General features: G+C 68.4%; 41 protein-coding genes and 4 pseudogenes (1 of these 45 only partly in view). 21 read left to right on the top strand and 24 right to left on the bottom strand.

Annotated elements, in window-relative coordinates; genetic code table 11:
* A pseudogene (locus ACWDO5_RS05265) lies at positions 1-245 on the top strand (hypothetical protein); the annotation flags it as partial.
* A gap of 13 nt (positions 246-258) precedes the next feature.
* Here ACWDO5_RS05265 and ACWDO5_RS05260 read toward each other — a convergent pair.
* Positions 259-723: a tyrosine-type recombinase/integrase gene (locus ACWDO5_RS05260; protein ID WP_450528528.1), complete on the bottom strand. Its 465-nt coding sequence runs from the start codon at positions 721-723 to the stop codon at positions 259-261.
* A gap of 106 nt (positions 724-829) precedes the next feature.
* Between ACWDO5_RS05260 and ACWDO5_RS05255 the strand changes: the two are divergent.
* A pseudogene (locus ACWDO5_RS05255) lies at positions 830-928 on the top strand (ABC transporter permease); the annotation flags it as partial.
* Here ACWDO5_RS05255 and ACWDO5_RS05250 read toward each other — a convergent pair.
* Positions 909-1,031: a hypothetical protein gene (locus ACWDO5_RS05250; RefSeq protein ID WP_450528526.1), complete on the bottom strand. Its 123-nt coding sequence runs from the start codon at positions 1,029-1,031 to the stop codon at positions 909-911. The pseudogene ACWDO5_RS05255 and the gene ACWDO5_RS05250 overlap by 20 nt on opposite strands.
* 401 nt (positions 1,032-1,432) lie before the next feature.
* Here ACWDO5_RS05250 and ACWDO5_RS05245 point away from each other — a divergent pair, with 401 nt between their 5' ends.
* The 3 genes from ACWDO5_RS05245 to ACWDO5_RS05235 all read left to right on the top strand — a co-directional run bounded on the left by ACWDO5_RS05245 (position 1,433) and on the right by ACWDO5_RS05235 (position 5,154).
* The gene (locus ACWDO5_RS05245; protein WP_450528525.1) at positions 1,433-2,029 is read left to right on the top strand and encodes a recombinase family protein; all 597 of its coding nucleotides are present in this window, start codon (positions 1,433-1,435) and stop codon (positions 2,027-2,029) included.
* A 442-nt stretch (positions 2,030-2,471) separates the two neighbouring features.
* Complete coding sequence (locus tag ACWDO5_RS05240; RefSeq protein ID WP_450528524.1) at positions 2,472-3,938, top strand: amidase family protein; 1,467 nt, start codon at positions 2,472-2,474, stop codon at positions 3,936-3,938.
* 112 nt (positions 3,939-4,050) lie between these two features.
* On the top strand, positions 4,051-5,154 hold the full coding sequence (locus ACWDO5_RS05235) for an acetamidase/formamidase family protein (protein ID WP_450528523.1): 1,104 nt from the start codon (positions 4,051-4,053) through the stop codon (positions 5,152-5,154).
* A 557-nt stretch (positions 5,155-5,711) separates the two neighbouring features.
* On the opposite strand, the gene ACWDO5_RS05230 is transcribed toward ACWDO5_RS05235, so the two are convergent.
* Positions 5,712-6,299, bottom strand: a complete 588-nt coding sequence (locus ACWDO5_RS05230) for a hypothetical protein (RefSeq protein WP_450528522.1) — start codon at positions 6,297-6,299, stop codon at positions 5,712-5,714.
* Between the two features lie 444 nt (positions 6,300-6,743).
* Positions 6,744-6,989: pseudogene (locus tag ACWDO5_RS05225) on the bottom strand (alpha/beta hydrolase); the annotation flags it as partial.
* Positions 6,990-7,046: 57 nt separating this feature from the next.
* Here ACWDO5_RS05225 and ACWDO5_RS05220 point away from each other — a divergent pair.
* Entirely contained in the window at positions 7,047-8,219 is a 1,173-nt protein-coding gene (locus ACWDO5_RS05220; RefSeq protein ID WP_450528520.1) for an acyltransferase family protein, read from the top strand.
* 91 nt (positions 8,220-8,310) lie between these two features.
* Here ACWDO5_RS05220 and ACWDO5_RS05215 read toward each other — a convergent pair whose 3' ends face one another.
* On the bottom strand, positions 8,311-8,766 hold the full coding sequence (locus ACWDO5_RS05215; protein ID WP_450528518.1) for an Lrp/AsnC family transcriptional regulator: 456 nt from the start codon (positions 8,764-8,766) through the stop codon (positions 8,311-8,313).
* Between the two features lie 206 nt (positions 8,767-8,972).
* Between ACWDO5_RS05215 and ACWDO5_RS05210 the strand changes: the two genes are divergently transcribed.
* Entirely contained in the window at positions 8,973-9,995 is a 1,023-nt protein-coding gene (locus tag ACWDO5_RS05210; RefSeq protein ID WP_450528516.1) for an asparaginase, read from the top strand.
* The gene (locus ACWDO5_RS05205; protein WP_450528515.1) at positions 9,910-10,236 is read left to right on the top strand and encodes a hypothetical protein; all 327 of its coding nucleotides are present in this window, start codon (positions 9,910-9,912) and stop codon (positions 10,234-10,236) included. The genes ACWDO5_RS05210 and ACWDO5_RS05205 overlap by 86 nt, the downstream gene beginning before the upstream one ends.
* Here ACWDO5_RS05205 and ACWDO5_RS05200 read toward each other — a convergent pair.
* Genes ACWDO5_RS05200 through ACWDO5_RS05160 form a run of 9 tightly spaced genes read right to left on the bottom strand, consistent with a single transcriptional unit; the run spans position 10,218 to position 18,621 of the window.
* Complete coding sequence (locus ACWDO5_RS05200; protein WP_450528514.1) at positions 10,218-11,303, bottom strand: MSMEG_0565 family glycosyltransferase; 1,086 nt, start codon at positions 11,301-11,303, stop codon at positions 10,218-10,220. The two genes, ACWDO5_RS05205 and ACWDO5_RS05200, sit on opposite strands and share 19 nt — an antisense overlap.
* Positions 11,300-12,136 (bottom strand): carbon-nitrogen hydrolase family protein, encoded by an 837-nt coding sequence (locus tag ACWDO5_RS05195; RefSeq protein WP_450528512.1) that lies wholly within the window; start codon positions 12,134-12,136, stop codon positions 11,300-11,302. The genes ACWDO5_RS05200 and ACWDO5_RS05195 overlap by 4 nt, the downstream gene beginning before the upstream one ends.
* Entirely contained in the window at positions 12,133-12,996 is an 864-nt protein-coding gene (locus tag ACWDO5_RS05190) for a carbon-nitrogen hydrolase family protein (protein WP_450528511.1), read from the bottom strand. The genes ACWDO5_RS05195 and ACWDO5_RS05190 overlap by 4 nt, the downstream gene beginning before the upstream one ends.
* A complete protein-coding gene (locus tag ACWDO5_RS05185; protein WP_450528510.1) occupies positions 12,993-14,465 on the bottom strand; it encodes an MSMEG_0567/sll0787 family protein in 1,473 nt (490 codons plus the stop codon). Before ACWDO5_RS05185 ends, ACWDO5_RS05190 begins: the two co-directional genes overlap by 4 nt.
* A gap of 36 nt (positions 14,466-14,501) precedes the next feature.
* Complete coding sequence (locus ACWDO5_RS05180; protein ID WP_450528509.1) at positions 14,502-15,590, bottom strand: MSMEG_0568 family radical SAM protein; 1,089 nt, start codon at positions 15,588-15,590, stop codon at positions 14,502-14,504.
* A gap of 10 nt (positions 15,591-15,600) precedes the next feature.
* Positions 15,601-16,125 (bottom strand): MSMEG_0572/Sll0783 family nitrogen starvation response protein, encoded by a 525-nt coding sequence (locus tag ACWDO5_RS05175; protein WP_450528508.1) that lies wholly within the window; start codon positions 16,123-16,125, stop codon positions 15,601-15,603.
* 39 nt (positions 16,126-16,164) lie between these two features.
* A complete protein-coding gene (locus tag ACWDO5_RS05170; RefSeq protein ID WP_450528506.1) occupies positions 16,165-16,980 on the bottom strand; it encodes an amidohydrolase family protein in 816 nt (271 codons plus the stop codon).
* 16 nt (positions 16,981-16,996) lie between these two features.
* Positions 16,997-18,319 carry an MSMEG_0569 family flavin-dependent oxidoreductase gene (locus ACWDO5_RS05165; protein WP_450528505.1) on the bottom strand — a complete coding sequence of 441 codons (1,323 nt, stop codon included), beginning with the start codon at positions 18,317-18,319 and terminating at the stop codon, positions 16,997-16,999.
* Complete coding sequence (locus ACWDO5_RS05160) at positions 18,316-18,621, bottom strand: MSMEG_0570 family nitrogen starvation response protein (RefSeq protein ID WP_450528503.1); 306 nt, start codon at positions 18,619-18,621, stop codon at positions 18,316-18,318. The genes ACWDO5_RS05165 and ACWDO5_RS05160 overlap by 4 nt, the downstream gene beginning before the upstream one ends.
* Before the next feature lie 356 nt (positions 18,622-18,977).
* Between ACWDO5_RS05160 and ACWDO5_RS05155 the strand changes: the two genes are divergently transcribed.
* The 7 genes from ACWDO5_RS05155 (at position 18,978) to ACWDO5_RS05125 (ending at position 27,232) form a co-directional block, all read left to right on the top strand.
* The gene (locus tag ACWDO5_RS05155; protein ID WP_450528501.1) at positions 18,978-19,874 is read left to right on the top strand and encodes an ABC transporter substrate-binding protein; all 897 of its coding nucleotides are present in this window, start codon (positions 18,978-18,980) and stop codon (positions 19,872-19,874) included.
* A complete protein-coding gene (locus ACWDO5_RS05150) occupies positions 19,874-21,472 on the top strand; it encodes an amino acid ABC transporter permease/ATP-binding protein (RefSeq protein ID WP_450528499.1) in 1,599 nt (532 codons plus the stop codon). The genes ACWDO5_RS05155 and ACWDO5_RS05150 overlap by 1 nt, the downstream gene beginning before the upstream one ends.
* Positions 21,469-21,939, top strand: a complete 471-nt coding sequence (locus ACWDO5_RS05145) for a RidA family protein (RefSeq protein ID WP_450528497.1) — start codon at positions 21,469-21,471, stop codon at positions 21,937-21,939. The genes ACWDO5_RS05150 and ACWDO5_RS05145 overlap by 4 nt, the downstream gene beginning before the upstream one ends.
* The gene (locus ACWDO5_RS05140; protein WP_450528496.1) at positions 21,936-23,051 is read left to right on the top strand and encodes an acetamidase/formamidase family protein; all 1,116 of its coding nucleotides are present in this window, start codon (positions 21,936-21,938) and stop codon (positions 23,049-23,051) included. Before ACWDO5_RS05145 ends, ACWDO5_RS05140 begins: the two co-directional genes overlap by 4 nt.
* Before the next feature lie 95 nt (positions 23,052-23,146).
* Positions 23,147-23,884, top strand: coding sequence for a FadR/GntR family transcriptional regulator (locus tag ACWDO5_RS05135; protein ID WP_450528494.1), 738 nt, complete (start codon positions 23,147-23,149; stop codon positions 23,882-23,884).
* A 156-nt stretch (positions 23,885-24,040) separates the two neighbouring features.
* Complete coding sequence (locus ACWDO5_RS05130) at positions 24,041-25,438, top strand: acetamidase/formamidase family protein (RefSeq protein WP_450528492.1); 1,398 nt, start codon at positions 24,041-24,043, stop codon at positions 25,436-25,438.
* A 153-nt stretch (positions 25,439-25,591) separates the two neighbouring features.
* Positions 25,592-27,232, top strand: coding sequence for an amidase family protein (locus ACWDO5_RS05125; RefSeq protein WP_450528491.1), 1,641 nt, complete (start codon positions 25,592-25,594; stop codon positions 27,230-27,232).
* Between the two features lie 249 nt (positions 27,233-27,481).
* On the opposite strand, the gene ACWDO5_RS05120 is transcribed toward ACWDO5_RS05125, so the two are convergent.
* From ACWDO5_RS05120 to ACWDO5_RS05080, 9 genes are all read right to left on the bottom strand, one after another.
* Positions 27,482-28,774 (bottom strand): Nramp family divalent metal transporter, encoded by a 1,293-nt coding sequence (locus ACWDO5_RS05120; protein ID WP_450528489.1) that lies wholly within the window; start codon positions 28,772-28,774, stop codon positions 27,482-27,484.
* A gap of 56 nt (positions 28,775-28,830) precedes the next feature.
* Positions 28,831-30,483, bottom strand: coding sequence for a chaperonin GroEL (gene groL, locus ACWDO5_RS05115; RefSeq protein WP_450528488.1), 1,653 nt, complete (start codon positions 30,481-30,483; stop codon positions 28,831-28,833).
* 155 nt (positions 30,484-30,638) lie between these two features.
* Positions 30,639-31,655 (bottom strand): NAD(P)-dependent alcohol dehydrogenase, encoded by a 1,017-nt coding sequence (locus ACWDO5_RS05110; RefSeq protein WP_450528487.1) that lies wholly within the window; start codon positions 31,653-31,655, stop codon positions 30,639-30,641.
* A gap of 5 nt (positions 31,656-31,660) precedes the next feature.
* Entirely contained in the window at positions 31,661-32,374 is a 714-nt protein-coding gene (locus tag ACWDO5_RS05105) for an iron-sulfur cluster assembly protein (protein WP_450528485.1), read from the bottom strand.
* A complete protein-coding gene (locus ACWDO5_RS05100) occupies positions 32,371-33,372 on the bottom strand; it encodes an amidohydrolase family protein (protein WP_450528484.1) in 1,002 nt (333 codons plus the stop codon). Before ACWDO5_RS05100 ends, ACWDO5_RS05105 begins: the two co-directional genes overlap by 4 nt.
* A 13-nt stretch (positions 33,373-33,385) precedes the next feature.
* A complete protein-coding gene (gene mimD / locus ACWDO5_RS05095) occupies positions 33,386-33,751 on the bottom strand; it encodes a propane 2-monooxygenase effector subunit MimD (protein ID WP_450528483.1) in 366 nt (121 codons plus the stop codon).
* A gap of 40 nt (positions 33,752-33,791) precedes the next feature.
* On the bottom strand, positions 33,792-34,907 hold the full coding sequence (locus ACWDO5_RS05090) for an aromatic/alkene monooxygenase hydroxylase subunit beta (protein WP_450528482.1): 1,116 nt from the start codon (positions 34,905-34,907) through the stop codon (positions 33,792-33,794).
* Between the two features lie 18 nt (positions 34,908-34,925).
* A complete protein-coding gene (locus ACWDO5_RS05085) occupies positions 34,926-35,966 on the bottom strand; it encodes an FAD-binding oxidoreductase (RefSeq protein WP_450528480.1) in 1,041 nt (346 codons plus the stop codon).
* A gap of 87 nt (positions 35,967-36,053) precedes the next feature.
* Positions 36,054-37,694, bottom strand: a complete 1,641-nt coding sequence (locus ACWDO5_RS05080; RefSeq protein ID WP_450528478.1) for a methane monooxygenase — start codon at positions 37,692-37,694, stop codon at positions 36,054-36,056.
* Positions 37,695-37,945: 251 nt separating this feature from the next.
* On the opposite strand from ACWDO5_RS05080, the gene ACWDO5_RS05075 reads away from it, so the two are divergent.
* The 3 genes and pseudogenes from ACWDO5_RS05075 to ACWDO5_RS05065 all read left to right on the top strand — a co-directional run bounded on the left by ACWDO5_RS05075 (position 37,946) and on the right by ACWDO5_RS05065 (position 41,476).
* Positions 37,946-39,799 (top strand): sigma-54-dependent Fis family transcriptional regulator, encoded by a 1,854-nt coding sequence (locus ACWDO5_RS05075; protein WP_450528476.1) that lies wholly within the window; start codon positions 37,946-37,948, stop codon positions 39,797-39,799.
* A gap of 614 nt (positions 39,800-40,413) precedes the next feature.
* Positions 40,414-40,713, top strand: a pseudogene (locus ACWDO5_RS05070) (DUF4389 domain-containing protein); the annotation flags it as partial.
* On the top strand, positions 40,604-41,476 hold the full coding sequence (locus tag ACWDO5_RS05065) for a DUF3048 domain-containing protein (RefSeq protein ID WP_450528538.1): 873 nt from the start codon (positions 40,604-40,606) through the stop codon (positions 41,474-41,476). The pseudogene ACWDO5_RS05070 and the gene ACWDO5_RS05065, both read left to right, overlap by 110 nt.
* Positions 41,477-41,600: 124 nt before the next feature.
* Here ACWDO5_RS05065 and ACWDO5_RS05060 read toward each other — a convergent pair whose 3' ends face one another.
* A complete protein-coding gene (locus ACWDO5_RS05060; RefSeq protein ID WP_450528474.1) occupies positions 41,601-42,404 on the bottom strand; it encodes a lysyl oxidase family protein in 804 nt (267 codons plus the stop codon).
* Positions 42,405-42,445: 41 nt separating this feature from the next.
* Here ACWDO5_RS05060 and ACWDO5_RS05055 point away from each other — a divergent pair, with 41 nt between their 5' ends.
* The 3 genes from ACWDO5_RS05055 to ACWDO5_RS05045 form a co-directional block, all read left to right on the top strand.
* Positions 42,446-43,669, top strand: coding sequence for a 4-hydroxybenzoate 3-monooxygenase (locus ACWDO5_RS05055; protein ID WP_450528472.1), 1,224 nt, complete (start codon positions 42,446-42,448; stop codon positions 43,667-43,669).
* 295 nt (positions 43,670-43,964) lie between these two features.
* A complete protein-coding gene (locus ACWDO5_RS05050; RefSeq protein ID WP_450528471.1) occupies positions 43,965-44,375 on the top strand; it encodes a MerR family transcriptional regulator in 411 nt (136 codons plus the stop codon).
* A 251-nt stretch (positions 44,376-44,626) separates the two neighbouring features.
* Positions 44,627-45,321: the 5' portion of a SpoIIE family protein phosphatase gene (locus ACWDO5_RS05045; RefSeq protein WP_450528470.1), read on the top strand. Its footprint extends 1,408 nt past the window's final position; the window shows 695 of its 2,103 coding nt (coding positions 1-695); it begins with the start codon at positions 44,627-44,629; its stop codon lies off the right edge, out of view.

Below are 45,321 nucleotides of genomic sequence, written 5' to 3'. Positions count from 1 at the left end.
CTCTCGTCACCTCCCGAGACGGCCTGCGCGCCCGGTTGTGCCAGGTCCGGGTGGCCGGTATCCCGATCATGACGGAAGCCACGGCCATGATCGCCTCCTATCTCGTGGCCGAGCGCGAACTGGGCCGCATCGCGCCGGACGCCGACATCGATACGCTCGCTCCCACGCTGGTCGGGGCGGGACACCTTCTGTTCGCCATGAAGACCCGGTACTGGGCCATCACCTCACGCAGACGCCAGGTGTAGCCGACCTTGCGCTTCATGCTTGCCTCCCATTTCGGGGCTGGAGGGCGGCGGCGATGGTGGCGTCCAGGTGCCGGCGCAGGGTGCGGGTGCGGAAGTCCGAGGACACGCAGGTGTAGATCGAGGTGGTGCTGGCGTGCTCGTGGCCGACCTGTTCCTGGACGAAGCGAGGGTCCCAGCCGTCCGCGATCAGGTGGGTGACGTACGACCTTCGGAAGGAGTGGAAGTCCAGGCCGTTGTCCAGGCCCAGGGCCTGGCGGTAGGCGATGAAGCGGGAGTTGAGCCGCTGGCAGCCGATCCGTAAGCCCCGCTCGGAGGGCCAGGCGGCCGGGTTGCCGTCGGTGCCGAACAGGGGGCGGAACTCGGTGAACCACTCGTCCAGAATGCCGGGGGCCCAGTCGAACACGGTCAGCACCCCGCGGCGCTTGGGTGGCGAGCCCTTCTTGGCTTTGCCGAACCGGACCTGGCAGCGGTGTTCCACTCGTGCACCACCTGGACCGGGTGGGTGCCGAACCGCTCCTCGCAGGTCGCCGTCCACTCGTAGAGGGGGTCGGTGACGAAGTGACAGAAGGCGCGGACCGCCTCGGATCGCTCACAACGGATGGCTCGCGATCGCCTGGTGCCTGGGACTGACCGTGCTCGGCTACCTGTGGTCGAAGGCGGTGTTCAACCGCGACCCGAAGTAGCCGACATGAGCACGCGGGCCGCCTCCCGCAACTCGTCCCGCCCCAGGGCGGCGTACACCGACACCGCGTCGGTGTACGCCGCCCCGTCGGCGTTCTCGGCCATCGCCGGGCCCGCTCCGCAGACATCGCAGCTGGAACTCCCTTAGCACGCCGAGCCGTTCGGCCAGCGCGAGCAACCGCACCGCGGAAGGGTCGCCGCCGGCAAGGCCCGCCACGGCGAGCCCGTGCAGGGCGGTGCCGTACGCCGAGAGCGGGCCGGGCCGGCAGTGCCCGCACCCGGCGCCGCAGTTCCCCGACCAGTTCCGCCACCGGCTCCAGCCGCCCGGCCCAGGCGTGCACGGTCACCGCACCTCCCGGACTGGCTCGCCAGCCGACTCTCAAGTGTCGGCAAACGACCGTCTGCCGACACGCGTCCCCGTGATCAGGAACCCGCAGGTGGGCAGTGTCGATAACTCGCGTCGGAAATCAACGTCGGTGAACGGTACGGCCGGTAGATTCCGGCACATGCTCATCGGCTACGCGCGGGTCTCGACCGCTGACCAGAGCCCCGATCATCAGATCGACGCCCGGCTGCGGGCCGACCGCGACAACATCCACGTCGACAAGGCGAGCGGCGCGAAGGCGTCCCGGCCGAAGCTCGACCTCGTCCTGCAGCTGATGCACGAGGGCGACACCTTGAAGGTCACCCGGCTCGACCGGCTCTCCCGCTCCGTCCTGCACCTGGTGACTCTCGGCGCCGAGCTGAGCGAGCGAGGGATCGGCCTGCACGTCATCGAGCAGGGCATCGACACCTCCACCATGGAGGGGCGTGCGATGTTCGGGATGCTGTCCGTGCTCGCCGAGTTGCAGCGCGAGCTGATCGTGGCGAATACGAACGACGGGCTCGCTTCCGCGCGGGCCCGCGGCCGGGTCGGCGGGCGCCGGCCCAAGCTGACTCCGGATCAGGCCGAACTGGCCCAGCAGCTCTACGACGCCCGTGAGAAGACCGTCCAGCAGATCGCCGACATGTTCAACGTGCCCCGTTCCACGGTGTATGGGCACCTCGACAAGACCAGGACGGTCCCCCGCCAGCCGAAGAAGACCGCCGCCGCGAGGCCCTGAAAGCTACCGGCTGGTTACTTGCTCCCTGGTGTCCGAGGTGGGACTACAGGGCCGACGCTGCCGTTGCCCGACGGGTCCCCCGGGGCGCCGAAGTCGTTTTCACTGCTGACACCCGGCCCCCCGGCCCGACATGAGGGATCAACAGGACATCAATCCGCTTCACGACCTAGTGCGGCGATAGCAACTCTATCGACATCACTCCGATATGCGCCGGAAATGAACAAACGTTTGCATGCTCAGGCCAAACGTTTGCACCCCTCACTAGGAGCATACGATTCACGCAAACTCCTCTGCTCGCGAGCCGTTCAACCGGCGCCGCACCTTAGTCCTCGCCTTGGCCGTGATGTTGGTCGCCGGTACGGCATCGGTGACCACATCCAGAGCCGGCGCGGCCGATCGCCTCTCCGAGAGACCGTTGCCCATCGACCTCGAGACAGCGACCGTGGCCCAGTTGAACGGTCTGCTCGACTCCGGCAAGGCCTCCAGCACAAGGCTCACCGAGGCCTATCTGGAGCGCATCCAGGCCCTGAACTCCCACGGGCCCTCACTCAACGCGGTACGTGCCATCAACCCCAACGCCATGAAGGAAGCAGCCGCCGCCGACAAGATGCGGCGCGGCAAGGGCCCGCACAGCCCTCTGCTCGGCATACCCGTCATCGTCAAGGACAACATCGACGTCGCGGGCATGCCGACCACTGCGGGGTCAGTGGCCCTCGCCAACTCGTATCCCGCGAAGGACGCACCGATCGTCGCGCAGTTCCGCAAGGCCGGCGCGGTCATCATCGGCAAGGCGAACCTCACCGAGTTCGCCAACTACCTGACCACCGGCATGCCCAGCGGCTACAGCTCACTCGGCGGGCAGGTGCTCAACGCCTACGACGCGAGCCAGACTCCGAGCGGATCCAGCGCCGGTTCGGGCGTCGCGGCGTCGATCGGCCTCGCCGCCGTCACCATCGGGACCGAGACCTCCGGATCCATCCTCAGTCCGGCGTACTCCAACTCTGTCGTCGGCATCAAGCCGACGGTGGGGCTGGCCAGCCGCACGGGCATCGTTCCGATCGCCGCCAGCCAGGACACAGCCGGCCCGCTCACGCGCACAGTTGCCGACGCCGCGGCCACGCTCACCGCCATCGACGGCAAGGACCCGGAGGACCCCGCCACCGCCTCCAACCCGCTCGTCGGGCACGACTTCACCAAAGACCTGTCGACCAACGCGCTGCAAGGGACCCGAATCGGCGTCGTCGCCAGCCAGGTCCCGGCCGCAGGAACCGACAACCGCACCCTCTGGGACGCGGCCATCACCGCTCTCAAGGCCCGGGGCGCGACGCTCGTCGACGTCACCCTGGACACCTCGGGCAGCACCTCGACCGTCCTGTCCTACGAGTTCAAACGCGACCTGAACACGTACCTGGCCAGGCTGCCGAAGAACGCCCCGATGAAGAACCTCGCCGACATCATCGCCTACAACAACGCGCACGCCGCGCAGGCGCTGAAGTTCGGACAGGTCCACGCACTCAATTCCGAGGCCAGGGACCTTAAGCCGGACAGCAGCGACACCGTCATCTACAAGGCAAACCGCGCCCAGGACCTGGCCGACAGCAAGGACCGCATCGACGCCGTCATGAAGGACAACAACCTGACGGCGCTGCTTTTCGCCAACAGCGGCAGTGCGGGCATCGGCGCTAAGGCGGGGTACCCCTCGATCAGCGTCCCGGCCGGCTACCAGGCCGCCAACCGACGGCCGTTCAGCATCTCATTCCTCGGCAAGGCGTGGAGCGAGCCAACCCTCATCGGCTACGCCTACGACTACGAGCAGGCCACCAAGCTGCGCAGGCCGCCGACGGTGATCAACCCGGCACCCTACCGCTGCACCGCTCTCACGAGCCCCAGTAAGTCCTGCGCACCCTGACCCTTCCCTGCCCCGGCGGGTACTCCCAGCACCCGCCCCTTACTCAGGAGGCATTTTCGTGGAATCCCCTCGCTCACTCGGTCGTGCAAAGTCCACGGCACTGGCCCGGTCCATGCTCAGCCGGCGTAACCTGCTGCGCTCGGCAGGCGCGACCGGCGCCGGTCTCACTCTCGGCGCGGCGCTGCCCGCCGGCAGCGCCTTCGCGGCGCAGACCGCGCAAGCCCGGTCCGGCAAGCCCCGTTACGACGCGCTGCTCAAGACGAGCAAGGACACCGCGCTGTGGGGCTGGTTCCCCACCAGCCGTCCGTCGGTCCTGACCGTGAAGTCCGGGACGGTGGTGAAGATTGACGCCATCAATCAGTCCGGCGTCTCCGACCCGCGGGGCCCTGTGGCGTACTTCGAGGCGCTCGGCGTCCCCGCCGACCAGGTGCTGCCCGAACTGGAAGAGATCCACACGATTCCCCGTACCCCGGGCTCCAGCGGCCACGTGCTCACGGGCCCGCTCTACATCGAGGAGGCGCAACCGGGCGACGTCCTGGAGATCCGCATCCTGGATGTCTCGCCGCGCGTGCCGTATGGCGTGAACAGCACCGGCCCGGGCCGCGGTGTCCTGTCGAACCTGCTCAGCGAACCGTCGACCCGGTTGCTCACACTCGACAAGCACAACCGGTACTACCAGTTCGCGCCCGGCATTCGGGTGCCGGCCAAGCCGTTCATGGGGATCACCGGCGTCGCACCGCCCACCGATGCGGGCTTCGTCTCGGCCAACCCGCCCAACCGGTGGGGCGGCAACCTCGACGTGCGTGACCTCACCGCCGGCTCTACGCTGTTCCTGCCGGTTTTCCAGCCCGGGGCACAGTTCTACACCGGCGACAGCCACGGCGCACAGGGCCACGGCGAGATCGACCAGACCGCGATCGAGCACTCCATGTCGCTGACCGCTCAGTTCATCGTGCGCAAGGGCGCCAGCCTTGAGTACCCTCGGGCCGAACTGCGGGACCACATGGTGGCGATGGGCATCGACGCCGACCTCGACATCGCACTGCAGATCTCGGCCAACCAGGCCATCGGCTACCTCCGCGAGGTCACCAAGGGTGCGCTCAGCGTCGCCGACGCGTACGCACTGTGCAGCATTGCCGTGGACTTCATCATTGCCGAGGCGGTGGACGGCAACAAGGTCGTCGCCGCGTACATCCCCAAGTCCCTGCTGCCCTGAGCGATCGGGGGACTGAATGCCCTGTGGGGCGTCGAGCTCGGCTCAGGCTCGTAGCTGCGAAGCCATCGCGGCGAAGCGAGGGGAGTCGGGGAAAGGCTGCTGGTCGCCGATGTGGAGTGGCCCCAGCTTTCGTACAGTGTCCCGACTTTCGCGCGCGCTGGATTGACCAGGAGGGTAGCGCGGGCCTCGGGTCGGTCTGCTGGACGAGTCTTTCCGAATGACTTCTGGCAACAACGCGAGGGTGTCCATGATCGTTTGTGCAGCGAACCTGGACACCCTCGCCACCGGCCCGATGAACACACTCGACTGGATGATTGATTTCAAAGGGGTCAGTGGTCACAGGTGGCTGGTGATCGGACCCGCGGTGTTGTTCGAGGTCCACTGCTAGGCACATCCCCCAGCGCATTCCGGATCCGTGGTTCGCGACACCGCGGAACTGCGGCGTTCCGTCGTGGCCTTTTCGTCTCCACCCCCGCGCGCGCTCCGTCGCACCAGCATGCGCACTCGCCGTTCCCCCTGCCGGGGCCGACTCGTCCTGGGCGAAGCCAGGACGCCGGCTACGCGTCCACTGTGCTCCGCGGAGCAGTTGACTGTTCCGGTGCAGACTCCTTCTTGATGGTGCTGTAGTAGACGGACTTCTGCTGCTTGGTTCGCTCGCTTTGGTTCTTGGCGACCGATGCCTCGAGGGCGTTACGAACCACTGTGACGCTCAGCGCGCGTTCGGGGTGTGCCTGTGCCAGCTCTTGGGCGACTTCCGCAACCGATCGTGGCTCCTGGTGCCCGGCAAGGACGGCGACGACGAGTTCCCGCAGCGGAGGCGCAGTCTTGTTCGCCTTCGCTTCGGTCTTCGGCCTTGCCGTCTTCCTGGGGCGCTTGTCGGTGTTGGTGCTTGTCCTTGTGCGCCGTGCCCTGGGAACCGTCGCCGTCTTGGGCTCCTTGGCCTTCTTGGCCTCCTTCATGGGTGGAGCGCCCAGGGTCGCCTTCAAACTCACCAGCAGCTCGTGGTCTTTCTGGAGTGCCTCAAGCTGGGCCTGCAGAGCGGCAGCCTCGGACCTGATGTGTTCTTGTTCCCTCGTGTTGCGCTCCAGATCGGCATCGACCTGCGTGGCGTACTGGGACTGCAGAGTGGGATCACCCTCGGGCATGACAGCTCACCTTCCTTGTACAACTGTTGGGGGCGGATGCTACCCACACCTGTCGCTAATGCAGAATATTGGGGAACTGGCTGTCCTGCCGACGGGCGGGGAAGTGCCATCCAGCCACCGCTTCGGCATAGCCGGGAAGGGCCTCCATTCGCTATGCGGACTCAAGCCGCCCGCTCCTCGAAGTGACTGCCGGGCAGCAGCCGCACCGGTGAAACCCGCTCGACCTTTTCTGCCGCTGTTCGACCGCCAGGTGCAGCGGCCTCGGCGTGGAGCTGGGCCAGGATGGGCTTCCTCGATCAGCTGCCGCCTGGACCGGAGCGGCGGCCGTCCCGGCTTCGCGCCGACCGGCAACAACCGCTCCAACCTGGCCCACTGCTCGTTCGTCAGATCCCGCGCCCCACAAGTCGATCGTCAGAGACCTTGATCCACTTCCACGCCTGACCGGCGCAGAATCCGTGCCGGAAGCTCGCCGAGCGGGCGCGCCAGCACGGCCGGCTCGGTCAGCGTGGCGCCCGGGTGCGGCGTCGAGCCGCCTACGATCCGGGCGACCTGCTCGCAGGTGAGACCCTGGCCGTCGTAGTCGGCTGCGGTCAGGGGCGCCCAGAAACCCCCGTTCTCGGCTATTGATGCCTCTACCGTCGCCCGGCCGTCCGGCCAGCCTGAAACGAACGATTCGCCGTCGGCCGCAACAGCAAGGCGAGCGCGGGCCCGTGTGGAGTAGGCCTGGCCGCCGGTGATAATCACTTGATGCGACACAGAACTCGCCCCCGCCGATCCTCTGCCGGCCTGTCCGGCAGAGACAGGCTGGCCTCGCTGACCGGGCTGCGTTTCTGGGCGGCTCTGCTGGTGGTGCTGTACCACCTGTCCCGGCAGGTCGGCCAGATACCCGGGGCAAGCGAGGTCGTCTGGTACGGCCGCAGCGGAGTGACCTTCTTCTTCGTGCTGTCCGGATTCGTCCTGGCATGGACGTACAACGGCAAGCAGGTACCCGCGCAGGTCTTTCTCTGGCGGCGCTTCGCCCGTATCTGGCCGCTCCTCGCGGCCACGACTGTGCTGTCCGTCGGGGCCTGGGTCGGGCTGGGCAAGGCGGTCTCGGCCAAGGCCGTGGTCGCGTCGCTGCTCCTCGTCCACGCCTGGATACCGGACAACGTGGTACTGAAGGGCGGAAACCCCGCCGCATGGTCACTCAGTGACGAGGCATGGTTCTACCTGATCTTTCCGCTGCTGATGGCCCTCCCAGCCGTGCGTTCAGGCCGCGGCCGCCGCTGGATCTGGGTCATGGTCTGTGTGGGCGCCGTCCTCGTATGGCTGAGCGGATCCCTGATCGTCGACCCGAGCCTTCGGGTCTGGGCACTCGACTATCTGCCGTTGACCCGCACGCTGCAGTTCCTCCTCGGCGTCGCGGCCGGCCTCGCGGTGGCACGCGGCTGGCGGCCACTCATCGGTCTGTGGCCGGCCGTGGCGCTGACCATCGGCTGGCACCTCGTGCTGGTGCCCTGGTCGCAGGCCGTTCCCGAGGCCCTCTGGTACAGCCCGTACCAGGCCTCGCAACTGCTCTCCACGCCCATCTTCGCGCTGCTTGTGGCAGCGGCCGCCCGCGCGGACCAGGACGGCCGGAGGACCGGCCTCGGCGGAGCGTGGGCCGTGAGACTGGGGCACTGGTCGTTCGCCTGGTACCTCATTCACGAGGTCGTCATCCGGGTGTGGCTGGGGAGGTACGGACGCCCGGAGGACACACTTGGCACGGCCCAGGTGTGGCTGGTGGTGATCGTGGTCAGCCTGGCCCTTTCCGCATGCGCCTATCACTGGGTGGAGCACCCGCTCGAGCGCTTGCTCCGCAGTACCGGCCCGCGTGTTCCCACAGGTGACAGCCGCGTCCCCGAGCCGCAGGCCGGCGCCGGGATGGCACGAACGCCCTGACTCCGCGGGCGTCAGCTGTCTCTCGCCCAACCTGGCCGGGCTGAACGGCTGCGTACGAGGGCGACCCCGGCTGGGGCCGGAGCGCGAGGCGTCAGCCGTCCAGCGGCAGACCGCGAGGTTCCTTGATCCGCTTCATGATGATCTGCGAGTTGACCTCGGTGACGCCGGACAGCGCGGTCAGCTTCTCGATCCACAGCCGCTCGTACGCGCGCAGATCCGCGACCGCGATACGCAGCAGGCATCCCGGGCTGCCGAAGAGCCGGTACGCCTCGATGACGTCGGGGATGTCCTGGAGGCCGGCCTCGAAGGCCTCGACCACCTCACGGTCGCGCTTCACCTCGATGGAGACGAGGACTTCGAAGCCCCGGCCGATCGCCTCCGGGTCGATCACCGCGCGATAGCCATGGATCACCCCGTCCTGCTCGAGTTGCCGGACACGGCGCATGCACGGCGAGGGGGTCAGACCCACCCGCTGCGCCAGTTCCTGATTGCTCAGTCGTCCATCGTTCTGAAGCTCACGCAAGATATCTCGGTCGATCGCGTCCATTGCGCAATTATCCACCATCCCGTGTTACGGAGGAGCAGAAACTGGCGATCATATTGCGAGGCATGGCTCCTATCATTGCTACCGACTGCTCCGGCATCCCCGGAGTCAGCCACGGGGCGCAGCCCGGCCGGAGCCAAGGGCGAGGCCGGGCAGCGTGCCCCGTCGAATTCGCCGCCTCACCTGCGGCCGAACGAGGAGTGGGCACTGTGGGACGGGTCGTCGTCATCAGCACCGGCGGGACGATAGCCAGCCGCTGGCAAGGTTCGGGGTTCGCCGCCGACGCACATGGCCACGAGGTCATGGCGACCGCCGCGGTGCCCGAGGGCATATCCGTCGAGGTCGTCGATCTGTTCAGCGTGAACAGCCCGCGTCTGAGCACCGCTCACCAGCTCACCCTGCTCCGCACGGTGCACGAGGTGCTCGCCGACCCCTGCGTGGACGGCATCGTCGTCACCCACGGCACCGACACCCTGGAGGAGTCGGCGTTCCTGGTCGACCTCCACCACGACGACCCGCGCCCGGTCGTCTTCACCGGCGCCCAGCTTCCGCTTGGCGCGACCGACGGCGACGGACCCGGCAACCTCCACGACGCGCTGCTGACCGCCGCGACAACGCGCGATCTCGGGGTACTGGTCGCCTTCGACGGCAAGGTGCACTCCGCCCGCGGCACCGTCAAGACGCAGACGCTCGCCGCCGACGCCTTCGGCGACCCGTCCGGCGCCCGCATCGGGAACATCGGCTTCGGCCGGGTCTCCGTACTGCGCCGGCCTCGGCGCCCGGCCGCGCTGGCCCTGCCCCGCGTGCCGGACGCCCTGCCCCGCGTCGACATGGTGATGCACCACTCCGACGCCGACCCGTTGCTGCTGGAAGCGGCCGTGCACGCGGGGGCCCAGGGAATCGTCCTGGTGGCCACCGGCGCCGGCAACGCCACCCCCGAGATCGTCGAGGCCGTCGCCTCTGCCACCTCCCGCGGCGTACTCGTCGCCCTGACCACCCGTGTCCAGGCCGGACCGGTCACCGAGATCTACACTCACGGCGGCGCGGTCGACCTCGTGGCCGCGGGTGCAGTGCCGACCGGCACGCTGCGGGCCGGCCAGGCCCGGATCGCCGTGCTCACCGCGCTGCTCGCCGCCACCGATCCGCGTGAGCGCGAGCGGGTACTGCGCCACACGCTCGGCGAGGCCGTGTCCGCCGGCGCCAAGTCGTCGGCCGAACTCATCCAGGCGTAGACGGTGGCGGGCAGGACTCCGTGCACGCAATTGCTGCGAGCAGGCCACCGCCGTCGCCCAGGAGGCTCGGAAGACCAGCCGGAGCCTCCGTGAACTCGTCCTCGACAAGGGCCTGCTGACCAAGGACGAGCTTCAGCTCATCCTGCGCCCGAACTTCTCGCCCGTCCGCACGTCCACACCACCACGGTGGGTACGCTCAGCGGCTGACGGAGGTGACGAGGCTCAGCCGAGGGACCGATAGAAAGCAAGGTGGTGCTCCGCGGCTGCGGCCCAGGTGTGGCGGGCGGCGAGTTCCTGGCCCGCCGCCTGCCGGACGGGGTCGTTCGAGGTGAGTGCATGGCCGAGCTCGGCGGCGAGGGTCTGGGGCGAGGCTCCGTATCGGGCGGTGGGGCCGAAGACCTCCCGCAGGACGGGCAGGTCGCGGACGACCAGGGGGACGCGGGCGGCGAGGGCTTCCAACGCGGCCAGGCCGAAGCCCTCTTTGAGGGAGGGGAAGGCGAAAGCATCCGCGGCGCCGAGCAGCGGCGGCAGTTCGTCGTCAGCGACCGGGCCGAGGACGACCGGCTGTACGCCGAGTTCGACCGCCCTCGCCTCCCAACTCGCCCGGTAGTCACGGTAGTCGAAGAGGGTTTCGCCGCCCGCGATCACCAGCTTCACGTCCGGATGTTCCGTACGCAGCAGGGCGTACGCCTCCAGCAGATCCAGGGAACCCTTGCGTGGCTCGATGCCGCCGACGGTGAGAACGTACCGGCCGCAGCGGTCCCGCCAGCGGGCGCGGGCTGCCGGGTCCGTCACCGCGAAGCGCTCGTACGCCACGCCGTTGGGGATCACTTCGGCCTTCAGCCCCCAGCCGTCGGCGAGTTCGTCCGCGACCGTGCGCGAGACACAGATGTGCGCGTACGGATCGACGATGGCCCGCTCGTGGCAGGCGGCGAGCTCGGGGGTGGTGAAGTGGTCGACGTGGTGGACCGTACGGATGCAGTGCCCGACCGCGCTGGCGCTGATGCAGTCCTGGGCGTGCACGATGTCGTACGTCGGTGTATCCGGGTGGCTGAAGGCTTCGCGCAGGACGGCGATCGAGCGCAGGATGCGTTCGCCGACAGACTCTGCCGGAGGGCCGTCGGGGAACGGCACGATCCGCAGCCGGACGGCTGGGTCGACCGGACGGAAGAACCCGCGGTCGCCGCCCCGGCCCAGCGACCAGACAGTGACGTCCTCACCGGCGGCGGCCAGTGCCTCCGCCAGCGCCAGAGTGTGGACTACACCGCCGCGCGGCTTGGTGGAGTAGCTCAGCAGCGCGATCTTCACGACGGGGTCTCCCGGTAGGCGGCGGGCCGGCGTTCACCGATGTGGTGCAGGACGCGGCGGGATCGGTCGAGCTCCGACGCGATGTCCACTTCCGCGACCGCGAGCCCGGCCTTGGACCAGGTGCGGGCGAGGATGTCGCCGCCGGGGCCGACGACCTTGGCCTGGCCGAGGAAGCGCATGCCGCCCAGGGCGCCGGTCTGGTTGGAGGAGGCGAGGACGACCTGGTTCTCGGCGGCACGGGCCTGGTCGTACAGGTCGAAGAGCCTGGCCTGCCGGTCCTGGGTCATGCGCGGGGCACGGTTGGTGATGCTGGTGGGCCAGGCGGACAGGCAGGCGAGGATCTCGGCGCCGTCCAGGGCCAGGGACCGGGCCGACTCGGGGAAGGTCTTGTCGTAGTCGATGAGCATGCCGATCCGGCCGACCGGGGTGTCGAAGGCGTTGAAGCAGTCGCCCGGCGTGTACGCGGCAACCTCGCCGGCCGGGAGGTGGACCTTGCGGTGGCGGCCGAGCACGCCGTCGCCGCTGACGCAGACGGCGGCGTTGTAGCGCTCGTCGCCGCCGTCCTCGCAGTAGCCGACACAGACCACCATCTCGGCGGCCAGCCGGGCCACTTGGAGGATCGCCGGGTCGTCCGGCTTGAGGGCGGGCGGCAGTGCCTCGGTGTCCGGGTGGCGCAGGTCGGAGAGGTAGCCGCCGAGGGCGGCGTCGGGCAGGACGAGCAGCCCGGCGCCTTCCTTGCGGGCGTCGTCGACGAGCTTGGCGACGCGGGCCAGATCGAACTCCAGGTCACGGCCGAAATGGGCGGCTGCGGCCGCGATCCGGATTGTGGTCATGCGCTGACTGCTCCTGCGTAACTATAGGTTTCGGGGCGCCGGTCGCGCAGGTGACCCATTGACCGGCGGGCGGTCTCCAGCGCCTGTGCGACGTCGAGTTCGGCAACCGCCAGGCCGGCCGGCACACCGGTGTCGGCGAGGATCTCGCCGCCGGGGTCGACGACTTTGGCGCTGCCGACGAAGCGTAGCGACCCGAAGGTACCCGCTTGGTTGGCGGACAGCCACACGATCTGGTTCTCCAGGGCGCGGGCCCGGTCGAAGAGGTCGAAGCGGCGCTTCCAGCGGTCCCCGGCCAGGTCGGTCGTGGCGTTCGTACGTGCTCCGGGCCAGGCGGACACGCAGACGCCGATCTCGGCGCCGTCCAGGGCCAGCGCGCGGGCGGATTCCGGGAACGCCTTGTCGTAGCAGATCATCATGCCGATCCGGCCGACCGGGGTGTCGAAGGCGGCGAAGCGGTCGCCGGAGGCGTAGCTGGCGTCCTCGCTGAGTGGCTGGTGAACCTTGCGGTGGTTGCCGAGGACGCCGTCGCCGTTGACACAGACCACGCTGTTGTAGCGCAGGTCTCCATCCGCCTCGCAGTAACCCGCGACGACGGTCATCTCGCCCGCGAGGGCCGTCAGTCGGCGGATCTCGGGGCCGTCGAGGGCGAGTGCGGGCGGGCCCGCGTCCCCTTCCCCTTCATTGGTCGACGCCGTGTCGTCGAGGCTGAGGAGATAGCCGCCGAGGCATGCCTCGGGCAGCGCGAGAAGCTGTACGCCCTCGCTGCGTGCCTCCTTGATCAGCCGCTCGGCGATGGCGAAGTCCTCTTCAAGGTCGCGGCCGAACTCGGCGGCGACCGCTGCCATACGCAGCGTGCTCATGCAATCCCCATTCCGGTCACCGTTTCGGTGACAGCTTCTGTGATCTCCCCGTCGGGCCAGCGCAGCCGGACGCCCTGTCCTGCGACCAGCTCCCCGCACTCCGCGCCGTCCGCCGGACCCGCGGGCAGGGGTGGTGCGCCCGGCTTGTCGGTGGTGAGCATCGCGAAGCCGGGAAAGCAGGTGAGCCAGTCGCCGGTCGCCGCGCCCTCGGGGCGTGGGACGGCGGCGACATCGAGCACCGCCCCGCAGCCACTCGCTTCCGCGAGCATGCCGAGGGTGCCGGCGATCCCGGCCATCGATACGTCCTTGGCGGCGGCGGGCCGGGCGGCAGCCACCGCACCGAGCATGGTGCGCAGTTCGTCGTTACGACGGTATGTCGACGAGTCCCACTGGCGACCCCGGTATCCGGGCCGCCAGTCGCCGCCGAGGTCGGCGGTGAGGCGTACGGCATGCCCGGGGCGTCCGCCGCCGCCCGGCACCGGGTGAGCCGTCCTGCCGAGCGCGGTCACCGACAGGGCGGCGGGCACCCCGAACTGGGTGTGCCCTCCGAGCACAGGAACGCCGTACGCGTCGGCCGCCTGTTTGAGACCGGCGAGCACCCGGGCCGCGTGCGCGGCGTCGGGCACACCGAGCGCGTCCAGCAGCCCGACCGGCGAAGCACCCATCGCCGCCAGGTCGTTGACGTTGACCAGGACCGAGCACCATCCTGCCCACTCCGGGTCCCGCTCGACCATGGACGGCACGATCGCGTCGCAGGCCGCGATCACCTCGGTGCCCGGCACCGGAGCCCCGTCGTCGCCGACGAAGCCGGCGCCGCCGAGGGCGGTCCGCTGCGGCTGGCCCAGGGCCCCGCCGACCCGGTCCTGAGCAGAGGCCGCTGGTCCATGAAGAGCCGCCAGCAGCGGGCCGAGCGCAGCCTTGGTGGCCGTGGCCTGGGCGGCGATCCGGCCGATCGGCCACCGCATCAGCACATGCGGTGTCCCGGCGACTGTGACCAGCCTCACCCGCCGCCAGCCGAGCCGCCTGAACAACACCTCGTTGCGGACCTGCACCGTCGCCTCGAAGCGCAGTACACCCTCCGCTTCGGCGCGGGCGCACGCGGCTCGCACGAGCGCCGATCCGATCCCGTGCGGGCCACGGGCGCCGGGCGCGACGACCAGTCGGCCGCCCGCCCACCAGCCGATGTCCGGGCCGGCTTCGACAGGGCCGAGCCGTACCCCGCCGACGACAGCGCCCGTTGTGCGGTCTCTGGCTATCAGAACGAGGGTGCGGGAGTCCTCGTCGCGGTCGTCGAGGTCATGGCCCTCGAACAGCCCCTGCTCGTGGACGAAGGCGTCCCGGCGCAAGGACCGGTAGGCGTTTACCTCACTTGTCGCTTCCGCCTGTTCGATGTGGAACTCGGGCTGTTGCCGGGCGAGGGTGCTGCGGTCGCCGAGCAGCGCGAGGATGTCCTCTGTCCGGCCCGTCACCAGACCGGTACTGCTCCCGCCGTCGAGATACATGGCTCACCCGCCAGCCGTGCGCAGCACGCTGCACGCGCCGCAGGCGGCGCAGCCCGCGCCCTGGTCGGCGCCGTTCATCCCGGCCGCCCGCAGCTTCTCGGCGACGCCTTGGGAGACGTACCGCAGCAGTTCGGCACTCGGGGCCGCGATGCCGTCGCGGGCGGCGAGGGTGCCGCTCATGGGGCGGAAGGGGACGACGAAGGGGTACACGCCCCGGCTGATCAACCGACCTGCTCCCGCGATGAGTTCGTCGGGGTCCTCGCCGAGGCCGACCAGCAGATAGGTGGAGACGCGGTTGGGTCCGAAGACCCTGACGGCCTCGTCCCAGGCGGCGTCGTACTCGGCCATCGGGACGGTGGATTTGCCGGGCATCCAACGCCTTCGTACCTCGTCGTCGAGGGCTTCGGCGTGGATGCCGATCGCTGTCGCCCCGGCGTCGTGCAGCTCGCGGATCCACGCGAGGTCGCCGGGCGGCTCGCACTGCACCTGGATGGGCAGTGAGGGCACCGCCTCCAGCACGGCGCGCACGGACCGTACGAGATTGCGGGCACCGCGGTCGGGCCCGGTGGTGGTGCCGGTGGTCATCACCATCTGCTTGACGCCATCGAGGCGGACCGCCGCCTCGGCCACCTCCGCGAGCTGGGCGGGGGTCTTGGCCGCGACGGTGGCGCCGGAGCGCAGTGACTCCTCGATGGTGCAGAAGCGGCAGCGGTCTGACTCGGCGTAGCGGATACAGGTCTGCACGACGGTCGTGGCGAGCACGTCCGATCCGTGCAGGCGGGCTATCTGCTCGTACGGGACACCGTCGGCCGTCGTCAGGTCGTAGAACCGGGGTCGCTGTACGGTCCGCAGCTCCAGGCCGGTGTCCTCTTCACCGAGCCAGACCTTGCCGTTTCGTACGGAGTAGGGACTATCGGGATTGCGGGGCAGCGCGGCGTTGGCACCGTCGACGAGGACGTGGCCGTCATCGCTGGGCCCCGCGCCGTCCGGCCGCCGCACGGGCGCGTCCAACGCAACCCCGTGCAGGGCGAGTTCGGCGCGGGTCGTGATCCGCACATCCACCGCCGTCGTCGTGTCAGTGTCAACGCTCACGTCGCACCCCTTACAGCTGGTAGGTGGAGTTGATGATGGCGCCCTTGCGCGCGTAGTGGATCAGCGCGTCCTGGACGTCCAGCGGGTGGGTGGGGATCACGCCCTCGATCAGGTCCTCCTCGCGGGCGCCGTGCAGGGAGAGGCCGAAGCGGCAGCAGTAGACCTTGCCGCCCTCTGCGATGAAGGTCTTGAGCTGATTGTTGATGTTGTGCTCGCCGGGGAAGGCGGAGTTGCCGACGGTCGGGAAGCCGCGTGTGGCGAGGCAGTTGAGCGACCCCGGGCCATAGAAGTAGATGGCGGTCTCGAAGCCCTTGCGCAGGGCGCGGGTGGCCTGCAGGACGGCGACGAAGGAGACCGAGGACTCGTGGGCGATGCCGTGGACGAGTGTGAAGTAGGTCTCTCCGTTCTCGGCCTGGTAGTCGGGGAAGACCTTGGTGGAGCCGTAGATGCTGGAGCCCTCGGGCAGGGAAGGGTGCGGGATCTCGCCCAGGGACTTCTGCTCGACGTCGGTCAGCGCGGTGGTGTTCTCGGACATGGCTGTCTCCTCATGTGTGTGCGAAGGGTGGGCGGGGATTCAGTCGTAAAGCGCGGCGAAGGTGTCCCGGAAGACGAGTTCGCCGAGTTCGCCGTCGCCGGCCGCGGCGGACATCCGGGCGTGCTCGCCCGCAAAGTCGCCCCACGGCTGATCGCTGGCGAAGAGCACGCGGTCGTGGCCGATACCGCGGCGCTCGATCTCCCGGGCCAGCCAGAGCGGCGCGAAGCCAATGGCCCAGGAGAGGTCTGTGTAAACACGCTTGCCGGACTCGATCCAGTCGAAGAACCGGGAGCCGACGAGCTTGATGTGGCCGCTCATCCCACCGCCGAAGTGCACCAGATGGACGGGCACCTTGTCGGCGTACCAGTCGACGAGATGGCCGACCTCGTCGATGTCGGATGCGGCGCCGGGCGAGGTGTGGACGTGGACGACCAGCCCCAGGCGCTCGGCCTCTTGGAAGATCCGGTCGAGCATCGGGCGGCAGGCGGGGTCGGTGGCGCTGCCGCCGAGCAGGAAGCTGAGCTTGAGGGCCCGTACGCCTCCTTCACGGGCCAGAGTGAGGGCCTGCTCGGTGCGGTGCGCGTCCTCGGGACGGGGCGAGACCCACAGCCCTGCCCGGATCCGGTCGTCCAACTGGGCGGCCTCGACTACCAACTCGTTGAAGGAGAAGGCGACATCTGGATCTGGGACGCCGTAGTTGGGCAGGACCAGGGCGCGTTCGGTGCCCTCGGCGTCGAGGTCGGAGAGAAGCTGTTTGATTGTGCCGCGGGCGGTGGTGTCGGGGTTGACGGGCGGCCCGCCGTAGAAGGGGAAGGCGGGCAGCACGCCGATGTGGCGGTGGGCGTCGAAAACCATGCTCGGACAAATCCCTTCAGCCGACGGGGAGGGCAGCGGTGAGCTCCGTGGGAGCGCCGGTGAGAGTGCCGCAGACATCGGCGACAAGGCGTGAGGCATCAATGTGGCCGGCGAGGAACTCCGCGTCCCGGCCCACGGCTTCGAACCTGCCGGATCCCCAGGAGTTCTGCCAGGGCAGGCCCAGGAAGTACAGGCCGGGGCAACTGGTGACACCGCGCCAGTGCATCGGATAGCCGCGGCCGTCGAAGGCGGGTATCTCGATCCACCGGTGGTCGCGGGTGAAGCCGGTCGACCAGATGACGGAGGTGATCCCGGCCTGGGCCAGATCGAGTTCGGCCGGCTGCTCGGACGGCTCCCACACGGGGACGTACCGGGCCTCCTCGGGCGCGGTGATGCCCTGGGCGGAGATATGGGCGTCGATGGCGTCCTTGATGCCGTCGGCGACCGCGTCGGCCCGGTCGAGGTTGACCTTCAGGTCATCGGCCAATTCCAGCGCGGGGCCGTCGATGCCGGTGAGGCGTCCGTACAGCCGCATGCCGTCGCGTGCGAAGGCCCGCAGGTCGATGTCGCGCCCGCCGTCGCGCCCGGTCACGTAGTGGTTGACCCGCATCCGCACGGCGCCGGCGTCGTCGAACTCGCCAATGCTCTTGGCGTAGTGCCCCATGTCGTCCAGCCAAGCCACGCAGTCCCGGCCCCGGTAGAAGCGGGCCACGCGAGGTGCGCTGCCGACGGCCAGGTGCACCTGCCGCCCGGCGAGGTGCAGGTCCTCGGCGATCTGGGCACCGGACTGTCCGGTGCCCACGACCAGCACACCGCCGTCCGGCACCTGCTCGGGGTTGCGGTACTGCGAGGAGTGCAGCTGGAACACGTCGGCCGGCAGCCGCTCGGCCATCCTCGGCACCGACGGCGTGTGGTACGGGCCGGTCGCCACGACTACCTGATCTGCCGTCAAGTCGTCGGCATCCGTGGATAGTTCGAAGACGCCGGATTCCGCGCGCCCCAGCCGGGTCACCTGTACGCCCTCGACCAGCGGCGGACGGAAGAAGGACACGTAGTCCTCCAGATACCGCAGAATCTCGTCCCGGACCATGAATCCGTCCGGGTCGGGCCCCTGATAAGGGAAACCGGGAAGTCTGCACTGCCAGTTCGGCGTCACCAGACAGAATGTGTCCCAGCGCCGCGAGCGCCACTCCTGCCCGACCCGCTTTGCCTCGATCACAATGTGATCGATTCCACGCTCGCGAAGAGAGTAACTCACGGACAGGCCCGCCTGGCCGCCGCCTATGACGGCTACCGGATAGTGCGCTCCGGCAATGTCCACTCGACCCATCTGCCTCATCGCTCACTTCCGTCGGCGTTGAGCAAGGCTTCCACGGTGACGTGGGCCTGCGCTACGGTGATGTACGCGGCGGCGGCGCCCTCGATCAGGGCCAACTGGTCAGACGCTCCGGTACAAGCGAAGCCGAACTTCTCCCGCACTCGCTCACTCGCAATACCGAGGGCCTGCCGGCTCCGCTCGACGAAATCGGCGACGGAGTAGGTGGTCCCTGCTTCGAGATAATCTTCGACAACTGTCGAAGGGGAATAGCAACGCTGGATTTCACCATCCGGCCAGCGAACCCGGAAATACATCTCAGGCATGAGGCGGTCCTCCCGGCGAGGCGCCGAGGTCTTGGCACCTCGCCGCTGCTTGTGGCGACTACTTCAGCCAGTAGCGATTACCGATCCGCGTCATCCGGAATAAGGCGATGTTACAGACTCCTCACCCTGCCGGGCCGTTCCATTCCGACTCGGGCCGAAGCCTTGGGCGTTTCGATGAGGTTTCGCGTCAACGTCCGGAACCCGAGCAGGGCCGGGTTTTGTTTCGCGCCGGTAAGAACACCATGACATTCGCGATCGGCTACTGACGCGGGAGCGGGGCGTTCGTATGGTGTGCGCAATTGGTCGGACCATCCGTCCAATGCTTCCCCTGCACCAGAGACTGAAGGAACGGGTCCATGCGCCAACTTCCCCCGATAGCAGCGGCGTCCGTCGCGTCGGTCGCCCTCATGACGCTGTCGGCCTGCGGCACCGGGGCGACGGCGAACGACACGGCGACCGCAGCCCCGGTTTCGTCCGCCTGCAAGCAGCTGCAGACCACGTACCCGGAGCTCAAGGGCAAGACGTTCACCAACGCGATCAACCCGCACACGCCCGGCTACGAGGCGCTCGACCCCAAGGATCCGAGCAAGTACATCGGATTCGACATCGATCTCGGCACCGCCCTGGGTGACTGTCTGGGCTTCAAGCTCACCTACAAGGCGGTGGCGTTCCCGGCGCTGCTGCCCACGCTGCAGAGCGGACAGGCCGACCTCGTCATCTCCGACATCTACGCCACCGCGGAGCGTGCCAAGGCGGCTGACTTCGTCACGTACTCGAAGGTCTACGACGGGGTGCTGGTGCGCAAGGGCAACCCGAAGAAGATCACGGGCATCAACACCTCCCTCTGCGGGACCACAGCCGCGCTCAACACCGGATTCGTCGAAGTGCCGCTCGTTCAGAACCTCGCCGGTGCGTGCAAGGCCGCAGGCCGTCCCGCACCGCAGGTGCAGCTGTACGACAACAACGCCCAGTGCGTCCAGGCGATTCTCGCCGGCCGGGCGGACACCTACATCAACGACGTCAACACCGTGAACAAGGCCGTCGAGGCGAACCCGAAGACGCTGGGCAAGGCGACCGCCGTGACGCTGCCCTACTCCATCGGCATCGCGGTGCCGAAGGGCAAGACCCAGTTCCGGGATGCCATCAAGGCCGCGCTGACCGAGATTCAGAAGGACGGCACGGAGACCAAACTGCTCAAGAAGTGGTCTCTCGACACGGGCACCCTGGAGGCGCCCAAGCTGGTGACGGGCTGATGTCCAGCTTTCTCCACTACCTGGAGATGCCGTATCTGCTGCAGGGCATCCTCATCACCCTGCAGCTGACCGCACTGGGGCTGCTCGGCGGTCTGGTGCTGGGGTTCGCGCTGGCGAGCATGCAGCTGTCCAGGCACCGGGCGCTGTCCGCGGTGGCACGCGGGTACACGATCGTCTTCCGGGGCACGCCGCTGATCCTGCAGTTGGTCTTTGCCTACGACGCACTGCCGCACATGGGGCTGACGCTCAACCCGCTGACGGCGGCGGCGCTCGCGCTCGCGGCCAACGAGGCCACGTTCATCGCGGAGGTCTTCCGGTCCGGCGTGCTCGGGGTCGACAAGGGACAGATCACTGCCGGGCAGGCGCTCGGGATGACACCGCGTGTGACCATGAGGCGCATCATCGCTCCGCAGGCGATACGTCTCATGGTCCCGGCGCTCGGCAACGAAGCCGTCAATACGCTCAAGAACTCCTCGCTGGCGTCGTTCATCGCCGTTCAGGAACTGACCCTGCGCAGCACCCAACTCGCCTCGTCCACCTTCGACTTCTTCTCCATCTTCTTCGCGTCCGGGGTGATGTATCTCGTCCTCACCGGAGGCATCAGTGTCATACAGCTGGCTGCCGAGCGCGCACTCGACCTGGACCGCCCCGCGTCCCGGTCGTGGGTGTACCGGCTGCTGCCGGTCCGCCGGCCCATACCCCTGCCGGTGGTGGCCGCGGCGAAGGACACCGTGGCCGACGACGAAGCGTGGGTGCCGCCGGCCCCGCCCGAGCCGTGGGAGCGGGAAGCCCGCGCGGCGGCGCTCGACGGCGCACCAGCCTCCGTCGAGGTCCGCGATGTGCACAAGAAGTACGGGGAGCAAGTCGTACTCGACGGGCTGGACATGACCGTACGGACCGGCGAGGTCGTCGCCCTGCTCGGCCCCAGCGGGTCCGGCAAGAGCACCCTGCTGCGCAGCATCAACCACCTGGAGGACGTGGACTCGGGGGCCGTCCTGATCGGCGGCCGCCGTATCGGCTACCGGGAGGACGGCAGGGCGCTGTCCCCCGCGAAGGTCGCCGGGGCCCGTGCCGAGGTCGGAGTCGGCATGGTCTTCCAGCACTTCAACCTCTTCAGCCACCTCACCGCGCTCGAGAATGTGGCGGGCCCGTTGCGGTGGGTGCACGGGATGCCGGCCGCGGAGGCGGAACGCAGGGCGGGCGAGCTGCTGGAACGAGTGGGTCTCGCGCACCGGGCGGGCGCGCTGCCACGACACCTGTCGGGCGGGCAGCAGCAGCGCGTGGCGATCGCCCGGGCGCTCGCACCGAATCCCCGGGTGCTGCTGCTGGACGAGCCGACGTCGGCCCTCGACCCGGAGCTGGTCCATGAAGTGCTGGAGGTGATCCGCGGGCTCGCCCGCGAGGACGGGCTGACCATGCTCATCGCCACCCACCAGCTGCGCTTCGCGCAGGAGGTAGCCGACCGGGTCGTGTTCATCAGCAACGGGTCCGTGGTCGAGGAGGGGCCCGCCGAGGTGCTCCTCACCCGCCCCAGGCACCCGGCAACGGCCCGGTTCCTGCGGGTCATGGGGGCGGACAGTGTAGGAGAGGCGGTATGACAGCAGCACAGCCCGCGAAGCCGGTCAGGAAAGAGACCTTTGTCTTCTCGCCCGCGGACGGCGTGCCGCCGCAGGTCGGCCCGTTCGCGCACGCGACCCGCTTCGGATCGCTGGTCTTCGTCACCGGCCAGATGCCCACCGACCCGGCGACAGACCGGTTGGTGGAGGGCGGAGTGGTCGCCCAGGCGGAGCAGGTGCGCCGCAATCTGGAGGCCGTGATCCGGCAGTTCGGCCTCACGCTCGACGACGTGCTGATGGTCCGGGTCTATCTGACCGACTTCGACGACTTCGACAAGTTCAACGCCGCCTACGAGACCTGGTTCAGCGGCCCGCTGCCGAGCCGCACCTGCGTCGGCGTCACCGGCCTGGCCGTCGGCGCCGCAATCGAGATTGACCTCATCGCCGGAATCCCAGAAGCCCCGGGCACGCCGGAAACGCCGGAAACGCCGGAGAGGAACGATTCATGAGCCTGCCCCTCCTCCAGTCCCACGAGGGCCCCATACCCGGCCGGCACTACCTGGCGTCGACCATCGACACGGTCACCTGGGGATGGCTGCCCGCCGAGGGCGCCGCACCGGCTGCCGAGATGGCCTCCGGGGAGACGATCACCGTGGACACCGTCTCCCACGAGGGCATCATGGAGGACCAGGGCAGGGATCCGCGGGCCTTCTTCGGGCAGTTCGGGGTCGACCCCGCCGGCGTGCTGCACGACGCCGTCGACATCGCGGCCGCACACCCTGTCCGCGACGCCGTCGGCGACGGACCGCATGTCACCACCGGGCCGATCACGGTCAGCGGGGCCAGGCCCGGCGACGTACTGAAGCTCGACTTCCTGGAGCTTGTGCCGCGCGCTCCGTACGGAGTCATCTCCAGCAGGCACGGCTACGGCGCCCTGGCCGGGGAGCTGCCTCCCCTCCCGTACCCCGGCTTCGTGTCCGATCCCAGCGACCCGGAGAAGGCGGGCGCCGTGTCCACGTTCTGCCGGGCCTCGGCGGACGGGATCGGAAGCCTGGCGGTGCCGGGCGGCCGGGAGCTGCGCTTCCCCCTCGCGCCGTTCCTCGGCCTCGTCGGGGTGACGCCCAGTGGTGAAGCTCCGCTCAACTCCGTGCCGCCGGGGCCGTTCGGCGGCAACATGGACGTCAAGGACCTGGTCGCCGGTACGAGCCTGTATCTGCCGGTGCAGGTAGACGGTGCCGGGCTGTTCATGGGCGACCCGCACTACGCCCAGGGGCACGGCGAGGTGGCTCTCACCGCGCTGGAGGCCCCACTGCGGGCAACCCTGCGCGCTACGGTGCTGCCGGCGGCCGAGAGCCGTGCCCTGCTGGGGTTGCTGAGCCGGCCCTTCGGCGAGACCTCGGAGCACTGGCTCGCGCTGGGCCTGCACCGAGACCTCAACGAGGCGTTCCGCGAGGCGGTCCGCGAGGCCCTGCGGGTGCTTGCCGATCTGTACGAGGTGCCGACGGACGTCGGGTACGCCTATCTCAGTGCCGCCGGGGACTTCGTGGTGAGCCAGGTGGTGGACGACGTCAAGGGCGTCCACTGCCTGATCCGTAAGAGCGACTTCGGCGCGTGGACATGACCATATGCAGCACTCGGCCGGTGGACTCGAACCCCGGGACCCACGGTGAACAGGCACTGTACGCTGACTGCATATTGGGCGAGGAGGTAAACGGCATGGGAGTGGCGAAGGTGCCACCGCTGCGCAACCGTGCCCGTAGCATCAGCGACGCGCTGGTCGCCCATCTGGAGCAGCTGATCGCGCTGGGCGAGCTCGGCCCGGGTGACAGGCTGCCGTCGGAGCGCGAACTGGCCGAGTCGCTTTCGGTGTCACGGACCTCGCTCCGGGAAGCCCTGCACCAGCTGGAGGCCAAGCACCTCATCGAGCGTCGGCAGGGCAGAGGCACCGTGGTGCTGGCACCGCCCACCCAGGTCGACGATCTCTATACCAAGCTGGCCGACTTGGCCGAGGCCGACCGGGAACTGGCCAATGTGGCCGAGCTGCGGACGGTCATCGAACCGAAGATCGCCGAATTCGCGGCAACGCGCGCCACCAGCGCCGACCTGCTGCAAATGGACGACATCCTGCACGCCACGGACGAGAACCTGCTCGGGGCCAAGTCGCTCGAGCTGGACATCCAGTTCCATCTGACCCTGGCCAGGGCGAGCCACAATCCGCTGCTCACCGCGCTCACCACGATGGTCAGTTCATGGACCACTCCAGTACGCAAGGACTCCCACAGCACACGGGAGGGCCGGCTGTCATCCCTTGCCGGCCACAGGGCGATCCGTGACGCAATCGAGGCCCGTGATCCGGCGGCGGCAGCCCAGGCCATGAGTCGTCATCTCGCAGACGTCGACGAGCTGATCCGGCGCACGCGCCACGACAGCGCGGCCTCCACCGACCAGGCCTGACCTTCCGCCGACCAGGCCCGGCCTTCTCAACCGCGACGACCCGCCACAGGGCGGCGCGATCCCCTGCAGTCCCCGCTACGGCGCTGCTCACGCATGCCCAATCCTCCCCCTGGGACCGATCTCACGACACAGCACGACACGACGACAGGAGTACGCATGAACACCTCCGCCATGGACCCGGGCGACGCCCGGGAGCTACTCATCTCCGGCCTCGGGCGCCGCGGTTTCCTCCGCGCTGCCACCGCCGTGACCACCGCGGCCACCGCTGCGACGCTGCTCACGCAGGGCCGGGCACAGGCTGCGGAGTCCGCGAAGGCGCCCACGACCGCGTACCCGAGTGAGATCCTCCAGCCCGGCAAGGGAGCGGTCCACGGCAAGCACTACCTGCCCTCGCTACCGGAGCAGGTCCGCTGGGGGTACGTCCCCTCGCTCGACGGCCAGCCGGTGCTGCGGATGCGTTCCGGGGAGACGGTGACCGTCGACACACTCTCCCACGAGGGGCTCCTGGAGGACCAGGGGCGCGACCCCGCCGCCTACTTCGCCGACCACGGCGTGCCCGCCAATCAGGTGCTCCGCGACGCGATCGCTGTCGCCCGTGACTACGACCGGACCACCAGGAACTTCGATGTCGACGGCCCGCACGTGGTCACCGGCCCGATCCACGTTGCGGGGGCGCAGCCCGGCGACGTACTGAAGATCGAGATGCTCTCGATCCTGCCTCGCGTGCCTTATGGTGTCGTGTCGAGCCGCCACGGCAAGGGCGCCCTCGCCCGCCAGTCCGGTGGCTCGGCCCCGGCCGGGATCACGCTCGACGAGGTCATGCCGCCGGCGTCGACGGACGGGCGGCCCACCAGCGACCCTGCCGACTACGGCAATGTCTCGCTCTTCACGCCGATCCGCCGCGGTTCGTCCAAGGTCCTCAACGGCGTGATGCCGCTGGGCACTTCAGGTGAAGTGGCCTTCCCGCTCAATCCTCACATGGGCATGATGGGCGTCGCTTTCGCGTCCGGGGACACCCTCACCGCACCGACGCTCAACTCCATACCGCCGACCCTCGGGGGCGGCAATATCGACATCAACCTGCTCACCCAGGGCTCGACCTTCTACCTGCCGGTCTTCGCCGAGGGCGCGCTCTTCTACACCGGCGACCCGCACATGGCCATGGGCAACGGCGAGGTGGCGCTCACGGCCATGGAGGGTTCCCTGCGCACGACCTTCCGCCTGACCGTGTGCAAGCAGGGCTCCGGTGACGCCCCGTCCGTCGCCTTCCACTACCCCTTCGCCGAGACCCCCGACGAGTGGGTGGCGGTGGGTCTGTCGGACCCCGACGGCATCCAGAACAGCCAGATCAGCGACCTGAACGTCGCCATGCGGCGCGCCGTGGTCAATGCGCTGGACTTCCTTGAGCACGACCTCGGCATGGACCGCCCGGTGGCATACGCGTACCTGTCGGCGGCCGCCAACTTCGAGGTGTCCCAGGTCGTGGACCGCACCGTCGGCGTACACGGGGTGATCAAGAAGGGGCATTTCGCCGACAAGCACCACGGGCGATAGGACCGATCACCCAGGGGCGGGGGGGCCTGTCCCCCACGCCCCTGGATGGCGTCCAACCGGGGTGCAACCCGGAGCACGCCGACTGAAGTTGTAACGCGATGTGAATTCCTAGCTGCCGCCCAGCGGCAGTACCAGAGAGGATCGGTGACGCGCGTGAGCGAGTCGAGCAATCTCAACAGGCGTGGGTTCATAGGTGCCGTAGGCGCGGTCGGCGCGCTGGGCATCGTGGGTGGGGCGGCAGACCCGGCCTTCGCGCAGAAGGCTGCCACCCCGCAGGCAGCGACCGGCACGTCCGGGCTGTCGCCCCGCGAGGGCAGCTTCGAACTGATGGAGGCGACCATTGCCGACATTCACGAGGCGTACCGCCGCGGTCAGCTCACCTGTCGGAAGTTGGTGCAGCAATATCTCGACCGGATCGCCGCCTACGACAAGCAAGGGCCGGCCCTGAAGGCGATCATCACCCTCAACCCACGCGCGCTCGAGATCGCCGACGACCTGGACCGCCAGTACCGGCGTTCTGGCCTGACCGGCCCGCTGCACGGCATCCCGGTCATCCTGAAGGACAACTTCGACACCTTCGACCTGCCGACCAGCGGCGGCAACACCGCCATGCGTAATTCCATGCCCCCGGCCGACGCATTCGCGGTGGAGAAGATGCGCAAGGCGGGGGTACTCATCCTCGCCAAGGCCAACCTGCAGGAGTTCGCCCGGGGCGGCAACTCGATCAGTTCGCTGGGCGGGCAGGTCCTCAACCCTTACGACCTCAGCCGGACACCGGGCGGGTCCAGCGGCGGGACCGGTGCGGCGATCGCGTCGAACTTCGCCGTCCTGGGCACGGGCAGTGACACGGGACAGTCGATCCGCTCCCCTGCCTCTGCCAACAGCCTCGTCGGCGTACGCCCCACAAGGGGCCTGATCAGCCGTCACGGCGTCATGCCGAACAGCATCACGCAGGACGAGATCGGACCCATCACCCGCACGGTGGAGGACGCAGCCCGGCTGCTCGACGTCATGGTGGGCTACGACCCGGACGACCCCATCACGGCATTCGGTGTCGGCCGCACTCCGGGCAGCTATACGGACCAGCTGAAGGGCAACGCGCTTCGCGGCGCCCGCATCGGCGTGATGACCAACCTGTTCGGCACCGAAGCGCGCCACCAGGAGGTCAACCGCGTGATGGAGGACGTCATCTCCACCATGCGATCGCAGGGCGCGACCATCGTCCGCTTCAGCCTGCCGGCGTACGACACCCTGCAGTCCGTTGTGGCCAACTCGAGCTGGGAAGCGCACACGGCCATGGACGCGTACTTCGCTTCCCTCGGCCCGGACGCCCCGGTGCGCACCTTCGACCAGCTGGTCGCCTCCAAGACGGCGACGCCGGAGGTGCAGACGACGCTCGAGCAGGAACTGGCGGTCAAGGACGGCCTGAACAACCCGGAGTACAAGGACCGCACGCTCAACCGTGAAAAGCTTCGGCTGGCGGTGTCGGCCAAGATGGCCGAGCTCAACCTCGAGGCGATCCTGTATCCGCTGCAGAAGGTGCTCGTCTCCCCGGTCGGAGTTCCGCAACCGGAACGCAATGGCACCCTGTCGAATGGCACGGGGTTCCCGGCCGTCTGCTTCCCCGGCGGGTTCTCCACCCCCACCAAGGCCGCTCCGATCGGCGTGCCGGTGGGCGCCGAGTTGCTCGGACGTGAGTACAGCGAGCCGCTGCTCCTCTCGCTCGCGTACGCCTACGAGAAGGCCGCGAAGACCCGGAAGCCACCGCGCAGCACGCCCCCGCTGTCTCGGTAAGCGAAAGGCGGGAGGGCACGAGCTCATCGTGCTCACGGCCCAGGAGGTAGCGCCGTGGATGTCACATTCGCGCTGCGCCGGGGCCGCGGGGCCCACTTCCGCGCGTTCTGACACCGGCAGATGGCCGTCCTGGACACCGGCACGACATGAGGGTGTCCAGGGCGGCCCGTACGCCGCCTCGGGCGAAACGAACGCCTCGGCCAACGCAAACCGAGACTGCGCTCCGCAGCGGGCGCCGGCAAAGTGGCGCTACCTCGCCATGCCGATCAGCAGGCTGATGTTGAGGGCGATCACGATGCCGCTGATCAGCCACGCGGCGGCACTGGTGCGCCGTCTATTGGCCCAGCGGCCCATGATCGCTTCATTCTGCGTGAGCAGAATGAGCGGGATCAGGGCGAAGGGGATGCCGAAGGACAGCACCACCTGGCTCAGCACCAGTGCTCCGGTCGGACTGGTACCGCCGCTGAGAATGACCAGGGCGGGGATCAGTGTCAGAATGCGGCGCAGTAGCGCCGGTACGCGGCGTCGGATGAAGCCACCCATGACAGCCTGCCCGGCGTACATGCCGACGCTGGTGCCCGCCATGCCTGAGATCAGCAGCGCCAGTGCGAAGGTGGTGGCGGTGAGAGGACCCGCCAGGCGCTCGTAGGCGGAGTGGGCGGCGGAGAGCGAATTCGCCGCCTCGGGAGCGGAAGTGTGGAAGAGGCCGGCCGCTGAGATCAGCAGGGCCGCGTTGATCACCCCGGCGGCGCCCATGGCAAGGAACACGTCCGTGCGGATGTGCCGCAGCAGGTGACGGCGGGAGGACTCGGCGGGCGCCATGGGCCGACGCTCGTCTGGGCGGTACCGCTCGGTGGTGAGTGCGGAATGCAGGTAGACGACATGGGGCATCACAGTGGCTCCCACGATGCCGCCCGCCAGCAGCAAGCTGTCCGCCCCGTCGAGGCGGGGCACCAGGCCGGGCGTGAAGTCGAGCGGGTTGCCGGTGGACAGCAACTGCCCGGCGAACGCTCCGAGCAGAAGCGCCAGACCCGCGGCCATGAGCACTTCGAAGCGCCGCCGGCCCCGGCCGCGCATGGGCATCAGAAGCAGGGAGACGGTGCCGACGACGAGGCCGCCGAAAGGCAGCGGCAAGTCGAAGAGGATGTGCAATGCGATGGCCCCGCCGACAACTTCCGCCAGGTCGGTCATCATGACGACCACTTCGGCCTGTAGCCACAACCCCCACACCACTGGCCGCCGATAGGTGTCCCGGCACAGTTCGGGCAGGCTCCGCCCGGTGGCAAGTCCCAGCTTTGCCGACAGGTACTGCAGGAGCATGGCGACCGCGTTGGCGGACAGAACGACCCACAGCAGCAAGGGGCCGAACTGCGTACCGGCCTGGATATTGGTGGCGAAGTTGCCGGGGTCGACGTAGGCGATTGCCGCCACGAAGGCGGGACCCAGCAGTGTGTAGCGCACCCTCTCACGCCGCCGCCGGCGCTTTGCCGTCGACGGCGGTACGACGGCCGTGGCTGTAACGGAAGGAGAGCTGGCTTCCATGTGCGAGGTCACCGCCTGGTGGCTCGATCGGCTGTGGGGCTGCGGCCAGGTGCGGATCAGGGAATGTTGGACGGCCGCGGGATACCCTCTGCGAGGTCGCCGTGGCCGGGCGCGTGGATGGAGCCCGGGTTACCGATGATCTCCTCGACGACCAGTGTTTCGGTGGTCAGCAGAAGGCCGGCGATGGACGCCGCACTCTGCAGGGCGCTGCGGGTCACCTTCAGCGGGTCGATGATGCCGCGCTCGTGCAGGTCGGCGTAGTCGGCCCGTAGAGCGTCCAGGCCGAAGCCGTCCGGGAGGGAACGCACCTCCCGCTCGGCGGCGTCCGGGTCGAGACCGGCGTTGATGGCGATCCACCGCAGCGGCTCGGCCAGGGAGCGTGCGACGATGCCGCGCCCCACCGCCTCGTCGGCGTCGTGCGTCTCGTGCGCGTCCACGGCCTTGCGCGCGTGGACCAGTGCGGCGCCTCCGCCGGCGACCACGCCCTCTTCCGCCGCCGCCCGGGTCGCGGCGAGGGAGTCCTCCAGGCGCATCTGCTTTTCCTTGAGTTCCACGCCGCTGGCCGCTCCCACCCGTATGACGGCGACTCCCCCGGAAAGCTTGGCGATGCGCTCGCCGATCTTCTCCCGGTCGTGTTCGTTGACGGCACGGCCGAGTTCGGTCTTGAGATTCTCGATGCGCTCGGCCACCTGCTCGTTGGAGCCGGCCCCGCCCAGGACAGTGGTGGTCCGCTCGGTGGTGATGATCTTGTCGGCCCGGCCGAGATCATCGAGGGACGCCCGCTCCAGCGTCCTTCCGGCGGTGCCGGTGATGACCCGTCCACCGGTCAGGGCGGCCAGGTCCTCCAGCTCGGCGATCCGCCGGAAGCCGAAGCCGGGCGCCTGTACGGCCAGGGAACGGAATGTGCCATGGGCCGCGTTGGTGACGAGCATGCCCAGGGCGGGGCCGTCCACGTTCTCCGCGATCACCACGAGCGGCGCGCCGGTGCGCATGACCTGTTCCAGCAGCGGCATCAGATCCTGCACCCTGCTGACCTTGGTGTCGCACAGGAGGATGTACGGGTTTTCCAGCGCGCTCTCCATGCGGGCCTGGTCGGTGACCATGTAGGGCGAGATCCATCCGCTGTCGAACTCCAGGCCCTCGGCGAACTCCACGGACAGCCCGTAGACCGGGGACTCCTCGACGGTCACCACGCCGGTGCGTCCGACGCGGGCCACGGCCTGGGCGATGGCCTCACCGATGGCCGGGTCGTTGTTGGCCGACAGGGCCGCCACGCGCACGAGTTCGTCGTCGGTCGACACCGGCCGGGACTGCTCGTGCAGGGAGGCGACGGCCCGTTCGACGGCGTCCTCGATGCCCTTCTTGACCAGCACGGGGTTGGCGCCTTCCCCGACGGCACGCAGCCCCTCGCGGACGATGGCCTGTGCCAGCACCGTTGCGGTTGTCGTTCCGTCGCCCACGTCTCCGTTGGTGCGGGTGGCGACCTCCTTGACCAGCTGGGCGCCGAGGTTGGCGAAAGGGTCCTTGAGCTGGATCTCCCTGGCGATGGTGACGCCGTCGTTGGTGATGGTGGGCGGGCCGGTGAGGCGTTCCAGGACGGCGTTGCGGCCCTTCGGGCCGAGCGTGACGCGCACCGCATCAGCCAGGGCGTTGACGCCGCTTTCCAGAAGTTCACGCGCCTCGACGTTGAAGCGCAGGGTCTTCGCCATTTGCTGTGGTCCTCTCGCGATAGGGGCGGTGACGGCCGTCGGCTGCGCGGCGTGCGGTGCCGGACCAGTGCGCCGCGATGGCTGCCCCTCGGCGGCATCGCGGTGGCCAGGTCGCCCTGGCTGCGGGCGGCCATCACCTGTCAGGGGGCGCTGCGTCAGGGAATGAACACCGCCCGGCCGCGGACGCGGCCCGCCGCCAGATCGTTGACGGCCTGCTCGAAGGCGTCGAGGGGGTAGGTGGTGGTGTGAAGATTCACCAGTCCGCGTTCAGCGAGGTTCATCAGTTCGACGAGGTCGGTGTAGGAGCCGACGAGGTTGCCGATGAAGTTGATCTCGGTGGAGATGACGTCGATGGTCGGGACGCTCAACTGCCCCCCGTAGCCGATGACGTGGTAGTCGCCGGCGCGGCGGAGCATTCCGATCCCGTCGTCAATGGCGCCGCCTTCCCCGACGAAGTCCACCACTACCTCGGCCCCGTGCCCGGCGGTGATGTCCTTGACGTGCTCCACCTGGGTGCCGTCGGCGAGAACGGTGTGGTGGGCACCGAGAGTCTCGGCGAGCTTGAGGGCGTCCGGGGACCGGTCGACCACGATCAGTTCGGCTGGGGTCAGGGCGCGCAGGGCCTGGATGCCGATGTGGCCCAGACCGCCGGCGCCGATGATGACGGCCCGGTCGCCGGGGGCGAGCCGGCGGGCCGCCTTCTTGGCCGCGTGGTATGCCGTCAGACCGGCGTCGGCCAAGGCCGCGACGGCTTTCGGCGCCAGGCCGGCGGGGAGTTTGACGACGGCACGCGCGTTGGTACGGATGAGGTCGGCGAAGCCCCCGTCGGTGTCGACGCCCGGGAAGGCCGAGCTGTCACAGTGCACATCATCGCCCCGGCGGCAGGGCCCGCACAGCCCGCAGGTGGCGTGCGGATGCAGGATGACGGGATCACCGACGGACACGTTGGTGACGGCGGCGCCCACGGCATGGACCCAGCCGGCGTTCTCGTGGCCCTGGATGTAGGGCAGCCGCACCGCCGTCTTGGGCTCCCACTGTCCCTCGATGATGTGCAGATCTGTACGGCACAGCCCGGCGCCGCCGATGCGTACGATCACATCCAGCGGCCCGCGCACGGCCGGCTCCGGAACCTCTTCGAGCTTGGGCGTTCGGTGGTAGGCGTGAAGTCGCACGGCCTTCACGGTGCGCCTCCTGTTCCGCTGACGGCCGCCGGGTAGCGGGCGGCGAGGAGTCCTTCGCAGATTTCGGTGTTCGCGCGGATCCCGACACCGACCGTCCGGGCCCGTCGGAGGTGGCGCTCCATCGCTACCGCCGGTACGGCGCGCCCCTGGTCGTCGGTGAAGACCGGCGCGTCCCCGTGGTCGGGCAGCCCGAGGGCCCGGTGGCGTCGCGCGAAGACGGCCGCGGTCCGCTCCGGCAGGTCGCGCAGCCGGACCGCGGACAACTGGTTGGTGGTCCAGCCGAGGTCGGTCAGGCGCCGGCCCAGGCGCCCTTGGGCGGCCAGCCGGCCCTTGCGCAAGAACGTGCGCCGCAGTTCATCCAGTTGATCGGGGTCGGCCAGATGCGGGAAGGCATCGGCGAACCCGCGCCCGTCGGACACGCCGTTGTTGATCTCGTCGGCGGCGAAGTGGTCCTCCAGCACGACCCGCACTTCGGTGGCCCACTCCAGGGCAGCGAGGGCCCTGCGGGAGTCCTCGACCATGAGCCAGGCGAAGTTCGGCGCGCAGAAGTAGGTAGGCAGCCGAAGACGTGCCTCGATGCGGCCCTCGCGGACGCTGACTCGGTGGACGAAACCGAGCTCCGTGATCGGCCGGTCGAGTTCCGGGTCCAGTACGGCCGAGAGAGCGGCGTTGACGCTGCCGACGCGGTCGATGGCCTGTGTGACGGTCATGCCGCCACCTGCGCACCGGACCGCAAGGTCTCGGGCACCTTGATGTCGTAGAGGCGGGCGAGGTTCAGGCCGAGGATCTTCTGCTTCATGCCGGTGGTCAGTTGTCCGTACTCACCCTGAAGGTCCTCGGGGATCTGGAAGTCCACAAACTTCTCGATGAGCCACTTCGGGCTCCAGATCGCGTAGTCGCTGCCGAACGTGATGCGGTCCTCGTCCAGCCAGTACAGGAGCTCACCAATGACCTTGGCGAAGTAACGCGGCCGTGAGTGGATGAACGGTATGACGACGGAAAGACCGGCATACACATTCTGTTCCTGGGTGGCGATCCAGCAGAAGTCCTCCAGTCGCGGCAGACCGGAGTGCTCCACGATGAAGTTCAGCTGGGGAAAGGCAGTGGCGGCGTGGTCGACGTCCGCGACATCGAAGGCGTCGCGGTTCAACGGCCAGACGGTGGGGCCCTTGTGGAGGTGGATGTTACGGATCCCCAGTTCGGCGCACTTGGCCAGGTAGTCCTGTGCCATGGGGTCGGACAGTTTATAGCCCTTGGATTCGCCACGCCATTCGGCGGTGTACAGCTTGACGCCCCGCGGCTGCCATTCCTCCGCCGTCCGCTCCAGGCGGTCCAGGCCGGCCTCTCCTTCGCGAGGATCGAAGGCGATGTTGGTGATCAGCCGGTCCGGATGCTTGCGGGCCAGCGCACCGTTGGATTCCACGGTGTTGAATCCGTTGGTGTAGAACTCGGTGAGGTACGTCGGCTGGAAGATGCCGATGTCGACGTACCCGGTGTCGAAGATGTCGTGCATGAAGTCCTGCTCGCTGTACTTGCGGAACTTCTCCAGCGGCCAGATCCACTCCTGGGGGCTGAGGTTGCGCTGATAGTCGTAGAAGCAGCGGATGAAACCCTCGCCGTACTTGTTGGCGATGTTCTCCTCGCTCGCGTCCCAGAAGTGCAGGTGGCCGTCGACCACGAAGTAGTCCGTGCCGTCCTTGTGATACATGCCGTTCCCTTCGTCAGTCGACCGGTCGCAGGTCGAAGTCGATGTACTCTCCGGCGTCCTCGGGGTTGGCGAACAGCACGGTCTTGTCGTCCAGGTGCACCATGCGCCCGTAGTGCGTGGACATGATCTCCTCGAACTCGGCCTGCCCGAAGTCGAATCCGAGGGCGTCGGAGATCTCGTCGAAGTCGAATTCGAGGACGCGGGTGCCGTCGACGCGGATCATGGACACGTAGTCCGTCACGGACACGTCCTTCTTCCCCCGCATCACATCGGCCACGACGTAGCCGTTCTGATTGTTCATGAGGGTCACGCCGCAGCGGTTCGAGGAGGTCTTGTCCGAAGTGAACTGCGAGCCAGGTCGGTTGGCCGCACTGGTCATGAGAGATTCCCTTCGCTGAGAATCGGGTTGGGGGTCGGGACTACCGGGACAGTGGCTTGGGCTCGTTCACTCCCAGGCCCTCGAGCAGCTGCGCCGCACGCTCCTTGGCACGCTCCAGGCTGTCCTCGAATCGCACGATCTTCTCCGCGGGCTGGGACCACAGCGGCTGCATCTGCCGGGCGGCATCCAGGCTGACCGGCACCCATTTCTCCGCCCACTCCTGCAGCAGCCGAGTGTTCTGAGCGGCGTGTGTGCCGTCTTCGGTCAGCTGGGAGAACAGCAGCCGGGTGTAGCGCAGGTCGCGGTCGTAGTCGTTCTCCCCCGCCCCCATGACGGCGGGCGTGGTGTAGTCGCCGTTACGGGCCGACACCTGCATGATCAGGTGGCTGCGGAAGAGCTCCCCGACAAGTGGCTCGAAGACCAGGTTGGTGGCGAACAGCGCCTCCGCCCAGTCCTGGACGGCGGTCAGCCGCTCGACGTTCTCCCGCACTCCCTGCCAGGCGGGGTCGGACTGCCAGGCCTCCTTGTGGGCCGCACCGTCGAAGGCGGGCAGGTGCTCGTCGACGTCCAGGTTGTACAGGGCCAGGTCCTGGGCGAAGCGCAGTTTGTGCGCCGCGTTGACGGCCAGCGCGTTGTTGATCATGTTGGTGGGCGCCGACCGCTGTACGGCGACGAACACGTGCAGGCCCAGACCCTGCTCGACGTGCATCCAGGCACCGACCTGCCGCTCGACGAACGTCGTCCACGCCCGGGTCCACTGCTGGTAGGCGTCGCCCTTGTGGGCGTTGGCGAGGTTCTGCTGCACCTGCCGCACCACATTGGCGTTGTTGCGGAAGATGGTCTGCTCCCACTCCTCATTGGGGTCGCGGAAGCGGTGCCAGTCGGCGGAGCGTACCGCCGTCCAGTCCTCGGGGTATCCGCTGGACCCGTCCGCGAAGCCGTAGATCCAGCCCTGCAGCAGGTAACGCGCGGGGTCCGGCTGGACGTCGATGGTCACGTCCTCGTACATCGAGGGCCGCAGCTTCTGCGGCTGGTAGTAGTTGAAGGTGCGGCTCGTGGAACTGGGGAAAACCAGTGCGCCGGCCTCGGCGTCGGTGAAGTGCGGGCGTGGGAAGCTGCGGGCAGTGGAAGCCGCGTCGGTGGCGGGGGCGATCATGGGTCACGCTCCTGGGTGTCAGTCGTTGATCGGAGAGGTGAACTTGTCGAGGAAGGTCCGCTCCTCGGGCACGCCCTTGGCCTGGAGCAGTTCCAGCGCCGCGTCGACCATGCCTGGCGGGCCGCACAAATAGGCGTCAGCGCCGGCCAGTTCGAGCTCGCACCGGTCCACCACATCGGTGATCAGACCGGTCTCGCAGCCCGGGGGCACAGCTCCCGCGGGTTCGGAGAGGGCAGGGACGAAACTGAAGTCGGGCAGCGCGCGACCGAGTTCGGCGATCTCCTCCAGCGCGAAGAGATCCTCCTGCGAGCGGGCCCCGTAATAGAAGCGGATACGGCGCGGGGAGGCCGCGGCCGACAGCGCCCGCAGCTGGGCGAGGATCGGGGCCATGCCCGCCCCGCCCGCCATCAGGAGCAGGTCCCGCTCCGGTGCGTCGCGCAGGACGCAGGTCCCGTAGGGCCCCTTGACCTCTACGGTGTCGCCGACGCCCAGCCCACCTCTCAGCAGACCGGAGAACGCGCCGTCGGGGTATGTCTTGATGAGGAACTCCAGCAGCCCCCCAGGCTGGTCCTGCGGCAGGCCGGCCATGGAGAACGACCGCCACTGATCCGTGCCCGGGACGCGGAGGTCGGCGTACTGGCCCGTGCGGTAGGGGAGTTCGGCATCCGGGGCCAGCCTGAGCGCCAGGCGCACGATGTCCCTGGTCAGGCTCTCCACCGCGGCGACCTCGGTTCGGGCCTCCCGTGGGGGTATCCCGGAGAGGAGCATCTCCTCGTCGTAATTGATGAGTTCGATCTCCAGGTCGCTGTAGGCATGCGACTTGCACAGCAGTACGAACCCCTCATCGCTCTCGTAGTCGGCCAGAGCAAACGTCGAATAGCGGTCCATCTGCTGTTCACCGTCGAGCAGAAAGGACTTGCACGAGGAGCACTGGCCTTCCTTGCAGCCGTGCATGAGCCCTATGCCGTGGCGAAATGCGGCATCCAGGACCGTTTCCTCTTCGTCCACTTCGATCTCGATGCCCATGGGCTCGAAGCGGACGCGGTGCTTGTCACCCACGGAGTCCTGCCTTTCATCAACCTGCGGACGGGTGGACAGGGCGGGGGCGGGGCGGCCCGAGGGGAGGCGGGCGCCCCGCCGGCGGAGTCAGGCGCCCGGCGTCGCCGCGGCGCGGCCGCGGTAGGCAGCCACGTGGGCCTCCCGCTCCTGGTCCGTCATCTCGTTGAGAGCCACGTTCGGACTGGTGAACGTGAGGCCCCGTAGGTCATCGAGCGTCCACAGCTTCGACGCGTCGTCGAGGTCCAGGTGGGGCTGCGGGACAAGCGTCTTGCCGTCGTCACGCACATAGCCGAGGTCGGTGACGATGTCGGCGAGATCCTGTCCGTGGTAGCAGGTCTCCCACTCGCGCTTACCGGTCAGCCGCCCCATGGCCGGCGTCGCCCTGCCCTCGTACTCCGCCCGGAAGGCAACAGAGTCGGTCCAGTGGCAGGTCTGCGAGCAGTACGTCCGCCACTGGTCGTCGACCCTGTCCACGACCATGTCCTCGCGCACCAGGCAGGGCACCATGCATGTCCAGCAGCGGTGCGGGTACTGGTAGCCGACGTCCTCGAACGCGATGGGCTTGTTGCGCCCCGGGTAGCGCAGGCGGTTGTAGGCCTCCCACCACTTGCCGTACTCGTTGTACCAACCCGGGTACTTCGACTCGAACCACTCGAAGTCGTCGTCGGTCATGCCGTCGATGCGCCAGAAGTTGACCGGCCAGCCGGTGGCGAAGAACTGGGCGACCTTGTGGACGTACCCCTTGTTCCAGATCCGGTCCCAGGCAGCCTCGACGAGGTCGTGCGGGATCTTCAGGCCGTACTTCTCCAGCGGGATGAGGTAACTGCGGTAGTAGTCGTCGTAGATCCACCGGCGCCACATCTCCGCGTAGCTGTCCCGGTCCTTACGGCGGTCCTTGGTTCCGTACTCGATGAACGTGCCGATCGCCGCGTCCACGACGCAGTGGTTGTTCCACCACGCGTAGCGCAGATCCCGCTCCAGCAACTGCCTGTTGTCCTCGTCGGCCAGCGCCATCAGCAAGATGGAGTAGCCATTGGAGATGTGCCTCGACTCGTCGGACTGCACCGAGTGGAAGACCGTCGGCATCAGGTAGTCGCCGTTGGCCGCGGCCTCCGCCGGCATGGCCACGAACAGCGTGTTGGTGAACGCAGTCTCCGCCACCAGCGTGAGATACACGTTGGCGGCCGTGATCGCGTCGCCGGTGATGAAGCCCTCACCGAACTGCCGGCCGATGGTGCCGGCGTAGCAGTTCTGGAACGCCTTCTCCGAGATGTCGAAGCCGGCCGGGTCGATGTAGTGGTTCATGTACAGGCGCTTGAGGTTCATCTGGATCGTCGAGTGCCGTACCTCGTCGATCATCTGCACCGCGAGACCGTTGTGCAGCTCCGGGTTGGGCACCGCACCGATGGCCATCGGCATCGCCCTGGCCGCGGAGATCTCCGGGAACGGGATGATGGACAGGAAAAGCTTCTGCCACTCCATCCACCGCTGTTGCACCTGACGGAACATGTTGCCGCGGATGGCGCCGTCCATCGCGCCGTACACACGGTTGTCCTTCTCCTCCTCCATCGGGAAGTAGGAGCGCAGGACCTGCTTGAGCGGGTCCTTCTTGGGTGCCTTGTCGAACCGGTAGTCAGTGGCGAACCGCTGCGCCGGCGTGGCGAAAGTCGGCTCCCACGACAGCTCGGTGATCTTCTTGTGCGCCTTGCTCAGGCTCTGTCGGCTCACGTGCTTTCCTCCGAGGGACTCGGGTGCACCGGCGCCGGCGGTTCAGCGCACCGGGCCAGCCCGCGACGACCTGGCCCCGTCTCCGCAGAACTCCGCCGCCGGGATCACCAACATGCTGTGGTGCCTGGTTCGTCGGCGGTGTCGCAACTTGAGACAGCTTCGGCTACCGCTGTCTGGCGCGGCAGGTCACGTGTCCTTAACGTGAGAGAAACCAAGAGTCCGGGGCGTTACCACCGGAAGGCAGTCCAGCCATGCGCAACAGCTCGTCCCCGAGGAAGGCCCTCCGCACGACCAGAGACCTCAAGCGGGTGCGCTCGCAATTCCTCGAAGGAGCGTCCGTTCCGGCCGAACAGGTCCGGGAGCCGATCCTCAGCTCCTGGCAACGATCACAGTTCTGGGGCGTCGACGCGGACCGGCTCGACACGCCCTACGACCCCGATTTCGACCCGCGCAGCAAGCTCGCCATGGCCTCGGGCCCTGTCCTCGACCGACTCGCCGATGTCCTCTCCGGCACGCCGGTGAGCCTCATCCTTACCGACAGCAAGGGGCGCATACGCGAACGCAGGACCGGCGACAGGTCGTTGGACCAGCACCTCGACAAAATCAGCCTGGCGCCCGGTTTCAGCTACGCCGAGGAGTTCGTGGGCACCAACGGAATCGGAACCGCCGTCGAGAGCGGCAAACCGGTACAGGTCTTCGGCGCCGAGCACTTCTCCGAGCGCCTGCAGCGCGTGTCCTGTGCGGGTGCCCCGATCCGCAACCCCGCGTCCGGCAGGGTGATCGGACTCATAGACATCACGTGCTGGCGCACCGAAGCCTCCCCACTGATGGTCGCCCTGGCCCGCCAGGCTGCCGCCGACATCGAGGAGAGGCTGCTGCAGCTCGGGTCCGAGAGGGAACAGGCTCTGCTGCGCGAGTTCATCTCCAGCGGGCGCAGTTCCGGCCGGGCCCTGGTCACGCTGTCGGACGGCCTGCTGATCGCGGACAACTCCGCGGCCGAACTACTCACTCCCGACGACCACCGGATGCTGCGGGAACGTCTCCAGACGCTGGCTCCCGACCAGGACCACCAACTCACCCTGAGTGACGGCCGCACCATCAAAGCCAGGAGCCGTGCGGTCACCGCTCTCGGCGGTAGTGCCCCCTCCGGACACATCGTGGAGATCCGACTGGTCAACGAGGGGTCATACAAGGCCGCGGGCACAGCGTGTCCGCCGGTCCGGCTGCCACATCTCGCGGGCCGCAGCCCGGCTTGGCGCACCACCGTCAACCGGGTGGTCCACGCACACCGCGAACACCTGTGGATGCTGGTGACAGGGGAAGCCGGCAGCGGTAAGGCGTCCCTGGTCCAGGCCGTGCACCAGCAGCTCTCACCCGCCGAACCCTTCAACGTGCACGACGTGACCGCCATGAAAGGCGGCGGTGGCTCGTGGCTGCAGAGGCTCCGGCAGGATCTCCGCCAGGATCGCGGAACCGTCGTCATCCGACACCTCGACGCCCTTCCCTCCAGCGCCGAGCCCGCACTCACTCAGCTTCTGAACGCCGCCCAAGAGCGTGGCGGATGGGTCGTAGGGCTGTACACCGCGCCGGCGGGCGCGGGCGGCCACCCGCAACCCCGAAACCGCGATTCGGTGAACCGGAACTGGAATTGGAACCGTAATGCTGTGAAACCGGTCCCGATCGCACGCTTCCTCGACTACCAGGTGAGCATCGCCCCCTTACGCCACCGTTCCGACGACGTCGCCGCTCTGGTCCCCGCCCTGCTGGCGCGCATCGCCAAAGGAATTGACACCGAGTGTTCGGACAGCGCCCTCCGCCTGCTGACCAAAGCCCCGTGGCCGGGAAATGTCAGGCAGTTGGAGGGCACTTTGCGGTATGCAATGGCGCGTCGCACCGGCCCGCTTCTGGAAACGACGGACCTGCCCGCCTCGCTCCTCTCCCGCACCGAACACCCCTTGACGGCGTGGGAAACCACCGAACGCGACCTGATCGTCCAGGCCCTGCTCGACCACGGCGGCGACAAGGCGGAGGCCGCTCGCTCCCTGGGAATCTCCCGCGCGACGATCTACCGGAAGATCACAGCCTTTGACATCAGGCTGGGGTGAGCGAGCACCCAAAGTCCAGAGGCCAAAGAACGCTCACCGCGACACCCACAGTCTGGCCAGAGCGAACCCAATGCCTTCCCAGGCGATCAGGCCGGCTCCGACAAGAGACACCTGCGCACCCGCCCAGCCTTCAGTGCACACAGCCATCGACGCGCCCGTGACCACCAGAACGGCGCCTGTCACAGCGAAACAGCGCAACCTACGCACATGCCCCGTACTCAACACGCCCACCTCGCCCCATAGTCGCCTACCGGTCAACAGCCTCGCGTGACCAGTGTCGGCGAAAGGGCGGGATCGTTCCGTCGCACCTTGAGACGGAACGGTGATGACGGCTGTACGCCGTGGTCAAACGTCCTTACGGTGCTGGACGTTGGGCGTCGCACCTGGCCGTTCACGGGCCTCTCAGGCCCAGACGACCTTGATCACTGCGTGGCCTGCTGAAGCCGCGCGCTGGTAGAAGGCCCTCAGGTCGAGGTGGTAGTCGAGGTAGAAGTCCTTCAGGGAACGCACGCCTGAGCAGCCCCCCTCCGTGGCTCGCGCCGTGCCTGGATCCGGCCCAACCTGGAATCAGCCCCTCGATCTACGAGGCCTCGCGTACGAAGGAGCTGACAGTCATGACAACGACTCCGGCGACATACGCCCCGGTCAGAGTGGACGCCGCGCTGGACGCACCGCTGTCGCGCTGGTTGTGGCTGGTGAAATGGCTGCTCCTGATCCCCCACTACCTTGTGCTGATCTTCCTGTGGATCGCCTTCATGCTGGTCAGCGTGGTCGCGTTCTTCGCCATTCTGATCACGGAGCGCTATCCGCGGCCGCTTTTCGACTTCAACGTCGGGGTGCTGCGCTGGACCTGGCGGGTCTCTTACTACGGGTACGGAGCGCTGGCCACCGACCGCTACCCGCCGTTCAGTCTCGGCGCGGAGCGAAAAGGCGGACATCGTCTACGTCGAGCAGGTTGAGGCGGGACTCAGCCGAATACTTGCCGTCTACTCCTCCCAGCTGCCGCCCGTCGTCGGCCCGGTGCGCAGCGCCCGTGAAAGCGACCTGGAGCTGCTTCGGCAGTTCGACCGGCCGGCCCTCGCCTTCTCCGGGGCTCAGACCAAGCTCTTGCCGCTCATCGAGGCAGCCCCCGTGGACGCGCTTCCGCCGGAGAAGGCACCGGACGCGTACTTCCGCAGCCGGGACCGGGCCTCCCCGCACAACCTCTATCTGAGGCCCGAGCGCGTGCTGCGCGACACGCCTGGTGTGAACGCCGCCCAGTACGCCGGCTTCGGCTTCGGTCCCCCGCCGCCGGGCGGGAAATCGACTGCCGAGTACAGCGTCCGCTATCCGGCCGCACGCTTCGGTTTCACCTGGTCGGCAGCCCGGCAGCAGTGGCTCGTGGCAATGGACGGAACCCCTTCCCGCACGCCGACAGGGCGGCAGTTGGGTGCGGCCACCGTGGTCGTGCAGTACGTGACCGTGCGCCCGTCGCGCTTCCACGACCGAGGGGGGAACACGTCTCCGTACACCGAGACCGTGGGCTCCGGCACCGCGCTCGTCCTGCGCAACGGCAAAGCACACGAGGCCGAGTGGGAACGGGGCACGGCCGAGTCCGGGACCGCATTCACGACGCCTGACGGCAGGTCCATGGCCTTCGTCTCGGGACAGGTCTGGATCGTGTACGTACCTCGCTGACTCGGGCCCCCCGTGCCTTACGGGTGGGGGCAGGGCCGGTCAGCAGCGGGTCACATGTCACGGGCCCGGTCGCGCGGGAGCACAACCGGGCCCGTGACCTCACGTCACCCTGAACACCGCGATGTCAGGGCGCGTTGATCAGGTCATGCGGAGGGACGGTCACCTTACGGGCGCCCGTCGTGCCGCTCAGGACGACCTTGCGGAGCGCGACGTTATTGGTCATGTTGCTCTCGTAGAGCCGCTTTTCGGGGTTGGCGATCACCTGGATGTAGTACGTGCCGTTCGGCAGATCGGTGACGTCGAAGGACTGGCCGGGACGGTACTGCGTGTACGTGTCGCCGGAGCCGACGTCGAGCACTTCCCTTACGGAAAGCGAGCTCTGCTGGCCGCAAGTCGATGGCGTCGGTGTTGGCGAGGCAGAACGCTTCCTTGCCGCTGCGCACGATCTCCTTCTGGTCGGCCCGGAGCGGTAGCTGGCGAAGTCGGTGAAATGCCAGTGCTCGTGACCCACGCGCGGGTCCCACTCCATGGTGCCCGTGGGCGAGTAGCCGACCTGCTTTCCGGCGGCGTCGTGGAAGTACTGATAGGCGTCCATCAGGTCCTTGCCCGGGGTGCGGAAGCCGTCCACGACCAGCGGTGCGGGGCCCGAGTTCCACACATTGGCACTGAAGACCATGTAGTCCTTGCCCGGAACGTCCCCGTCCTCTCCGTCAGAGATGCCGATGTCCCAGGCGGGCAGCGAGCGGAGGGCGGGCTTGGGTACGTTCGGCACGCTCGCCCGGCCGGTGGGGCGCTTCGCGTTCGCCTTCAGCGCGGGCGCGATCCGGGAGCCGTCGGTGTGCCCCGGCCCGTCGCCCAGATGCGCCGTCATGCGGCCGGACTTGAGGGCCGCGGTGCCGACGCCCCCGCGCCGCCGGCAGGGTGCCATGAGCGAACCCCTATTTGACGGTTCACCGCCATAATGCTCGGATGACTGTCCCCACCTCCCCTTCCTCCTGTGCCCCGGTACGGCACGCCCGCGTCGTCATCGTGGGCGCAGGACCCGCCGGCCTCACGGTCGCCAACATCCTGCGTGCCGCCTCCGTCGATTGCGTAGTGCTGGAAACGGAGAGCAGAGAGTTCATCGAACAACGGCCCCGCGCGGGCTTCATCGAGGAGTGGGCGGTACGCGCCCTTGAACGGCGCGGGCTGGCCGACCGGCTGCTGGAACATGCACAGACGCACAGCGAGTGCGAATTCCGATTCGCGGGTGAGCGCCACAGGTTCCGGTACCGTGAGCTGTCGGGGCACCGTCACTTCGTCTACCCACAGCCGCTGTTGGTGACAGATCTGGTGCGCAAGTACGCGGACGACGCGGGTGGCGACATCCGCTTCGGCGTACGCGACGTGGAACTGCACGCCATCGACACCGACCGGCCCTCGGTTTCCTATACGGACCCGGAGACGGGCGAGCGCCGACGCATCGACTGCGATGTCGTCGCGGGCTGTGACGGCGCACGCGGCGTGACGCGCGCCTGCCTGCCGCCGGAACACACCACTGTCACCCGCCATGACTACGGTGTCGGCTGGCTGGCTCTCCTCGCCGAGGCACCGCCGTCCTCCGACTGCGTCGTCTTCGGCGTCCACCCGCGCGGCTTCGCCGCCCATATGGCCCGAAGTCCCCAGGTCACCCGCTACTACCTCGAGTGCCCGCCCGGCGACAACCCGGAGAACTGGCCGCACGAGCGGGTGTGGTCCGAGCTCCGCGACCGGCTGTCGGTGGACGGGGCCCGGCCGCTCGCCGAGGGACGGCTCATCGAGAAACGGGTGCTGGGCATGCACAACTACGTCGTGGAGCCGATGGCATACGGACGGCTGTATCTGGCGGGCGACTCGGCCCACCTTGCGGCGCCGATCGCCGCGAAAGGCATGAACCTCGCGCTGCACGATGCGCTACTGCTCGGCGACGCGCTCGTCGCGTACTGCGGCAAGGGCGACGACAGCGGTCTGCGCGGCTACTCGACGGCCTGTCTGCGGCGCGTGTGGCAGTACCAGGAGTTCTCGCAGTGGCTCTCCGAGGTGCTGCACGGGGCCTCGTCGGGCGACCCCTTCCGGGCGGGCTCCGCGAGTGCCCGGCTGCGGCGGATCCTCGGCTCGCCCGCCGCCGCGGCCGCCTTTGCCGAGTTGTACATCGGCAAGGACACCGACTACTGACCTGGACGGGCGGCTGGGCCGGCTGCCTCCCGTGTTGCTCCTCGGCCGGGCCCCGTGTTGCGCACACCCGCAGACTGCCGCCCCGGCTCCCGGCTTCCGCTGCCCAGGAGCGGCGTTGTCTTGATCCGGCAATGGCGGCACAGCCCACACCATGGACGACGCGTGACACAGCCCGCACCATTGGCGAGGGGACGCATAAGCCAACCCCGGCATCCGGTAACTCTACCCTAACGTTAGGTTAGAGATGGACGACGGCCGCCCCCCCGGCCACGGCAGACCACGAGAAGGGACACGCGTGAAGACCGAACACATGCAGATCGGCGAAGTCGCCACGCGTACGGAACTGTCGCTGCGAACCATCCGGCACTACGAGGAGACCGGTCTGGTCGTTCCGTCTGCCCGCTCTCAGGGAGGATTCCGTCTCTACACCGAGACCGACGTCCGCCGCCTGATGGTCATCCGCCGCATGAAACCGCTCGGCTTCACCCTCGACGAGATGGGCGACCTGTTGCACGCCACCGACCGCCTCGACTCGGACGAGAAGCTGACGGCGGCCGAGAAGGACGAGTTGCTGGAGCGCGTAAGCCGATACGAGCAAGCCGCCGCCGAGCAGATGGCGAAGCTCCGCATGCAATTGGCGCGGGCAGAGGAGTTCGCCCAGACACTGCGCGAGCGCCTCAGCGGCGACCGGGCACTCACCTCGTAAGCCACGAGCGGCCGGCGTTCCGGGGGTGCAACCTCCTTACTCCCCTGCAAGGGAGACTTGAGTGCCTCCAGGCGCAGTCCATGCAGCTCCGCCAGGATGGCAGAGAGGAACCTGGTCCTGGGCGGCGTTCGTGAGCCATATTTTCGTCTCTGGCGGGCACGCGGGAGGTACGGAGGCGGCAGCTGCGGGCGTCGGCCGAGGCGGAGCTCGGGACTGAGCAATGATGGCGGCAGACGGACGGAGGGCCTGCGATGTGTGCAATCGAATCCTTCCCGGTCGAACCCGCCCGGCCGGAGGAAAGCACGTCCGAGCCGGGCGGCCTGCTGGATGTACTGAGCGTCGCCGCCGTGGTGCTGGACTCGGACGGCCGTATTGTGCTGTGGAGCCCGCAGGCCGCGGAGCTGTTCGGGTACACCGCCGACGAGGCACTTGGCCGGTACGCAGGCCGTTTGCTGGTGCACGAGCAGCACCTGGAACTGGTGCGCCGCCTGTTCGCTGAGGTCATGGCGGGCGAGGGGAGCTGGGCAGGTGTCTTTCCCGTACGGCACAAGGACGGCAGCACCCTGCTGGTGGAGTTCCGCAACATGCGGCTGGAGGACGACCAGAAAGACCTCTACGCCCTCGGCCTGGCCACCGAGCAGACGACGTTGCGCAGGGTGGAGCGAGACCTGGCGCTGTCCACCCGGCTGATCTCGCAGTCCCCGATCGGGCTGGCGGTCGTGGACACGGATCTACGGTTCGTCATGGTCAACCCGGCGCTTGAGCGCATCAACGGCCTGCCCGCTGCCGAGCATGTTGGCCGGCATGTCCGTGAGGCTCTGCCGTTCTTGGACGCCGAGGCCATCGAGTCCGCGATGCGCGAGGTCCTCGCCACCGGCACTCCGATCGTTGATCGGGAGTCCGTCGCGCGCACCCCGACCGACCCGGACCGAGAGCACGCCTGGTC

The organism is Streptomyces sp. NPDC000880 (assembly GCF_053599675.1).
This window is presented reverse-complemented; position numbering and strand designations above follow the sequence as displayed.

Excerpts from the sequence above, each read along its gene's own strand:
- ACWDO5_RS05160 (WP_450528503.1), bottom strand. The coding sequence starts at position 18,621 with ATGCCTGAGATGTATTTCCGGGTTCGCTGGCCGGATGGTGAAATCCAG.
- ACWDO5_RS05135 (WP_450528494.1), top strand. The coding sequence starts at position 23,147 with ATGGGAGTGGCGAAGGTGCCACCGCTGCGCAACCGTGCCCGTAGCATC.
- ACWDO5_RS05235 (WP_450528523.1), top strand. The coding sequence starts at position 4,051 with ATGCTCAGCCGGCGTAACCTGCTGCGCTCGGCAGGCGCGACCGGCGCC.
- ACWDO5_RS05175 (WP_450528508.1), bottom strand. The coding sequence starts at position 16,125 with ATGTCCGAGAACACCACCGCGCTGACCGACGTCGAGCAGAAGTCCCTG.
- groL (WP_450528488.1), bottom strand. The coding sequence starts at position 30,483 with ATGGCGAAGACCCTGCGCTTCAACGTCGAGGCGCGTGAACTTCTGGAA.
- mimD (WP_450528483.1), bottom strand. The coding sequence starts at position 33,751 with ATGACCAGTGCGGCCAACCGACCTGGCTCGCAGTTCACTTCGGACAAG.
- ACWDO5_RS05220 (WP_450528520.1), top strand. The coding sequence starts at position 7,047 with ATGCGACACAGAACTCGCCCCCGCCGATCCTCTGCCGGCCTGTCCGGC.
- ACWDO5_RS05105 (WP_450528485.1), bottom strand. The coding sequence starts at position 32,374 with ATGACCGTCACACAGGCCATCGACCGCGTCGGCAGCGTCAACGCCGCT.
- ACWDO5_RS05195 (WP_450528512.1), bottom strand. The coding sequence starts at position 12,136 with ATGACCACAATCCGGATCGCGGCCGCAGCCGCCCATTTCGGCCGTGAC.
- ACWDO5_RS05055 (WP_450528472.1), top strand. The coding sequence starts at position 42,446 with ATGACTGTCCCCACCTCCCCTTCCTCCTGTGCCCCGGTACGGCACGCC.
- ACWDO5_RS05190 (WP_450528511.1), bottom strand. The coding sequence starts at position 12,996 with ATGAGCACGCTGCGTATGGCAGCGGTCGCCGCCGAGTTCGGCCGCGAC.
- ACWDO5_RS05145 (WP_450528497.1), top strand. The coding sequence starts at position 21,469 with ATGACAGCAGCACAGCCCGCGAAGCCGGTCAGGAAAGAGACCTTTGTC.
- ACWDO5_RS05155 (WP_450528501.1), top strand. The coding sequence starts at position 18,978 with ATGCGCCAACTTCCCCCGATAGCAGCGGCGTCCGTCGCGTCGGTCGCC.
- ACWDO5_RS05060 (WP_450528474.1), bottom strand. The coding sequence starts at position 42,404 with ATGGCACCCTGCCGGCGGCGCGGGGGCGTCGGCACCGCGGCCCTCAAG.
- ACWDO5_RS05215 (WP_450528518.1), bottom strand. The coding sequence starts at position 8,766 with ATGGACGCGATCGACCGAGATATCTTGCGTGAGCTTCAGAACGATGGA.
- ACWDO5_RS05090 (WP_450528482.1), bottom strand. The coding sequence starts at position 34,907 with ATGATCGCCCCCGCCACCGACGCGGCTTCCACTGCCCGCAGCTTCCCA.
- ACWDO5_RS05140 (WP_450528496.1), top strand. The coding sequence starts at position 21,936 with ATGAGCCTGCCCCTCCTCCAGTCCCACGAGGGCCCCATACCCGGCCGG.
- ACWDO5_RS05075 (WP_450528476.1), top strand. The coding sequence starts at position 37,946 with ATGCGCAACAGCTCGTCCCCGAGGAAGGCCCTCCGCACGACCAGAGAC.
- ACWDO5_RS05150 (WP_450528499.1), top strand. The coding sequence starts at position 19,874 with ATGTCCAGCTTTCTCCACTACCTGGAGATGCCGTATCTGCTGCAGGGC.
- ACWDO5_RS05120 (WP_450528489.1), bottom strand. The coding sequence starts at position 28,774 with ATGGAAGCCAGCTCTCCTTCCGTTACAGCCACGGCCGTCGTACCGCCG.
- ACWDO5_RS05165 (WP_450528505.1), bottom strand. The coding sequence starts at position 18,319 with ATGAGGCAGATGGGTCGAGTGGACATTGCCGGAGCGCACTATCCGGTA.
- ACWDO5_RS05170 (WP_450528506.1), bottom strand. The coding sequence starts at position 16,980 with ATGGTTTTCGACGCCCACCGCCACATCGGCGTGCTGCCCGCCTTCCCC.
- ACWDO5_RS05245 (WP_450528525.1), top strand. The coding sequence starts at position 1,433 with ATGCTCATCGGCTACGCGCGGGTCTCGACCGCTGACCAGAGCCCCGAT.
- ACWDO5_RS05100 (WP_450528484.1), bottom strand. The coding sequence starts at position 33,372 with ATGTATCACAAGGACGGCACGGACTACTTCGTGGTCGACGGCCACCTG.
- ACWDO5_RS05250 (WP_450528526.1), bottom strand. The coding sequence starts at position 1,031 with ATGGCCGAGAACGCCGACGGGGCGGCGTACACCGACGCGGTGTCGGTG.
- ACWDO5_RS05230 (WP_450528522.1), bottom strand. The coding sequence starts at position 6,299 with ATGCCCGAGGGTGATCCCACTCTGCAGTCCCAGTACGCCACGCAGGTC.
- ACWDO5_RS05130 (WP_450528492.1), top strand. The coding sequence starts at position 24,041 with ATGAACACCTCCGCCATGGACCCGGGCGACGCCCGGGAGCTACTCATC.